At 63.1% G+C, this 57,671-nt stretch carries 46 protein-coding genes and 2 tRNA genes (1 of these 48 only partly in view); 20 read left to right on the top strand and 28 right to left on the bottom strand.

What is annotated here, in order from left to right:
- Window positions 1-38: 38 nt before the first annotated feature.
- The gene (locus tag C793_RS0104055; protein WP_017429678.1) at window positions 39-821 is read right to left on the bottom strand and encodes an alpha/beta family hydrolase; all 783 of its coding nucleotides are present in this window, start codon (window positions 819-821) and stop codon (window positions 39-41) included.
- A 172-nt stretch (window positions 822-993) separates the two neighbouring features.
- Between C793_RS0104055 and ccoN the strand changes: the two genes are divergently transcribed.
- The 11 genes from ccoN to fnr all read left to right on the top strand — a co-directional run bounded on the left by ccoN (window position 994) and on the right by fnr (window position 12,208).
- Window positions 994-2,421, top strand: a complete 1,428-nt coding sequence (gene ccoN / locus C793_RS0104050; protein ID WP_017429677.1) for a cytochrome-c oxidase, cbb3-type subunit I — start codon at window positions 994-996, stop codon at window positions 2,419-2,421.
- Between the two features lie 19 nt (window positions 2,422-2,440).
- Window positions 2,441-3,049, top strand: a complete 609-nt coding sequence (ccoO, locus tag C793_RS0104045) for a cytochrome-c oxidase, cbb3-type subunit II (protein WP_017429676.1) — start codon at window positions 2,441-2,443, stop codon at window positions 3,047-3,049.
- Window positions 3,050-3,052: 3 nt separating this feature from the next.
- Complete coding sequence (locus C793_RS0104040) at window positions 3,053-3,274, top strand: CcoQ/FixQ family Cbb3-type cytochrome c oxidase assembly chaperone (RefSeq protein ID WP_017429675.1); 222 nt, start codon at window positions 3,053-3,055, stop codon at window positions 3,272-3,274.
- Window positions 3,271-4,209, top strand: coding sequence for a cytochrome-c oxidase, cbb3-type subunit III (ccoP, locus tag C793_RS0104035; RefSeq protein ID WP_017429674.1), 939 nt, complete (start codon window positions 3,271-3,273; stop codon window positions 4,207-4,209). Before C793_RS0104040 ends, ccoP begins: the two co-directional genes overlap by 4 nt.
- Before the next feature lie 176 nt (window positions 4,210-4,385).
- Window positions 4,386-5,822: a cytochrome c oxidase accessory protein CcoG gene (gene ccoG, locus C793_RS0104030; RefSeq protein ID WP_026106096.1), complete on the top strand. Its 1,437-nt coding sequence runs from the start codon at window positions 4,386-4,388 to the stop codon at window positions 5,820-5,822.
- A 6-nt stretch (window positions 5,823-5,828) separates the two neighbouring features.
- Window positions 5,829-6,362 (top strand): FixH family protein, encoded by a 534-nt coding sequence (locus C793_RS0104025; RefSeq protein ID WP_017429672.1) that lies wholly within the window; start codon window positions 5,829-5,831, stop codon window positions 6,360-6,362.
- Window positions 6,362-8,875 carry a heavy metal translocating P-type ATPase gene (locus tag C793_RS0104020; RefSeq protein WP_017429671.1) on the top strand — a complete coding sequence of 838 codons (2,514 nt, stop codon included), beginning with the start codon at window positions 6,362-6,364 and terminating at the stop codon, window positions 8,873-8,875. The genes C793_RS0104025 and C793_RS0104020 overlap by 1 nt, the downstream gene beginning before the upstream one ends.
- A complete protein-coding gene (gene ccoS, locus C793_RS14860) occupies window positions 8,872-9,189 on the top strand; it encodes a cbb3-type cytochrome oxidase assembly protein CcoS (RefSeq protein WP_017429670.1) in 318 nt (105 codons plus the stop codon). The genes C793_RS0104020 and ccoS overlap by 4 nt, the downstream gene beginning before the upstream one ends.
- The gene (locus C793_RS0104010; RefSeq protein ID WP_017429669.1) at window positions 9,186-9,911 is read left to right on the top strand and encodes a sulfite exporter TauE/SafE family protein; all 726 of its coding nucleotides are present in this window, start codon (window positions 9,186-9,188) and stop codon (window positions 9,909-9,911) included. Before ccoS ends, C793_RS0104010 begins: the two co-directional genes overlap by 4 nt.
- Before the next feature lie 80 nt (window positions 9,912-9,991).
- A complete protein-coding gene (gene hemN, locus C793_RS0104005) occupies window positions 9,992-11,374 on the top strand; it encodes an oxygen-independent coproporphyrinogen III oxidase (RefSeq protein ID WP_040475311.1) in 1,383 nt (460 codons plus the stop codon).
- An 81-nt stretch (window positions 11,375-11,455) separates the two neighbouring features.
- The gene (fnr, locus tag C793_RS0104000) at window positions 11,456-12,208 is read left to right on the top strand and encodes a fumarate/nitrate reduction transcriptional regulator Fnr (protein ID WP_017429667.1); all 753 of its coding nucleotides are present in this window, start codon (window positions 11,456-11,458) and stop codon (window positions 12,206-12,208) included.
- A 163-nt stretch (window positions 12,209-12,371) separates the two neighbouring features.
- Here the strand turns inward: fnr and ttcA are convergent, their stop codons facing one another.
- Window positions 12,372-13,289, bottom strand: coding sequence for a tRNA 2-thiocytidine(32) synthetase TtcA (gene ttcA, locus C793_RS0103995; protein ID WP_017429666.1), 918 nt, complete (start codon window positions 13,287-13,289; stop codon window positions 12,372-12,374).
- Between the two features lie 162 nt (window positions 13,290-13,451).
- Entirely contained in the window at window positions 13,452-15,263 is a 1,812-nt protein-coding gene (locus tag C793_RS0103990) for a putative nucleotidyltransferase substrate binding domain-containing protein (RefSeq protein ID WP_017429665.1), read from the bottom strand.
- Window positions 15,264-15,691: 428 nt separating this feature from the next.
- On the opposite strand from C793_RS0103990, the gene C793_RS0103985 reads away from it, so the two are divergent.
- The 4 genes from C793_RS0103985 (at window position 15,692) to C793_RS0103970 (ending at window position 22,597) form a co-directional block, all read left to right on the top strand.
- The gene (locus C793_RS0103985) at window positions 15,692-15,952 is read left to right on the top strand and encodes a DUF4212 domain-containing protein (protein ID WP_017429664.1); all 261 of its coding nucleotides are present in this window, start codon (window positions 15,692-15,694) and stop codon (window positions 15,950-15,952) included.
- Window positions 15,953-15,958: 6 nt separating this feature from the next.
- Window positions 15,959-17,773, top strand: a complete 1,815-nt coding sequence (locus C793_RS0103980; RefSeq protein ID WP_017429663.1) for a sodium:solute symporter family protein — start codon at window positions 15,959-15,961, stop codon at window positions 17,771-17,773.
- Window positions 17,774-18,008: 235 nt separating this feature from the next.
- Window positions 18,009-18,533 (top strand): hypothetical protein, encoded by a 525-nt coding sequence (locus C793_RS0103975; RefSeq protein ID WP_017429662.1) that lies wholly within the window; start codon window positions 18,009-18,011, stop codon window positions 18,531-18,533.
- A gap of 104 nt (window positions 18,534-18,637) precedes the next feature.
- Window positions 18,638-22,597: a hybrid sensor histidine kinase/response regulator gene (locus tag C793_RS0103970; RefSeq protein ID WP_017429661.1), complete on the top strand. Its 3,960-nt coding sequence runs from the start codon at window positions 18,638-18,640 to the stop codon at window positions 22,595-22,597.
- Window positions 22,598-22,673: 76 nt separating this feature from the next.
- On the opposite strand, the gene C793_RS0103965 is transcribed toward C793_RS0103970, so the two are convergent.
- From C793_RS0103965 to C793_RS0103950, 4 genes are all read right to left on the bottom strand, one after another.
- Window positions 22,674-23,336 carry a response regulator gene (locus tag C793_RS0103965; protein ID WP_017429660.1) on the bottom strand — a complete coding sequence of 221 codons (663 nt, stop codon included), beginning with the start codon at window positions 23,334-23,336 and terminating at the stop codon, window positions 22,674-22,676.
- A gap of 546 nt (window positions 23,337-23,882) precedes the next feature.
- On the bottom strand, window positions 23,883-25,835 hold the full coding sequence (gene acs, locus C793_RS0103960) for an acetate--CoA ligase (protein ID WP_017429659.1): 1,953 nt from the start codon (window positions 25,833-25,835) through the stop codon (window positions 23,883-23,885).
- 262 nt (window positions 25,836-26,097) lie between these two features.
- Window positions 26,098-28,053: an acetate--CoA ligase gene (gene acs, locus C793_RS0103955; protein ID WP_017429658.1), complete on the bottom strand. Its 1,956-nt coding sequence runs from the start codon at window positions 28,051-28,053 to the stop codon at window positions 26,098-26,100.
- A gap of 159 nt (window positions 28,054-28,212) precedes the next feature.
- Window positions 28,213-28,785, bottom strand: coding sequence for a SprT family zinc-dependent metalloprotease (locus C793_RS0103950; protein ID WP_017429657.1), 573 nt, complete (start codon window positions 28,783-28,785; stop codon window positions 28,213-28,215).
- A gap of 302 nt (window positions 28,786-29,087) precedes the next feature.
- On the opposite strand from C793_RS0103950, the gene C793_RS0103945 reads away from it, so the two are divergent.
- Window positions 29,088-29,726 carry a YecA/YgfB family protein gene (locus tag C793_RS0103945; protein WP_017429656.1) on the top strand — a complete coding sequence of 213 codons (639 nt, stop codon included), beginning with the start codon at window positions 29,088-29,090 and terminating at the stop codon, window positions 29,724-29,726.
- A gap of 3 nt (window positions 29,727-29,729) precedes the next feature.
- On the opposite strand, the gene C793_RS0103940 is transcribed toward C793_RS0103945, so the two are convergent.
- From C793_RS0103940 to ampD, 6 genes are all read right to left on the bottom strand, one after another.
- Window positions 29,730-30,470: a class I SAM-dependent methyltransferase gene (locus C793_RS0103940; protein ID WP_051038333.1), complete on the bottom strand. Its 741-nt coding sequence runs from the start codon at window positions 30,468-30,470 to the stop codon at window positions 29,730-29,732.
- On the bottom strand, window positions 30,467-31,189 hold the full coding sequence (gene tsaB, locus C793_RS0103935) for a tRNA (adenosine(37)-N6)-threonylcarbamoyltransferase complex dimerization subunit type 1 TsaB (protein ID WP_017429654.1): 723 nt from the start codon (window positions 31,187-31,189) through the stop codon (window positions 30,467-30,469). Before tsaB ends, C793_RS0103940 begins: the two co-directional genes overlap by 4 nt.
- Complete coding sequence (gene adk, locus C793_RS0103930) at window positions 31,189-31,854, bottom strand: adenylate kinase (RefSeq protein WP_017429653.1); 666 nt, start codon at window positions 31,852-31,854, stop codon at window positions 31,189-31,191. The genes tsaB and adk overlap by 1 nt, the downstream gene beginning before the upstream one ends.
- Window positions 31,855-32,121: 267 nt before the next feature.
- Window positions 32,122-34,158 carry a dihydrolipoyllysine-residue acetyltransferase gene (gene aceF / locus C793_RS0103925; protein ID WP_017429652.1) on the bottom strand — a complete coding sequence of 679 codons (2,037 nt, stop codon included), beginning with the start codon at window positions 34,156-34,158 and terminating at the stop codon, window positions 32,122-32,124.
- Window positions 34,159-34,219: 61 nt separating this feature from the next.
- Window positions 34,220-36,901, bottom strand: a complete 2,682-nt coding sequence (aceE, locus tag C793_RS0103920) for a pyruvate dehydrogenase (acetyl-transferring), homodimeric type (RefSeq protein ID WP_017429651.1) — start codon at window positions 36,899-36,901, stop codon at window positions 34,220-34,222.
- Window positions 36,902-37,253: 352 nt separating this feature from the next.
- Complete coding sequence (gene ampD, locus C793_RS0103915) at window positions 37,254-37,856, bottom strand: 1,6-anhydro-N-acetylmuramyl-L-alanine amidase AmpD (protein WP_017429650.1); 603 nt, start codon at window positions 37,854-37,856, stop codon at window positions 37,254-37,256.
- 181 nt (window positions 37,857-38,037) lie between these two features.
- Between ampD and nadC the strand changes: the two genes are divergently transcribed.
- Window positions 38,038-38,910, top strand: coding sequence for a carboxylating nicotinate-nucleotide diphosphorylase (gene nadC / locus C793_RS0103910; protein ID WP_017429649.1), 873 nt, complete (start codon window positions 38,038-38,040; stop codon window positions 38,908-38,910).
- Between the two features lie 119 nt (window positions 38,911-39,029).
- Here nadC and C793_RS0103905 read toward each other — a convergent pair whose 3' ends face one another.
- Window positions 39,030-39,554 carry a GNAT family N-acetyltransferase gene (locus C793_RS0103905; RefSeq protein ID WP_017429648.1) on the bottom strand — a complete coding sequence of 175 codons (525 nt, stop codon included), beginning with the start codon at window positions 39,552-39,554 and terminating at the stop codon, window positions 39,030-39,032.
- 302 nt (window positions 39,555-39,856) lie between these two features.
- Between C793_RS0103905 and tsaA the strand changes: the two genes are divergently transcribed.
- Window positions 39,857-40,630: a tRNA (N6-threonylcarbamoyladenosine(37)-N6)-methyltransferase TrmO gene (gene tsaA / locus C793_RS0103900; RefSeq protein WP_017429647.1), complete on the top strand. Its 774-nt coding sequence runs from the start codon at window positions 39,857-39,859 to the stop codon at window positions 40,628-40,630.
- A gap of 35 nt (window positions 40,631-40,665) precedes the next feature.
- On the opposite strand, the gene purC is transcribed toward tsaA, so the two are convergent.
- The 3 genes from purC to dapA form a co-directional block, all read right to left on the bottom strand.
- Window positions 40,666-41,397, bottom strand: coding sequence for a phosphoribosylaminoimidazolesuccinocarboxamide synthase (gene purC, locus C793_RS0103895; RefSeq protein ID WP_017429646.1), 732 nt, complete (start codon window positions 41,395-41,397; stop codon window positions 40,666-40,668).
- 70 nt (window positions 41,398-41,467) lie between these two features.
- Window positions 41,468-42,433 carry a hypothetical protein gene (locus C793_RS0103890; protein ID WP_017429645.1) on the bottom strand — a complete coding sequence of 322 codons (966 nt, stop codon included), beginning with the start codon at window positions 42,431-42,433 and terminating at the stop codon, window positions 41,468-41,470.
- A 68-nt stretch (window positions 42,434-42,501) separates the two neighbouring features.
- Window positions 42,502-43,392, bottom strand: a complete 891-nt coding sequence (gene dapA, locus C793_RS0103885) for a 4-hydroxy-tetrahydrodipicolinate synthase (RefSeq protein ID WP_017429644.1) — start codon at window positions 43,390-43,392, stop codon at window positions 42,502-42,504.
- A gap of 338 nt (window positions 43,393-43,730) precedes the next feature.
- Between dapA and C793_RS0103880 the strand changes: the two genes are divergently transcribed.
- Window positions 43,731-44,207, top strand: coding sequence for a peroxiredoxin (locus C793_RS0103880; protein ID WP_017429643.1), 477 nt, complete (start codon window positions 43,731-43,733; stop codon window positions 44,205-44,207).
- 30 nt (window positions 44,208-44,237) lie between these two features.
- Here C793_RS0103880 and C793_RS0103875 read toward each other — a convergent pair whose 3' ends face one another.
- Together C793_RS0103875 and C793_RS0103870 are read right to left on the bottom strand one after the other, a co-directional pair.
- Window positions 44,238-45,392 carry an AI-2E family transporter gene (locus C793_RS0103875; RefSeq protein ID WP_017429642.1) on the bottom strand — a complete coding sequence of 385 codons (1,155 nt, stop codon included), beginning with the start codon at window positions 45,390-45,392 and terminating at the stop codon, window positions 44,238-44,240.
- Window positions 45,389-45,655, bottom strand: coding sequence for a sulfurtransferase TusA family protein (locus C793_RS0103870; protein ID WP_017429641.1), 267 nt, complete (start codon window positions 45,653-45,655; stop codon window positions 45,389-45,391). The genes C793_RS0103875 and C793_RS0103870 overlap by 4 nt, the downstream gene beginning before the upstream one ends.
- A gap of 367 nt (window positions 45,656-46,022) precedes the next feature.
- Here C793_RS0103870 and C793_RS0103865 point away from each other — a divergent pair, with 367 nt between their 5' ends.
- Window positions 46,023-47,486 carry a M48 family metalloprotease gene (locus tag C793_RS0103865; protein WP_017429640.1) on the top strand — a complete coding sequence of 488 codons (1,464 nt, stop codon included), beginning with the start codon at window positions 46,023-46,025 and terminating at the stop codon, window positions 47,484-47,486.
- Window positions 47,487-47,544: 58 nt separating this feature from the next.
- Here C793_RS0103865 and nadA read toward each other — a convergent pair whose 3' ends face one another.
- The 9 genes from nadA to radD all read right to left on the bottom strand — a co-directional run.
- Window positions 47,545-48,567, bottom strand: coding sequence for a quinolinate synthase NadA (nadA, locus tag C793_RS0103860; protein ID WP_017429639.1), 1,023 nt, complete (start codon window positions 48,565-48,567; stop codon window positions 47,545-47,547).
- Window positions 48,568-48,768: 201 nt separating this feature from the next.
- A complete protein-coding gene (locus tag C793_RS0103855; protein ID WP_017429638.1) occupies window positions 48,769-51,996 on the bottom strand; it encodes an Eco57I restriction-modification methylase domain-containing protein in 3,228 nt (1,075 codons plus the stop codon).
- A 152-nt stretch (window positions 51,997-52,148) separates the two neighbouring features.
- Window positions 52,149-52,224: transfer RNA gene (locus C793_RS0103850), tRNA-Lys, on the bottom strand.
- Between the two features lie 16 nt (window positions 52,225-52,240).
- Window positions 52,241-52,316, bottom strand: a tRNA-Lys gene (locus C793_RS0103845).
- Window positions 52,317-52,388: 72 nt separating this feature from the next.
- Window positions 52,389-53,288 carry a 23S rRNA pseudouridine(2605) synthase RluB gene (gene rluB / locus C793_RS0103840; RefSeq protein WP_017429637.1) on the bottom strand — a complete coding sequence of 300 codons (900 nt, stop codon included), beginning with the start codon at window positions 53,286-53,288 and terminating at the stop codon, window positions 52,389-52,391.
- Window positions 53,263-54,138 carry an SMC-Scp complex subunit ScpB gene (gene scpB / locus C793_RS0103835; protein WP_017429636.1) on the bottom strand — a complete coding sequence of 292 codons (876 nt, stop codon included), beginning with the start codon at window positions 54,136-54,138 and terminating at the stop codon, window positions 53,263-53,265. The genes rluB and scpB overlap by 26 nt, the downstream gene beginning before the upstream one ends.
- On the bottom strand, window positions 54,135-55,073 hold the full coding sequence (locus C793_RS0103830; protein WP_017429635.1) for a segregation and condensation protein A: 939 nt from the start codon (window positions 55,071-55,073) through the stop codon (window positions 54,135-54,137). Before C793_RS0103830 ends, scpB begins: the two co-directional genes overlap by 4 nt.
- A gap of 247 nt (window positions 55,074-55,320) precedes the next feature.
- Window positions 55,321-57,390 (bottom strand): sensor domain-containing diguanylate cyclase, encoded by a 2,070-nt coding sequence (locus C793_RS14055; protein WP_156804885.1) that lies wholly within the window; start codon window positions 57,388-57,390, stop codon window positions 55,321-55,323.
- 92 nt (window positions 57,391-57,482) lie between these two features.
- A protein-coding gene (gene radD / locus C793_RS0103820; RefSeq protein ID WP_083871891.1) for a DNA repair helicase RadD crosses the window boundary here: on the bottom strand, window positions 57,483-57,671 show its 3' end. It continues 1,623 nt past the right edge of the window; the window shows 189 of its 1,812 coding nt (coding positions 1,624-1,812); its start codon lies off the right edge, out of view — the gene reads right to left on this strand; the stop codon is at window positions 57,483-57,485.

Genomic DNA, 57,671 nt, shown 5'->3' with positions numbered 1-57,671 from the left:
TTGTCAACACGCCGAGCCGGATTGGTGGGCGGATTCGCTTATACTGCCGAACCTCGCTTTTTGCACTTCCTGCCCCGGGGGCTGCTGGCCTGCCGGCTCCTGCCGTCAGCGCGGATGAATACTGCCCCAAGGCGAGCCGCCTCGTCAATTAAATTCTGCTGGCTTTTGCCTGAGCGCCGCCGCGGGACAAGGTCATGGTCGCCGTCGGTCAGCCACGCCAGGCTGACATTCGACGGCAGCGTATAGCCTGCCACTTCACTTCGTGAACCGAAGGCATCGCGCTCTCCCTGCAGAATCAGCGCCGGGCAGGTAACCCGGGGCCAGTGCGCCAGGCGCAATCTGTCCGGCGAACGCGGCGGGTGAAACGGGTATCCGGCAATCACCAGGCCGTCGACCGGCACCCGGGCCGCCAACATACTCGCCGCCCGGCCACCCATGGACTTGCCGCCAAGCCATAGCGGGCCCGGCACAGCGGATTGAATTAGCGTCTGCCAACGTGCAAACTCCTCCACCAGCACGTTGATGGCCGGCGGTGGCCGCCGTCGGCCGGACTCGCGCACCTGCTGCATGTAGGCAAACTCGACCCCCAGCACCTGAATGCCCTGGCTTGCCAGCGAGGCGACAAATTGCCGCATGAAGCGCGACTCCATGCCGGCACCCGCCCCGTGAGCAAAGAGTAAACGCCCGTAGCGGGGCGCCCCGCATACGTGCAGAAAGCCGTGATCAGCCACATGAAATGCCGCATCACGGCTGTTTTCAAGCGCTGCTGCCAGCTGCGCTTCCGCCAGCGCTGAGCACGCCGGAGAGTCGCATTCGGCCATATTCTGCTCCTTGATTTTGTCGACGTACCCTTTCGACGTGTTCAGCTTCCGACCTGGCTGCGCTAGAATCCGTATTGGATCTTGACCTGCATCATCAAGCGGGTGGCCGCACTCGTGCACTATATTTACCTTGTACGAGGTACCCCCTAACCGCGTTCGATGGGAACATGAAATGAACACAACACTTGAACATCCGACCTACAACTACAAGGTGGTTCGGCAGTTCGCGATCATGACCGTTGTGTGGGGCATTATCGGCATGACGCTGGGCGTCATCATTGCCTCCGAGCTGGTCTGGCCGCAACTGAACCTGGGCCTGCCGTGGACAAGCTTCGGGCGCCTGCGTCCGCTGCATACCAACGCTGTGATCTTCGCCTTTGGCGGGTCGGCGCTCATGGGCACGTCGTATTACGTCGTCCAGCGTACCTGTCAGACACGGCTCTTCTCCGACAAGCTTGCCGCCTTTACGTTCTGGGGCTGGCAAGCGGTTATTGTCGCTGCCGTGGTATCACTGCCGCTGGGCTACACCACCACCAAGGAATATGCCGAGCTGGAATGGCCGATCAACATCCTGATCGCCGTGGTCTGGGTGACCTACGCAGCGGTTTTCCTGATGACCATCAAGCAGCGTAAAACGTCGCATATTTACGTGGCCAACTGGTTCTACGCCGCGTTCATTCTCACCATCGCCGTGCTGCACATCGTCAACAACGCCGCCATACCGGTCACGCCGATGTACTCCACCTCCATCTACGCCGGCGCTGTCGATGCCATGGTGCAGTGGTGGTACGGCCATAACGCCGTGGGCTTCTTCCTGACGGCCGGTTTCCTGGGGATGATGTACTACTTCGTACCCAAGCAGGCCGAACGCCCGGTGTATTCCTATCGCCTGTCCATCGTCCACTTCTGGGCGCTGATCATGGTGTACATGTGGGCCGGCCCGCACCACCTGCACTACACCGCGCTGCCCAACTGGACACAGTCGCTGGGCATGGTGCTCTCCATCATCCTGCTGGCACCCTCCTGGGGCGGCATGATCAACGGCATGATGACCCTGTCCGGGGCCTGGCACAAACTGCGCACCGACCCGATTCTGCGTTTTCTGGTCGTGGCACTGTCGTTCTACGGCATGTCCACCTTTGAAGGCCCGATGATGGCGGTCAAGACGGTCAACGCGCTGTCGCACTACACCGACTGGACCATCGGCCACGTTCACGCGGGCGCTCTCGGCTGGGTCGCGATGATTACCATCGGTTCCATGTACCACCTGATTCCGCGCCTGTTCGGGCGGGTGCAGATGCACTCGGTCAACCTGATCGCCGTGCACTTCTGGCTGGCCACCATCGGCACCGTGCTGTACATCGCCTCAATGTGGGTCAACGGCATCATGCAGGGCCTGATGTGGCGCGCCATCAACCCTGACGGCACGCTGATGTACACCTTCGTCGAAGCCGTTGAAGCCAGCGCACCCGGCTACTTCGTGCGCCTGATTGGCGGCCTTTTCTGGGTTACCGGCATGCTGATCATGGCCTACAACGTCTACATGACGGTCAAGCGCCGTGAAGCCGTCAGCGAGCAGCCGGCACCGCAAGCCGCCTAAACCGGGGAATTAAAGACCAATGAAACACGAGATTGTTGAAAAAAACGTTGGCCTGCTTGCCGTTTTGATTCTGGTCGTGATCAGTTTTGGCGGGCTGGCCGAGGTTGTGCCCCTCCTCTTCCAGGAACAGACCAACGAGCCGATCGAGGGGCTGGAGCCCCTCTCCGCCCTGGAGCTGGAGGGTCGCAACATCTACCGCCGGGAAGGCTGTGTGGGCTGTCACTCGCAGATGATCCGTCCGTTTCGCGCCGAAACGGAACGCTATGGCCACTATAGCGTAGCGGGTGAGCAGGTTTACGAGTTCAACTTCCTGTGGGGTTCAAAACGTACCGGCCCCGACCTGGCACGCGTAGGCGGACGCTACAGCGACGACTGGCATCGCGCCCACCTGTACAACCCGCGCGACGTGGTGCCCGAGTCGATCATGCCGGCCTACCCCTGGCTGTTTGAAAACACGCTCGACGGCGAGGACACCCCGGCCAAGATGCGCACGCTCCAGACGCTGGGCGTTCCGTATACCGACGAGCAAATCGACAACGCTACTGACGAGGTGAAAGGCACGCAGGAAATCACCGCGCTGATCGCCTATCTGCAGCAGCTGGGCACCGTGCTCAAGGACACGCGATAAGTTATGAGTTCGGGAGATTTTCAGGGCATCATCACGCTGATTCTGCTGATCGCTTTTCTGGGCATCATCGGATGGGCCTATTCCAGGCGACGCAAGCAGGGGTTTGACGAAGCGGCAAACCTGCCCTTTGCCAACGATGATGATGAGCTGCCCAACCGTGACAAACCTGCCGCGTCTCAGGACGCAGCACAGTCCCGACAAGACAAGGGAGATAAAAATACATGAGCAATCTATGGGGTGACTCCCTCTCCGGCTTCTGGAGTGCCTGGATCATTGTCATTTCGCTGGGCACCATCGGGATCAGCGCCTGGCTGCTGTTTTCCAACCGGCACACCGACAAGACCCCCGATGCCGACGGCAACGTGGAAACCACCGGCCATGCCGCCGACGGTATCGAGGAATACGATAACGCCCTGCCCAAGTGGTGGTTCCAGCTGTTTGTGGGCACGGTCGTCTTTGCTCTGGGCTACCTGGTGCTTTATCCGGGGCTGGGCAACTTCCAGGGGCTTCTCGGCTGGTCCCAGGAAAAGCAGTGGGAGCAGGAAGTCGCACAGGCAGAAGAGCGTTTTGCGCCGATCTTCGAGCAGTATCAGGAAATTCCCATTCCCGAGCTGGCGAAGGATCAGGAAGCCATGCAGGTGGCCGAGCGCATCTTCCTCAACAACTGCGCGGTCTGCCACGGCTCCAACGCCAGGGGCGGCTACGGCTTCCCCAACCTGACCGACAACGACTGGCTGTACGGCGGTGAGCCGCAAAATATCGTGACCACGCTCACCAACGGGCGTAACGGCCTGATGCCGTCCTGGCAGCAGCTGGGCGAGGACAACATCGAGAACCTGACGCAGTACGTGCTCTCGCTGTCCGGCGAGGATCACGACAGCGCCCGTGCCGACAAGGGCGAAAGCACCTTCATGTCGGTCTGCGCTGCCTGCCACGGCCCCGATGCGACCGGCAATACCTCGCTGGGCTCGGCCAACCTGACGGATAACATCTGGCTCTACAAAAAGCCCGAACAGTCTGTGGCCGACTCCATTCGCCAAACGCTGCACAACGGCCGTAACGGTCACATGCCGGCCCAGGCAACCTATATCGGCGAGGACAAGGTTCACCTGGTTGCCGCCTACGTTTACAGCCTGCGCTATGACAACCAGGAAGGCTGACGCCCTCGGGCGCCGGCTGCGGTAAACAGCAAGCGCAGGATCAAGGTGCGGCCGGGAGCCGCACCTTTTTTTACGCATAATCCGTTACACTGGGCGACAACTCGACAACGTATTCCACTTCGGTGCACCTTCAGGGTGCCGCCTTTCCCTCTGTCTTTCCGAGCTGCGATATCGCCATGGACAAAATTCCGAGCAAAGACGTCACACCGGATCCGGTAGGACACCACACACCGCCCGAAGGCTCTTCCGACAGCGCCATGTATTCCAAACGTCGCCACATTTACGTGCGCGAAATAAAGGGTTTTTTCCAGAAACTCCGGCGCGGCGCCAACTGGGCCCTGATGCTTACCTTCTTCCTGCTTCCATGGATCAATATCGGTGGCCGACCGGCGGTATGGTTTGACCTGCCCCACCGGGAATTTCATATCTTCGCGGCCACGTTCTACCCCCAGGAGTTTGTGCTGCTGTCGTGGCTGTTGATTATCTGCGCCTTCGGCCTGTTTTTTATCACGGTCTTTGCCGGGCGCGTCTGGTGCGGCTATACCTGTCCCCAGAGCGTCTGGACGTTTTTGTTCATCTGGATCGAGCACCGCATTGAAGGGCCGCGCAACCGCCGGATGAAGCTCGACAAGCAGTCGCTCAACGCCAACAAGCTCAAGCGCAAGACGGCCAAGCACATCGCCTGGCTGCTGATTGCGCTGGCGACCGGGATGACCTTTGTCGGTTACTTTGCCCCCGTGCGCCAGCTGGTCCCCGATCTGGCGACTCTGCAGGCCAGCGGCTGGGCGTTTTTCTGGGTCGGCTTCTTTTTCGTTTTCACCTACCTCAACGCCGGCTGGCTGCGCGAGCAGGTCTGCATTTACATGTGCCCCTACGCTCGCTTTCAGGGGGTCATGTTCGACCGCGATACCCTGATCGTGTCCTACGACGCCGACCGGGGCGAGCCGCGCGGCAAGCGCAAGAAGAAGCTCTCCCACGACGAGGTCAAGGAAGCCGGCTACGGCGACTGCATTGACTGCGACCTCTGTGTCCAGGTGTGCCCCACCGGCATCGATATTCGCGATGGCCTGCAGTACGAGTGCATTACCTGTGCGGCCTGCATTGACGCCTGCGACAGCGTCATGGACAAAATGGGCTATCCGCGTGGGCTCATCCGCTATACCACGGAAAACTCGCTGGAAGGCCGCAAGACCCACATCATGCGCCCGCGCCTGATCGGCTACTTTATCGCCCTGGCGATCATGATCGGCGCTTTTGCCTGGGCCGTGGGAGACCGCATGCCGCTGGACTTCGACGCCGAGCGTGAGCGCACGCAGCTGTATCAGATGACCAGCGACGGCCAGATCAGCAACGTCTACAGCCTGACGGTGCGCAACCTGGACAAGCGCGATCACACCTATCGACTCAGCGTCTCCGGGCTGCCCGGCCTGTCGATCGACCAGCAAAGCATCAGCGTGGCCGCCGGCGAGTCGCGTCAGTCCGTGGTAACGGTCACGGCGGATCCCGAAGTGGCTGACAAACCCAGCCATGACATCCTGCTGACGCTCGAAGCCAAAAAAGACGGCAGCATTCACCTTGAGCGCGATACGCGCTTTATCGGCAACCTGAGGTAATACACGATGGCATCCCCTTCCGGGTCGGACAGCGAACTCATCAAGCCGTGGTACAAGCAGTTCTGGCCGTGGTTTCTGATCAGCATCCTGCTGTCATCGGTCGCGTTTGGCGTCATGTATGCCATCTTTTCGGTTAAATACTACGACGGCGCGATCGCCGAGGATTACTACAAGCGCGGCAAGGCCATCAACATGGTGCTGGCCAAGCAGGACCGGGCCCGGGAGCTTGATCTCAGCGGCGATCTGCGCGTTGACGCCCTGACCAGCGACATCGTATTCGACCTGGAAGGCGAGCGCCGGCCCGACGCTCTGGAGCTCAAGCTGATTTTCCCCACGGAAAGCGATCACGACCAGACGTTCGAGCTGGAACACGTGCGTGAAGGCCGCTACGTCACCCAGGGGCCCGACAATCTGCAGTACCGCTGGTACCTGCAGCTGCAGCCCGTCGCCGACGATCCCGAATGGCGGCTGGTCGGAGAGGCCCGCTTTCCCACTGACGACACCATCAGACTGCATCCCGGAGGTCGTACGGAGAGCTGATGTCGACCCACGCATCCGCCGCGTGCTATCACTGCGGCGCCCCGGTGCCCGACAAGGCGCCCTGGTATATACAGCTCGACGATGAACAACACCCGCTGTGCTGCCCCGGCTGCGAGGCCGTGGCACACGCCATCGTGGAAGGCGGGCTGGAAAGCTATTACCGCTTTCGCACCGAGCTGCCGGAGCGCCCCGACACCCGCAAAACCGCCCGGGCGGATACCTGGGCGGTGTTTGACGACCCCGAACTTCAGGCGTCCTTTGTCCACCCGGATGCCGACGGCCGCGTGCACGCGACTCTGGCGGTCGAAGGCATTACCTGTGCCGCCTGCGCCTGGCTGATCGAACATCGGCTCAACGCCCTGAACGGCGTTGAAACCAGCGCGGTCAACCTGACCCACCACCGGGTACGCATCGGCTGGGACCCGCAGGCCGTCAAACTCTCGCGGCTGCTCGCGGAAATGGCCGCCATTGGCTATAGCGCCCAGCCCTACGAGCCGGACCGGGCGCAGAAACGCCTGGAACACGAAGAGCGCATGACGATCCGCCGGCTGATCGTTGCCGCCGTGGGCATGATGCAGGTGATGATGTTTTCCATCCCCATCTATTTCGCCGGGTCGGAGGGCATGTCCGCCAATTTCTACGCCCTGTTTCACTGGCTGTCGCTGGCCCTCGCCACCCCGGTGGTGCTGTTTTCCGCCCAGCCGTTCTTCCGCAATGCGCTGCGCGACCTCAGAACTCGAGTCCTGGGCATGGACGTACCGGTCTCGATTGCCATCGGCGGCGCCTGGCTGGCCAGCACCTGGTCGGTGATTACCGGCGAAGGCGAGGTGTATTTTGACTCGGTGGCCATGTTCACCTTTTTCCTGCTCTTCAGCCGCTACATCGAGGCCCGCGCACGCCGGCGAGACGGCCAGAGCGGCAACGCCGTGAGCAGCGTGCTGCCGACCTCGGCCACGCGCCTGGACGCCGACGACAGCGAACACATCGTGCCCGCCAACCGCCTGGCCGAGGGCGACCGGGTACTGATTCGGCCCGGCCAGGACGTACCCGCCGACGGCACCATCGAACAGGGCGAGTCCAGCCTCGATGAATCCATGCTCACCGGCGAATACCTCCCGGTCACCCGGGGTACCGGCCAGCGCGTGACCGGCGGCAGTCAGAACATGGAAAACCCGCTGGTGGTACGCGTGACGCATGCCGGCCGGAACGCACGCATCGCCGGCATTCTGGATCTCACCGACCGCGCTTTTGCCAGCCGCCCGCGGCTGGCGCAGATGGCGGCACGCATGGCGCACCTGTTCGTGGTGCGACTGCTGATGGTCGCCGCCGGTGTGGCCGTGGCCTGGTGGTTCATCGACCCGTCACGCATGCTCTGGATCGTGCTTTCCGTGCTGGTGGTCACCTGCCCCTGTGCGCTGGCACTGGCCACACCGGCAGCCCTGACCGCCGGTCACGGCCAGCTCAAGCGACGGGGCGTGCTGGTCACCCGAGCCGATGCGCTGGAAACCCTCGCGAATGCGACCCGGGTGATTTTTGACAAGACAGGCACCCTGACCCGCGGCGAAATGCAGCTCGCCGATACCCGCCCGCTGGACGCCAGGCTGTCGGCGTCGCAGGCTCGCGCTCTGGCCGCGGCGCTGGAGGCCCGCTCGGAACATCCCATCGCCCGCGCCTTCCGGCCTTACCGCGACGCAACGCTGGCGGCCAGCGAGATACACAACACCACCGGCCAGGGGCTGGAAGGCAACATACAGGGCGCGCACTGGCGGCTGGGCAAACCGGATTTTGCCAGCGCCGCGCCCACAGCAAGCCCTAGAAAAAGCTGCAATGAGACCTCGGCGGCCAAGGCGGCAAGCGATACGCCTGCGGCGCCCGACAGCGGGCAGTGGCTGCTGCTGACCGAAAACGGCCGGCCGCGCGCCTGGTTTCGCCTGCAGGACAGCGTTCGCAACGACGCTGCCACCACGGTTGCCGATCTCAAGGCGCGGGGGCTCGAGGTTGAGCTGCTCTCCGGCGATAACCGCGAGGCCGTGGGTGCGCTCGCTGCCGAGCTGGAGATTCCCGACTGGCGTGCCGGCCAGACGCCGGCGGACAAGCTGCAGCGCCTTCAGACACTGCAAGAGGCGGGCGAGCGCGTGGTCATGGTCGGCGACGGCATCAACGATGTGCCCGTGCTGGCCGGGGCCGATGTCGCCATCGCCATGAATGGCGCGACGGACCTGGCGCGCACCCGCGCCGACGCCGTGCTGCTGAGCCCGCGGCTTTCGCGCATTGCCGAAGCCGTAGAAATTGCCCGCGCCACGCGGCGTATCATGCGTCAGAACATGGCATGGTCGGTGTGCTACAACGTCGCCGCCCTGCCCCTGGCGGCCGCCGGTCTGGTACCGCCCTGGCTGGCCGCTATCGGCATGTCGGCCAGCTCGCTGGTTGTCGTCACCAATGCCTTGCGCCTGACGCGCTGGAAAACCCGGCCTGTTGTCCAGGCTCCTCTCACCTCTCCGGTGGCTCCATGATCATTTTATATTTATTGATTCCCATCTCGCTGCTGTTTTTGAGCATTGCCGTCTGGGCGTTTTTCTGGGCGGTGAAAAACAACCAGTTCGACGATCTGGAAGGCCCGGCCTACCGCATTCTGTTCGACGAGGATGAAAACGATCTGTCACCGGAAGAGCGCCAGCGCCGCCGGCAAAACGCCGAAGCGGCCCACCGCCGCCAACAGCAGGGGGTTGATCAGCCTCCCGGCGGGGGGACCAGAACCGACGTGGCAGACACCCCGGAGTCCAAGCCGGATACAGAGCACCCCCAACAGCAGCGAGACACACCATGAACCCGACCGGACTGGACCTGCCGCCCCTGCTGGCGGCCTTTGTTTTCGGCCTGATGGGCGGCGCCCACTGCATCGGCATGTGCGGCGGCATCATGAGCGCACTGACCTTTGCCGTGCCGCCCAGCATGCGCCAGCCGGCGCGGCTGTCGGGATTGCTGCTGGGCTATAACCTCGGGCGGATCAGCAGCTACATGATCGCCGGGGCGCTGGTCGCCGTACTCGGTACGGTGTTTTCCATGACGCCGGGGATGCGCATGGCGCTGCAGATCTTCGCTGCCGTCATGCTGATTCTCATGGCGCTCTACATTGCCGACTGGTGGAAGGGCCTGCTCAAGGTCGAGGCCGTGGGGCGCCGTTTCTGGCGCCATATCGAGCCGTTTGGCCGGCGCCTGATGCCCGTGGTCAAGGTTCCCCAGGCATTTGCCCTGGGCGCGGTCTGGGGCTGGCTGCCCTGCGGGCTGGTCTATTCCATGCTGGCCTGGAGCCTGGCCATGGCCGACCCGGCACGGGGCGCGCTGCTGATGGGGGCTTTCGGTCTGGGCACGCTCCCCGCTCTGCTGGCGACCGGGCTCGCGGCCCGAAAGCTCAGCGCGCTGATTCGCCACCCGGCAACCCGCACCGTTGCGGCACTCTGCATCATTGCATTCGCCCTGTGGCAGCTGTGGTCGATTTACCAGATGGCCGGCATGGACGATATGGCCATGCAGGGCACACATCATTGATGTAGCTCAACTCCTTCATCCCGGGGCGGTGCCAGGATAGCGCTGTTATTCTATCGTCTATCCTCACTGGAGTTTCTGCCATGGCTAGCGCTGCCCTTTCGTCTGCCGGTACCGCAGCGTTGCTTGCTGATCGGGATGAGGCATTGATGCGCCGCTATGCGAGCACTAGCCCGCGCTATACCTCGTATCCCGCCACGCCAACGTGGACGCCTGAATTCGGCGCCCGGGACTTTACCCGGGCGCTGGAACACAGCAACCATACCGACGGTCGCGGGCTGTCGCTTTACGTGCATATCCCGTTCTGCCGCAAAAGCTGCTTTTCCTGCGCCTGCAACCGTATCACCACCCAGGATACCCGGCGCGCTGAACCCTACCTCTCGCGGCTCGACCGTGAAATGGTACTCACCTCACGCCACCTGGAGAGCAACCGCCCCGTCGAGCAGCTATACTGGGGCGGCGGCACGCCGACGTTTCTGACGCTGAGCCAGATGGGCGATCTGATCGACCGGCTGGATGCGCGTTTCGGGCTGTCGTCGTCGCCGCAGCGCGATTACGCCATTGAAATCGACCCGCGAGAAGCCGACGTTTTTACCCTGCGCCACCTTCAGGTGCTGGGCTTCAACCGTATCAGTCTGGGCGTACAGGACCTGGACCTCGACGTCCAGCGCGCCATCAACCGGGTACAGCCGCGGATCATGACCGAAACCCTGATGGAAGAGGCCCATCGCCTGGGCTTTCGGTCGCTCAACCTGGACCTGACCTGCGGCCTGCCGCGTCAGACCGTTCAGAGCTTTGCCCATACGCTGGAGCAGGTCATCGAGCTGAACCCCGCTCGGCTCAGTATTACCGACTACGCCCATCAGCCGCAGCGCTTTGCCTCCCAGCGCCGCATCAACGCCGCCGAACTGCCCTCTGCCGAGGCTCGACTGACGATGTTGCGCGACGCCGCCGAGCGTCTCGACCAGGCCGGCTACGTCCGGGTGGGTATGGATCACTTCGCTCGCCCCGACGACAGCCTGGTTCAGGCCATGCACAACGGCACCCTCCAGCGTAACCCCCAGGGCTACGCCACCCACGCCGACTGCGACCTGCTCGGCCTGGGCGCTTCGGCCATATCGCACATCGGCAATGTCCAGGCGCAGAATCCCGTGCGGGTAAAAGACTATGCCCGTGCGCTGGACGCGGGGGAGCTGGCCATCGACCGGGGGATTCAGCTCACCCAGGACGACCTTGTCCGCCGGGAGGCCATCCAGCAGCTGATGTGCCATGCCCGGCTGGATCTCGCCGCGCTCGGCCAACGCTTCAACATTGATGCATCGCGCTATTTTGCCCTAGCGCTGAGCCGGCTTGACGCGGCCAAACGCGACGGGCTGGTGGAACAGTCGGGCGATATCATCAGCGTCATGCCCGTCGGGCGGCAGGTACTGAACCACCTTGCCGGCGCGTTCGACGCGCACCTTTAGCCGTAAAGCACTGCCGATGGCTTGTGAGTACCCCGTAATTGCTCGCATAATGACCCCGTGACCTACTTCACGGAGGAATCCATGCCGGATCATCTCAGCCGTCGGCGCCCATCGCTACACGAAGCACGCTGCCAGACGTGCAGCTTGAGTTCGCTATGCCTGCCGCTTGCCCTCGAGCTGGAGGACATGGATCATTTCGACGCCATCATCCGCCGGCGCGCCCCGCTGAAGAAAGGCGAGCCGCTGTTTCGTCAGGATGAAACCTTCACCAGTGTCTTTGCCGTGCGCTCGGGCAGCCTCAAGCAGGTAACCACCGAAGGCAGCGGTAACGACCAGCTGACCAACTTCTACCTGCCCAGCGAGCTGGTGGGGCTCGACGGTATCGACGAGGAACATTATCCCGGCAGCGTGATTGCGCTCGAAACCACCACCGTGTGCGAAATTCCCTTCGATCGGCTGGATATGCTGGCGGAAGAACTGCCCGACCTGCGGAGCCAGCTGTTTCGCAGCATGAGCAAGGAGATGCGCGACGATCGACGCATGATGCGCCTGCTGTCGCGGAAAACCGCCGACCAGCGCATGGCCAGCTTTCTGATTACGCTGTCCGATCGTTTCCGCCGCCGAGGCTATTCGCCCTTCAGTTTCCGGCTTTCCATGTCTCGAGCCGATATCGGCAACTACCTGGGGCTCGCCGTGGAAACCGTCAGCCGGATATTAAGCCGCTTTCAGAACCAGGACGTGGTCGCGGTGTCCGGGCGGGAAGTCAACATCCTGGGGATGCAGCGTCTCGTCGCCCTGGCCGAGGAAGAAACCCCGGAAGTGGCATCTTCGTAAAGAAGTGGCGTCTTCGTAAACACGCCCTTCAGGCGCCACGTTATTCATATCCCACTATCTTTACTGCCTGCGCCGTTCGTGAGTCATTTCATTCATGAACCACGCCATGGGTGGATGGCGGCCTGATACGCCTCTGCCAGATTTAATGGCCGGCCTGACGCCTTCAGCCGACGTTGAGCGCCTGAATACGGCCGGCAAGCGCGCTTTCCTGCTGCTCTTCCAGCCCCTCGAAGGCAAACAGCTGACGGTCGGCGAGCTGCGACGGCGCCACGTTGGTCACGGCCTTGAACATGCTTTCCAGCCGCCCCGGGTGCTGCCTGTCCCATTCATCGAGCATGGCCTTGACGTTCTGGCGCTGCATGTTGGGCTGCGAGCCGCAGAGGTTGCAGGGAATAATCGGAAAGTCCATTCGCCGGGAAAATTCGGCAATATCGGCTTCCTTGCAATAGGCCAGCGGGCGGATGATGATATTTTTGGCGTCATCGGAAAGCAGCTTGGGCGGCATCGCCTTCAGCGTCCCGCCGAAAAACATGTTCAGAAATAGCGTTTCCAGAATGTCCTCGCGGTGATGGCCCAGGGCGATTTTGGTCGCGCCAATCTCTTCCGCAAAGCCGTAAAGGGAGCCCCGGCGAAGCCGCGAGCACAGCGCGCAGGTGGTTTTGCCCTCGGGGGTTTTCTCCTTGACCACCGAGTAGGTATCGCGTTCGAGAATGTGGTAATCCACGCCCTGCGCCGTCAGGTAGTCGGGCAACACATGCTCGGGGAAGCCGGGCTGCTTCTGGTCGAGGTTCACCGCCACCAGCGAAAACCGTATCGGGGCGCTGCGCTGCAGGCTGCGGAGCATTTCCAGCATGGTATAGCTGTCCTTGCCTCCGGACAGGCACACCATCACCTTGTCGCCCTCCTCGATCATGCGGTAATCAATGATGGCGTTGCCGGTTTGACGCCGCAAACGCTTTTGCAGCTTGTTGAAGGCGCGCTTTTGCTCGGTCTCCGTGGTGGCCGAATCGGCGTCGGCGGCAGGGGAAGACGGCGCATGGGCGGCGGGTTCAAAGGCTTGAACGGTATCGGAATGCAGCATGAAAGGTCGGCGTCATCAGTCGGAAAAGGCGATGGTCACTAGGCTGCCATGACAGCATGGCAGGCCGGTATTGTAACAACAGCCGGCGCGTCTCCACCAACCTTTATCGCTGCAAGCCAGCAGAGCCGTCGAGAACCGGAAAATCCGGGCCGACCCACAGCATCAGGCATATTCAAGATGGTAACGGTGCGACAGACGCTGCTTGAGATCCTTGACGATATGCAGGGCCTCGCGCAGTAGGTCTCGCTCCAGAGACGACAGGGCCTGCACGACCACGCGATCCCGGCTGTCCTCCGCCGTGGTGGCTTCCAGCTGGCGCTTGAGCCGAAGTTCGGTGAACAGCGCCAGCGCTTCGCCCACGTCGTCGGCGAACCCGCGTTTGAGACGGCCGTCTTCCACCAGCGCATCCAGGCGATCAAAGGTCGACGTCGCGGTGATGCGACGCTCGAGCGCCATGGTGCGTACGCCGTGGACAATGGGAAAGATCCCGCCCTTCTTGATATCGATACCGTGCTGGGGCTTTTTCAGCGAGCCGAACAGTGTCAGCGGCGTCGAAAAGCGCAGCGCCGCCCGGGCAAAGTCGGCCAGCAGCAGATCATCGCTGGCGCAGTGGTCGAACAGAGTCTGGCGCACGCGCTCAAGCAGCGTGGGATTACCCGCGACCACGTGGGCATCGAGCATGATCGCGAGCTTCATCAGGCTATCGCCGTCCTGGGCCGCGACCCAGCGCTGGATACGCGCCTGCCACTGGCTGACGCTGCCTACCCACTCCGGGTTGGAGACCATGATATTCCCCGGACAGGGCGGATACCCCAGCCTGACCAGCGTATCGGTCAGCTGCTGCATGGTCGTGCTCATGTCCGGCCATTCCAGCGTATCCTCGAGTATGACGCCGTTATCCTGGTCGGTTTTGAGAATCTGCTCGCCGCGCCCTTCGCTGCCCATGACCATCAGGCAGCTCTCGCCGTGATAGCGGGCGTCTACACAGAATTCCCAGGCCTTGTGGATGATACGGCCGTTGAGCGCCGCCAGAAGCTCCATGGCAAAGCGCAGCTTGACGCCCTGCGCCATCAGCGCACTCACCAGCTCAGGCGTGCGGTGGCTGGCATCGGCCAGCGTTTCCAGGTCGTCTGCCTGTTCGACCTGGAGGCTGACCACGTAACTGCGGCTGGAAAAATAGCTCAGCACATCGGTCAGCTCGACCACGCCCGCCAGCCGGGAACCGTCCATGACCACCACACGCGAGACCTTGTGCCGCGTCATCAATACCAGCGCCTCGAACAGGTACTGGCCGGGAGAGACGGTCACCAGTTGATAGCGGGCGATGTCGCCAATCGGGCTTTGCTGATCCAGCTGCTGAATGACCAGTGCATTGAGCAGGTCGGTCTTGGTCACCATGCCCAGGGCCTGCTCATCGCCGACCAGCAGGCTATCGTCATGGCTGGCGTTGAGCTGGCGAACTGCGTCGGCAATGTCGGCATCGGCCCGGGTGCGCTGCGGCGCGCGCATGCACTCGCTCACCTGCGCCAGCATAAAGCCGGCCATGGTCACCCCGCCTTCGGTGCGTTTCTCCATCAGGCGGTGCGCCTTGTTGGCCAGCGTCTGGCGGAAAAAGTCATCGAACTCGGGGCAGGCCTGGCACAGCTGCCGGAAAAGCGCCCGGGGCAACCGGTAGCAGAGGCAATCCTGCTCGGCGATAAAGCGATAGCGGCTGTGGCCGTTGATCATGCTGATGGCACCAAACAGATCCCCAACGGTGTAAAGCCCGATACGCGCCGTGGCGGCCGGCAGGGTCGGGTCCACTTCGGCCACCTCTCCCTGCTGGATCAGAAACAGGTAGCTGCCTGTCTCACCAGTATCCAGAATGATATCGCCGCTCTCGAAATGCGCCGCTTCCAGACCCTGTCGGGCACGCTCCAGGCCGGATGCGTCCAGTAACGAAAAAGGCGGGTGGGACAAGTCGACTTCGACCATGGGGACCTCGGCAAGTTGGCGTTGTTGTTTGATATTGCTGTTTGGCATTGCTGCATTGCAAAGTATCGGCGCCACCGGCCGTGTCGACATCTATACTATCGTCAAAAAAGTGCTCCTTATCCGTCATAAGGTGCTCGTCGTCGCATCATTGCCGCAGGGGACCTCTCCCCGTCACTTCGGGCATGGCCAACCACGATAGCCCCGTGGAGTCGACGTAACCCCGGCCTGACGCGGCTGATACCTTGGTTTCAATACTAAAGTCTTGATTTATTTTTGGTTTTTTTTAGCCAATATGAAAAACGTCATGTAGGGCCATCGTGCCAGAGCAATTCAACGCAAAGCTGCTTGCCTAGTGAACGGCCGCATGATGCTTAATGTTTCACTGATGCAGTCTCCTAACCTTATAAACACAAGCGGAGAGCAACGCTATGGCAGATGATACTTCCAACGCTGCTGAATACTGGAAATCCAACGTGCGGACCATACTCGGGTGCCTGGTGGTCTGGGCATTCGTGTCGTATGGCTGTGCCATGCTGTTTCGCCCGCTGCTGGCGGGAATCCCCGTGGGCGGTACGGACCTCGGTTTCTGGTTTGCCCAACAGGGCTCCATTCTGACCTTCATCGCGCTGACTTTCTTCTATGCCTGGAAGATGAACCAGCTCGACGCCAAATACAGCCTCGGGGAGTAAGTCAGTATGGATCAGTTCATCATCAACCTGCTTTTTGTCGGCGCATCCTTTGCGCTGTACATCGGTATTGCCGTCTGGGCGCGCGCCGGTTCCACCAAGGACTTTTACGTCGCGGGCGGCGGGGTACACCCCATCACCAACGGTATGGCCACGGCGGCGGACTGGATGTCGGCGGCCTCGTTTATTTCCATGGCGGGTCTGCTGGCGGCCGGCGGCTATGCCAACTCGACCTACCTGATGGGCTGGACCGGTGGCTACGTGCTGCTGGCCATGCTGCTGGCCCCCTACCTGCGCAAATTCGGCAAGTTCACCGTGCCGGCCTTTATCGGCGATCGTTTCTATAGCGATACGGCGCGCCTGATTGCCGTTGTCTGCCTGATCGTCGCCTCGGTGACCTACGTCATCGGCCAGATGACCGGTGCCGGCGTGGCCTTTTCGCGCTTTCTGGAAGTCTCCAATACGGCCGGCATCTGGATTGCCGCGCTGATTGTCTTCCTCTACGCGGTCTTTGGCGGCATGAAAGGCATCACCTATACCCAGGTGGCGCAGTACATCGTACTGATCATTGCCTACACCATCCCGGCCATCTTCATCGCCATGCACCTGACCGGTAACCCGATCCCCATGTTCGGCATGTTCAGCACTCACACCGAATCCGGCGTGCCGCTGCTCGACAAGCTGGACCAGGTGGTGACCGCGCTGGGCTTTGGCGCCTACACCGGTGGCGTGGACAACAAGCTCAACATGGTGCTGTTTACCCTGTCGCTGATGGTGGGTACCGCCGGTCTCCCGCACGTTATCATCCGCTTTTTCACCGTTCCCAAGGTTGCTGACGCACGCTGGTCAGCCGGCTGGGCGCTGGTGTTTATCGCGCTGCTGTACGTGACGGCACCGGCCGTGGGTTCCATGGCGCGCCTCAATCTGCTGACCACTGTCTATCCCGACATGGCCACCCAGACCGAGAATTACGACAAGGCGGCGCAGAACCCCATCCGCTATGAAGATCGTCCCGGCTGGATTCGTTCCTGGGAGCACACCGGCCTGATCCAGTTCGAGGACAAGAACGGCGACGACCGTATCCAGATGTACAACGACGACAGCGCTGCCTTTGCCGACACGGCCGAAAAACGCGGTTGGGAAGGTAACGAACTGTCCGTCAACAATGACATCCTGGTACTGGCCAACCCCGAGATTGCCAACCTGCCGCCCTGGGTGATCGGCCTGATCGCCGCCGGCGGTGTGGCCGCTGCCCTCTCGACTGCTGCCGGTTTGCTGCTGGCCATCTCGTCGGCGGTCAGTCACGACCTGATCAAGAACACGATCAACCCGAATATTACCGAAAAAGGCGAAATGCTGGCAGCCCGCATATCGATGGCCTTTGCCATTCTGCTGGCGACTTATCTGGGGCTTAATCCGCCCGGGTTTGCCGCGCAGACCGTGGCGCTGGCCTTCGGTATCGCCGGTGCCTCGCTGTTCCCGGTACTGATGATGGGTATCTTCTCCAAGCGCATCAACAACCGCGGCGCTGTGGCGGGCATGCTGGTCGGTCTGCTGACCACGCTGCTGTATATCTTCACCTACCTGGGCTGGTTCTTCATCCCCGGCACCAACATGCTGGCCAATACGCCGGAAAACTGGCTATTCGGCATTTCTCCGCAGTCCTTTGGTGCTCTCGGCGCGATGCTCAACTTTGCGGTTGCCTTCACGGTAGCCAACGCGACTGCCGAGCCGCCGCAGGAAATCCAGGAGCTGGTGGAAAGCGTTCGCTACCCGAAAGGGGCCGGCAACGCACCGCACAGCAACGCGGCACTGAATCACTGATTCAAAATGGCTCGACGCTGACATTCATCCACTCAGACCAGGCGGGCTTCCAGACGGGAGCCCGCCTTCTTTCCGTCAGCTTTTTCCGTCAGCTTTCTGTTTCCAGAACGTCTGCGTTTCTATAACCTTTCCCTGCGTCAGTTTTTCATGCGCCACGTTTCCCTACGCCACGTTTCCCTGCGTCACTTTCCTACGTCTTGTCGCGTTAATCCGCGCTCTCACAGAGGATGAATCCATGATCTGGCATCTCGTCGCCGCTGTTTTCTCGGGCCTTGCCGCCGCCGGCATCGGCCTTATACTGCGCAAACTAAGCGGCCAGCGCCTACCCAGGTGGATCGTACCGGTCTGCGCCGGGCTTGGCATGCTGGGCTACCAGGTCAACGCGGAATACAGCTGGTTTGAACACAAAAAGCAGCAGCTACCGGACAGCACCATCGTGCTGTCGAGCCAGACGGACAGCGCCATCTGGCGCCCCTGGACCTTCATTTTTCCCATGGTGACCGAGTTCAGCGTGGTGGACCGCGACGATATCGAGCGTCAAAGCCGCGATAACACCACCGTTGCCGAGCTGATCATCTACCATTTTGAACGCCACTACGCCGACGTCGTGACGCCGACGCCGTATCTGATCAACTGCGATAACCGGGGTCTGGTTCCCCTGGACGAGGACAGCGGCAAACCCGCGGTTGACCAGCTACGCACCCTGCGCGACGACGCCAGGCTCTACCTCACCGCCTGTCAGCCGGGCCAGGAGATATAAACCGCCGCCCGAGCCGCCCTGACGACCATGCTCCCGGCGCTTGAAACGGGCATTGTCGCGACCGGGTTCGGGCTGCTTGTCACGCGTCCAGGCAGGAGCGTTTGATGTTTTACGCAGGGCTACTTGTCGCGGTCTCACTGACCTATATTGCCGTGCTGTTCAGCATTGCATGGTATGGCGACCGTCGGGCACATACCCACGGCGCCAGCCGCAGACGACCGCTGATCTACAGCCTGGCGCTGGCGATTTACTGCACCTCCTGGACGTTTTACGGCGCCGTCGGGCAGGCGGCGACCTCGGGCTGGTCGTTTGCCAGCATCTTTGTCGGCCCGATCCTCACCTTCCTGCTGTTCTGGCCCGTGCTCGCCAAGATGATTCGTGTGGCCAAGCACCAGAACATTACCTCCATTGCGGATTTCATCGCCTCAAGGTACGGCAAGGCGCAGTCGCTGGCGGTACTCGCCAGCCTGATTGCGCTGGTCGGTACGCTGCCCTACATTGCGCTACAGCTGAAGGCAGTGGCCTCTTCCTTCAGTATCCTGACCGGCGAAGCCGGCACCTCTCATGCGCCGCTGTTCAGCGATACGGCGTTTTACATCGCCGGCGTCATGGCCCTGTTTGCCATTCTGTTCGGCACCCGTCACACCGACGCCACCGAGCACCACGAAGGCCTGATCCATGCCGTGGCGTTTGAATCGGTGATCAAGCTGGCGGCTTTCCTGATTCTCGGCGCGGTAGTCACCTGGGGCATGTTTGACGGCCTGGGCGAGCTGGCCACCTATGCCAATAGCCAGCTGGAGCTGAAAAGCCAGCTGACCAACCAGCGTATCGGCCAGAGTTTCTGGGCGCAGACGCTGCTGGCCATGCTGGCGGTATTCTGCCTGCCGCGCCAGTTTCACGTCGCCGTGGTCGAAAACATTCACCCCGACGACGCGCGCCGTGCGCGCTGGCTGTTCCCGCTCTATCTGTTCATTGTGGCCTTTTTTGTTGTGCCGCTGGCGGCGGCGGGGCTATGGCTTTTTGGCGCCACCGATATCGAGCCGGACGCCTATGTACTCGCGCTTTCCATGGCCACCGGCCACGACTGGCTGACACTGCTGACCTTTATCGGCGGCTTTTCGGCATCGACCAGCATGGTGCTGGTTGCGACCCTGGCGGTGTCGATCATGATTTCCAACGAAATCGTCATCCCCGCCCTGTTTCGCCTGCGCTGGTTTGACAGCCAGAACCGCGATTATGGCCGCCTGGTCCTGCGCGTCAGACGCCTGACCATCGTTGCCGTGCTGGCCCTGGCCTACGGTTTTTACCGCATGCTGGCCGAGTTCAGCTCGCTGGCCTCCATTGGCATGCTGTCGTTTGCCGCCGCGGCCCAGCTGGCACCTGCGCTACTCGGCGGGCTCTATTGGAAGCGCGGCAACTGGCTGGGAGTGATGGTCGGCCTGGTGGTCGGGTTCGGCATCTGGGCCTATAGCCTGCTGGGCCCGGCGCTGGGCAATGCCGGAGTGCTGCCCGGCAGCTGGGTCGCCCAGGGGCCGCTGGGCATCGACTGGCTCGCACCGACGGCGCTGTTTGGCCTGCACGTTGGCGATGCCTTTACCCACGGCGTCATGCTGTCGCTGGGGCTGAACCTGTTCTGCTATATCTTCATTTCCCAGCTGAGCTCCCAGCGCGTTGTCGAGCGCATTCAGGCCTCGCTGTTCGTCGACAGCGTGGAAACCCGCCAGACCTCGATCAATCGCCCCTGGACGGGCGCCACCACGGTGAATGACCTCAAGGCACTCTGCGAACGCTTTCTGAGCGCCAGGCAGGTCGAGCGGGCCTTCGGCAACTATGCCCGGCGTCATGGCACGCCGCTTGCCGGCGACGCCCGCGCCTCTATCGATGTGATCCAGTTCACCGAACGCTTTCTGGCCTCGGTGCTGGGCGCCTCCTCGGCGCGAATTGTGGTCAACTCGGCGCTACAGGGGCGCGGCATCGGGATTTCCGACGTTATTTCGATTGTCGATGAAGCCTCTCAGGTGCTCGAATTCAATCGCGCGCTGCTGCAGGCCACGCTGGAAAACATCAACCAGGGCATCGGCGTGGTGGATCAGAACCTGCGTCTGGTGGTCTGGAACCAGCGCTACCTGGAGCTGTTTCACTTCCCCGACCACCTGATTCGCGTCGGAACGCCGATTGACCGTATCTTCCGCTATAACGCCCACAGCGGCGAATACGGCCCCGGCGACCCCGAAGAGCACGTCGAACTGCTGGTCAACAATATTCGCGAGGGCCAGCCGCACCGCTACGTGCGCTACCGCCAGGACGGCAGCGTGCTGGAAGTCCAGGGCAATCCGATGCCCGGCGGCGGCTTTGTCTATACCTACCAGGACGTCAGCCAGCAGAAACGCGTGGAAGAAGCGCTGATCCGTTCGGAAAACAATATCCGCATCTACACCGACAACGTACCGGCGCTGATTGCCTATTTCGACAAGGACTGCCGCTACCTGTTTACCAATCACGCCTACGAAGAAGCGTTCGGCGTCGACCGCCACGCGGTTATCGGCCGGCGCTTCGACGACGTCATGCCGCCCGGCAGAGTGGATGAACGCAGGGACTGGGTGAAACGCACGCTCAACGGCGAGCGGGTCAGCTTCGAGGTGGCGATGACGCTGGACGGCCAGCGGCGCCACATGCTGGTGACCTACACGCCGCATTTCGATGACAGCCACACGATTCTGGGCTTTTTCGCGCTGTATCAGGACATCACCGAACGCCGCCAGGCCGAGGTTGCGCTCAAGGAAACCAACGAAACCCTGGAAGAGCGCGTTGACGAACGCACCCGCGCCCTGTCGCGCGCCAACGCCGCGCTGCGCGAGGAAAACCGGGTACGCGCCGAGGCCGAACAGGCGCTGCGCCAGGCCAAGAAGCTCGCCGAAGACGCCAACGCTTCCAAGACGCGTTTTCTGGCCGCTGCCAGCCACGACCTGCTGCAGCCGCTCAACGCCGCCCGCCTGTTCACCTCGGCGCTGATGCAGGATGACGCCACGAGTAGCGGCCAGCAGGGCACCATCGGCCACATCGACAACTCCCTGCAATCGGCCGAAGAGCTGCTGGGCACGCTGCTGGACATTTCCAAGCTGGATGCCGGCGCGCTGACACCGCGACGCAGTGACTTTGCCCTGGCGGATATCATGCGTCCGCTACGCGACCAGTTCGAGGTCATGGCGGAAAACCGCGGGCTGGACCTGACCGTCATCCCCACCGACCAGTGGGTGGATTCGGATTCGCAGATGCTGCGCCGCATCATTCAGAACTTTCTGTCCAACGCTCTACGCTATACCCGCGAAGGCCGGGTTCTGCTGGGTTGCCGGCGCGCGGGCGACCGGCTGCGTATCGAGGTGTGGGATACCGGCCCGGGGATTCCGGAGGCCAAACAGGCCGAGATCTTTCAGGAGTTTCGGCGTCTGGATCAGGTGTCACGCCACAGCGAAAGCGAAAAAGGCCTGGGGCTCGGGCTCTCGATTGCCGAGCGCATGAGCCGGGTGCTGGAACACCCGCTGACCGTGCGCTCCCGGGAGGGCGCCGGCACGGTTTTCTGCGTCAGCGTGCCCGTAGCCAGGGCCCGCGCCGAGGCCGACCAGGCGCCGGCTCCCAAACGCCGGGCCGGCAACCGGCTGGCCGGCACCCGCATCGTCTGCATCGACAACGAATCGCTGATTCTGGAAGGCATGGCGGCCATGCTCGGGGGCTGGGGCTGTGAAGTCTTTACCGCCACCAGTATCGGCGGCGCCAAATCGATCCTGCGCAACATGGACGGCGACCCGGATGCGATTCTTGCCGACTACCACCTGGGTAACGACGTGACCGGACTCATGGCGCTGGAAGCACTCGCGGAGCGTCTGGCGGGCGCGGTGCCCGGCATTGTGATCACCGCCGACCGCAGCGAGGAAGTGGCCGACGAGATCAAGCGCGAAGGGCACCATCTATTGCTCAAGCCGGTACGGCCGGCAGCGCTGCGAGCCCTGCTCAGCCGGACGCTACAGGCCAGCCGGGGCGCCCAGCGCCAGACTCCCAATACCTGAATTCCGAATACCTGAACTCCGGATACCTGAGCTCCGGATATCTAATGCCGGGCAGAATACGGCGTTAACGGCCCGCTCAGGACTCGACCCTGGGCGGTTCGACTTCGAGTTTTTGTGCCGCGATCACCGCCTGGGTGCGCGAATGTACCCCGAGTTTGCGCAGAATCGCGGTCACGTGCGCCTTGATGGTGGCTTCGGAGACGTTCAGCTCAAAGGCGATCTGCTTGTTGAGCAGGCCGTCGGTGAGCATGTTGAGGACGCGAAACTGCTGGGGCGTGAGCGAGGCAATGGCTTCGGCAAAGTGCGCTTCTTCTTCGTTGGTTTCATCCAGCACACCGGCCAGCGCTTCGGGGAGCCAGACTTCGCCTTCGAGAATTTCGCCGACGGCTTCGGCAATCAGCGCCAACGACGACGACTTGGGGATAAATCCGGACGCGCCGTAGTCGAGTGCCCGGCGTACCACGTAGGCTTCGTCGCTGCCCGAGATCACCGCTACCGGAATGTCGGGCATCTGCCCGCGTAGCTGAATCAGCCCGGAAAAGCCGTTGGCCCCCGGCATGTGCAAATCCAGCAGCACCAGGTCGGCGTCGGGGTGTCGGTTCACGACGTCGGCGGTGGCCTCCATGGTGTCGGCTTCGACAATATCCGCCCGGGGTGCCAGCTGGCGAAGTGCCTGGGTCAGTGCAGCGCGAAACAGCGGGTGGTCGTCAGCCACGATAAACTTCTGGGCGATAGCCATGGGGTCTCCTCCGATTCCTTGAGCAGTCGTCAAGAGCCCGCCGCCGTAACGCCCGGCTCTTTCGTTGTCGGTTGATGTTCTACGATAGCTCCGTCGTGCCAGCCTTGTTGTACCGGATCCATTGCCCTGGTCCCTGGCCACAGTATCTGCAAGGTACTGTCTTTTTTGGCGTACGATGACCGTCGTTGCTTACCATCCTGAAGGCCATGGCGGCCGTGGTTACGGCGCCTGTCGCGATGGCATCTGCCGAGAGGGTTCTGTCGTATATAGCGTCGGGGAATCATGGTACATCAAGGTATTCGTCATGCCCAAGCAAGGCCTGGAAAGTCGCTGCATTTTCTGTCCGATGACACCCTTCTGCCAGAAGCCATGAGCCCAGGCGCCAGGAAGAATGAGGCCAGGAGGAATGAGGTAGGAAGGGATGAGGTAAGAAGGAATGAAAACAGAATAATGCGAAGTGACAAGCCGCCTGCGACAACCAGAAAATGCCGGCCCAGGGGGCCGGCATGAGTATGACGCCATATTTCATGACGCTGATGCGCCGATTCAGCGGTTGGCGCGATGCTCGATCAGCTCGTCGACCACGCTCGGATCGGCCAGGGTGCTGGTATCACCCAGACCGTCGCATTCGTTGGCGGCGATCTTGCGCAGGATGCGGCGCATGATCTTGCCCGAACGCGTCTTGGGCAGCGACGGCGCCCACTGAATGATATCCGGCGAGGCAATCGGGCCGATATCCTTGCGTACCTGCCCGGTCAGCTCTTTCTTGAGCGCATCGGTGGGTTCGACATCGTCGCCCAGGGTCACGTAAATATAAATGCCCTGCCCCTTGATGTCGTGGGGGTAGCCCACTACGGCGGCTTCGGCAACATCGGCGTGCGCTACCAGTGCCGACTCGATCTCGGCGGTGCCCATGCGGTGGCCGGACACGTTGAGGACGTCATCCACGCGGCCGGTGATCCAGTAGTCGCCGTCGGCGTCGCGGCGGCAGCCATCACCGGTGAAGTAAACGCCTTCGTACGTCGAGAAGTACGTCGTAACAAAGCGCTCGTGGTCGCCCCAGATGGAGCGCGCCTGCCCCGGCCAGGAATCCAGAATGACCAGGTTGCCTTCGGTCTTGCCTTCCAACTGCTTGCCTTCGCTGTCCATGATCGCCGGCTGCACGCCAAAGAACGGCTTGGTGGCCGAGCCGGGCTTGAGCGGTGTGGCCCCGGGCAGCGGCGCGATCATGATGCCGCCGTTTTCGGTCTGCCACCAGGTGTCCACGATGGGGCAGCGCTCGTTGCCCATAACACGGTAGAACCATTCCCAGGCTTCGGGGTTGATGGGTTCGCCGACCGTGCCCAGCAGGCGCAGGCTGTCGCGGCTGCTGGAATCCATGACGCCGTCGCCGTGGGCCATGAAGGCCCGGATCGCCGTCGGCGCCGTGTAGAGGATATTGACCTTGTGCTTGTCGACGATTTCGCCCATGCGGCCGTGGGTCGGGTAGCTCGGCACGCCCTCGAACATCAGCGTGGTCGCCCCGTTGGCCAGGGGTCCATAAACGATGTAGCTGTGCCCGGTAATCCAGCCGACGTCGGCGGTACACCAGAAGACTTCGCCATCCTGATAGTCGAACACATACTGGTGGGTCAGCGAGGCGTAGGTCAGATAGCCGCCGGAGGTGTGTTTGAGCCCCTTGGGCGCCCCGGTAGAACCGGACGTGTAGAGAATGAAGAGCGGATCCTCGGCGTTCATGGCCTCCGCCGGACATTCCAGCCCCTGCTTGTCGACCATGTCGTGATACCAGACGTCGCGGTCATCGTGCCAGTCGATGTCCCCGCCGGTGCGCTTGACCACCAGAACATTTTCGCAGACGTCGGTGCCCTTGCGGGTCATGGCCGCGTCGACGTTGTCCTTGAGCGGCACATGCTTGCCGCCACGCACGGACTCGTCAGCGGTAATCACCAGCTTCGACTGTGCGCCCTCGACCCGCTGGGCAATCGCATCCGGCGAGAAGCCGCCGAAGATGACCGAGTGCACCGCGCCGATACGCGCGCAGGCCAGCATGGCCATGGCGGCTTCGGGAATCATCGGCATGTACAGGGTTACGGTATCGCCCTTGCCGATGCCCATTTCCTTGAGCGCGTTGGCCAGCTGATTGGTCTGTTCGTAGAGCTCGGCGTAGGTGATATGGCGCGTATCGGCGGGATCGTCGCCTTCCCAGATAATCGCCGTCTGCCCGCCACGATGCTTGAGGTGGCGATCCAGACAGTTGGCCGCGACGTTGAGCTCGCCGTCCTCGAACCAGCGGATATCCACGTTGTGGCGATCGAACGAGGTGTTCTTGATTCGGGTCGGCGTCTTGATCCAGTCAATCCGCTCGGCCTGTTCGGCCCAAAAACCTTCAGGATCGTCTATCGAACGCTGATACATGGCCTCGTACTGAGTCTTGTCGGCCCAGGCATTGGCGGCGATGTCATCGCGCACCGGATAGACGTCTTGGTGTTGTTCGCTCATGGATTGCCTCTCCGTGGGAATGCACTGCCTTTAACAAAAAGGTCATCAGTAACGTGAACGGCGCTATTTTGATCGCCTTTTTTCACCTTAGCATAAACCTCCTCCAAGGCCCTTTATCTTAGACATTGGTATGAAGATTTTTATTTTAATAACAATAGCTTAAATCAACATGGAGCATATCGCCGGCAGCCCGCGCGGGGTATATGCTCCATGAGAACAGGCCGGCCCGGACAGCACCGGACCGGCGACCCGCGCCCGGCGGCTAACGGTTGACGCGCTGATCGATCAGCTCGTCGACCACGCTCGGGTCGGCCAGGGTGCTGGTATCGCCCAGACCGTCGCACTCGTTGGCGGCGATCTTGCGCAGAATGCGCCGCATGATCTTGCCCGAACGCGTTTTGGGCAGTGCCGGCGCCCACTGAATAATATCCGGCGCCGCGATGGCCCCCAGGTCGTGGCGCATTCGTTGCGCCAGCTCCTTCTTGAGCGCCTCGCCGGGCTCCACCGTATCGGCCAGGGTGACGTAGATATAGATGCCCTGCCCCTTGATGTCGTGGGGATAGCCCACTACCGCCGCTTCGGCTACGGCGTCGTGCGCTACCAGCGACGACTCGATCTCGGCGGTGCCCATGCGGTGACCGGACACGTTGAGCACATCGTCCACGCGGCCGGTGATCCAGTAGTCGCCGTCGGCATCGCGGCGGCAGCCGTCACCGGTGAAATACACGCCTTCGTACGTCGAGAAATAGGTCGTGACGAAGCGCTCGTGATTGCCCCAGATGGAACGCGCCTGCCCTGGCCAGGAATCCAGAATCACCAGGTTGCCCTCGGCCTTGCCTTCAAGGCGGTTGCCGGCGCTGTCCATGATCGCCGGACGAACGCCAAAAAACGGCCGGGTCGCCGACCCCGGCTTGAGCGACATGGCACCCGGCAGCGGCGCGATCATCACAGCGCCGGTTTCGGTCTGCCACCAGGTATCCAGAATCGGGCAGCGCTCGTTGCCCATGACGCGGTGGAACCACTCCCAGGCTTCGGGGTTGATCGGCTCACCCGCCGTGCCCAGCAGACGCAGACTGTCTCGGCTGCTGGAATCCATGACGCTGTCGCCGTGCGCCATAAGCGCGCGGATGGCGGTCGGCGCGGTGTAGAGCGTATTGACCTGGTGCTTGTCGACAATCTCGCCCATCCGCCCGGCGGTGGGATAGTTCGGCACGCCTTCGAACATCAGCGTGGTTGCGCCGTTCACCAGCGGGCCATATACCACGAAGCTGTGTCCGGTAATCCAGCCGACGTCGGCGGTGCACCAGAAAACTTCACCGTCGCGGTAATCAAAAACGTACTGGTGCGCCAGCGATACATAGGTCAGGTAGCCGCCGGAGGTGTGCTTGAGCCCCTTGGGCGCGCCGGTAGAGCCGGACGTGTAGAGAATGAACAGCGGGTCTTCGGCGTTCATGGTTTCCGCGGGGCATTCCGCCGACTGACCGTCGACCAGATCGGCAAAGTCGATATCGCGGCTATCGTGCCAATCGATATCACCGCCCGTGCGCTTGACCACCAGCACGCTCTCGCACACGTCGGTGCCGTCGCGGGTCAGCGCCGCGTCCACGTTGTCCTTGAGCGGCACGTGCTTGCCGCCGCGCACCGACTCGTCGGCGGTAATCACCAGCCGGGACTCCGCGCCAATCACCCGCTGGGCGATGGCATCCGGCGAGAAGCCGCCAAAGATAACCGAATGTACCGCTCCGATGCGTGCACAGGCGAGCATCGCCATGGTGGTCTCGGGAATCATCGGCATGTATAGGGTCACGGTATCGCCCTTGCCGATGCCCTGCGCCTTGAGCGCATTGGCCAGCTGGTTGGTGCGTTCGTACAGCTCGCGGTAGCTGATGTGGCGCGATTCGGCGGGGTCGTCGCCTTCCCAGATGATCGCCGTCTGGTCACCGCGCTTTTCCAGATGACGGTCCAGGCAGTTGGCGGCCACGTTGAGTTCACCGTCCTCGAACCAGCGGATATCCACGTCATGGCGGTCAAATGAGGTGTTCTTGATGCGGGTTGGCTGGCTGATCCAGTCCAGCCGTTGGGCCTGCTCCGCCCAGAAGCCATCGGGATCATCCAGCGAACGCTGATACATGGCCTCGTAGCGTTCGCTGTCGGCCCAGGCACGGGCCGCAATATCATCGCGCACCGGATAAACGTCTTGCTGTTGTTGTTCGCTCATGGGGATTCTCCGTATAGCGGCTTGGCTGTCGTGAGACCGGCCGGCCGGACGGCGGGCCGGTCTCAGGCTCTAGACTCGGGCCAGCATAGCGTTCCCCGGGCAGGGTTTATCTTAGACATTGGTAGCGAAACAATATCTTTAAAAATCAGTATCTTACAGTTAATTTTGGGCGGGTAAGCGGCCATGATAGACCAAGGTATCAGCACATTGTCGACAACGATAGCGCCTTCCCTTGCGCCGCTGGGCATGCCGCTGCGGGGTAAAATAATGCTCGCCACAGCGGCAGCGATAGCAGTACGGCGCCGACCGGGCACGACTCACGTCGAGGCGGTGGGTCACCCGGGGCGGCAGGCCAAAGAGGTCGCACATGACCGTTTTCCATTCGTGCCCGTGGGGTTTCAGGCGTGGCCCGTTGGCCAGATGGAAGACCAGCCAGTGCGCCATTTCGTGGGGAATAACGTCGGTAAAGAAGGCCGCCCGATTTTCTTCGAGCAATACAGGGTTCAGGCGTAGCCCGCCGCGGCCCAGGTGCGCCTGCCCGGCGGAAGCGCCCTTGAGGTCAAACCAGACCCCCGGCACCGGCAGCCCGGGGTGAACCTCCCGCGCCAGCGCGAACGCTTCGTCCACCCGCTCGCGGGCCGCCTGCTGCAGCTCGGCGGCGTCCAGACCGTCCAGGCGTTCATCGGCCCAGTCGGGCAGAGCCGGGCGGCGATTTGATGCTAAACTTGTCACGCGGATGACCCCGTACCCCGATGCCTGTCATGAATGGTGGGCGCTGGCTGCCTTGCCGGTCAGACCCGGTCGCCAATCGCCGGCGCACGGCAGCATTAAACGGCAGCCTCCGGCTATCGGTTCCGAACGCTTAACCATTTCCGAACGTTCAATCATTCCCGAACGCTCAACGCCAACGCACGAGACCCCGGATGTCACAGCAAGCTACCCGCAAAGGCCCTCACAGGAACGCTCACAAACACAACGCTCACAAGAGCTCGAGTCCAAACCACCAGACGCCTGACGAGAGTACCCCCGAGGGCATGCCCCCGGCGCCTCTGGTCGACGATGACGCCCTGGAGCGGCTGGATGATTTTCTCGCTTCCGGTCGGGTGGACGAAGACGCGCTGGACCTGATTTCCGCCCACGGCTTCATGGTGGCGCTGGCCGTCGCCCCTGGCGAAATACCCGACGACCAGTGGCTTGCCGAGCTCTTTCAGGGCGAACCCGACTACCAGGACCCGGCCGAGCGCGAGGATATCACCGGCGTGCTGCGAGCCATGAAAGACAACGGCATTGCCCTGCTGGAACAGGGTCGGCTCCCCGAACTGCCGTTCGAGCTGGTGCTGGACGGCGTCGCGCCCGAGGAAACGCCGATCGGTGACTGGTGTGCCGGCTTCATGGAGGGCGTATTCAGCGATGAAAGCGCCTGGTTCGCCGACGACGAGGAAGCCGCCGCGACCCTGTTGCTGCCGTTCATGCTGCTTTCCGGGCTGTTTGACGACGAGGCCGACATGGCCGAACTGGCCGGCGATACCCAACGCCTCGAAGCGCTCACCGCGCAGCTGCCCGACCTGGTGCTGGACCTCTACCTGCACTACCGCGTGCCCCCGGAAACATCGGGCAGCCAGAAGCCCAAACCCCGGCCGAAGACCCGGGCGAAGGGCAAACCCCGCCGCTAACGCTTAACGCCGCCCGGGGCGCAGCGAACGGTGGACGTAAATATCGTAGCGGCTGGTTTTGCCCTCAACGCAGTGCGCTACCGCCGGGCCGTCCACCGGCGGCGCCTTGCGCGGGCGTTTGACCACCACCCGGTGGGTCGCAACGTCCAGCGCGGCTTCCAGCAGGCGCGGCGCGTCGGCATCGTCGCCGGCGAGCTCGCGGAACAGGCGCATCTCCTTTTTCACCAGCGCGGACTTTTCCCGATGGGGGAACATCGGGTCGAGATGCACCACCTGCGGCGCCACATCGGCCTCCGCGACCAACGCCGCAAGCTCGGTGGCGGCATCGCCCGGCACCAGCCGCAGGCGCGCAGCGATGGCAGAGGTATCGGGATGCTGCGCAGCACGCGCCAGCCCGTCCGCCAACAGTGCCGCAATGGCCTCGACGCGTTCCACCAGCAACACCGGCGCCCCCAGACTGGCGAGCACAAAGGCATCGCGCCCCAGCCCGGCGGTAGCGTCCACCACGCCGGGGGTAACGCCGTTGGCCAGCCCGCAGGCCCGGGCAATCAGCTGGCCGCGCCCGCCGCCAAAGCGGCGTCGGTGGCCGGCCTTGCCGCCGACAAAATCCACGTACAGCGGCTTGCCGTAGCGCTGTTCATCCGCGACCAGCACCAGCCCTTGTTCATGCTGCTCCAGCGCCATGCCCGACGGCAGCGCAGCGCGCCCCGTCGAAATCTCCGAGTCGCTCCCTCCGGGGCTCATGCCGGCTTTTTCCACGCCACCTCGTTACGCAGGTACACCGGCTGAACCCGGTGCGCCGGCTGGCCCCCGCCGGCGTCAAGATCCCGCGCCGCGAGCCGGGCCATGTCTTCCGCGCGCGGCTCCAGCACTTCGGCGTCGGTCGCCGGCAACGCCAGACGCTGCGCCAGCGGCGCGGCAAAGCGCTCATAAAGCGCCAGCCCGGAGCCCACGGCAACCCAGCGGTCGGCCGTTTCGCCGTCCGCGTCGTCGGGCAGCACCAGCTGCTCCGGCGCCAGGACCGCTTCATCGCCCCGCGGCGTTATCACACCGTCCGCGCAGTGCCAAAAGCCCGCGTAGACTTCGCCCATGCGGGCGTCGATCAGCGTGGCCACGCGCTCGGCGGCAAAGCGGGACCCGGCCTGCAGCGCCAGCGCTTCCAGCGTCGACACGCCCAAAAGCGGCACGTCCAGGCCGAAGGCCAGCCCCTGGGCGGCGCCGGCGGCAATCCGCAGCCCGGTAAACGACCCCGGGCCCCGGCCGAACGCCACGGCATCCAGCTCGGCCGGGGTCAGCCCGGCCTCGGCCAACACCTCATCGACCATGGGTAGCAAACGCCGGGTGTGCTCGCGCGGGGTCATGGCAAAACGCGCCAGGCAGGTATCACGGCCCTCCTGGCGGCGCAGGAGAGCCGCCGAACAGGCGCCCGATGAGGCGTCCAGAGCAAGCAGGTTGAGCGCCATTACGCGGCCTTGCCGTCCAGCGCCGCCGCCACCTGGCGGGTAATGTCGTCGACACTGCCCACGCCTTTCACGCGGTGATACGCCGGCGCGCTCTCGGGGTCCTCGTTGGCCCACTGCTGATAGTACTCCACCAGCGGCGCGGTCTGGTCGTGGTAAACGGCCAGGCGGTTGCGCACCGTGGATTCCTGGTCGTCTTCGCGCTGGATGAGGGTCTCACCGGTCACATCATCCTTGCCCGGCTCCTTCGACGGATGGTGCTCAACGTGATACGTCCGCCCCGAGGCGGGATGCACCCGGCGGCCGGCCAGGCGATTGACGATTTCATCGTCGGCCACGTCGATTTCCAGAACGTGGTCCAGCTTGACGCCGGCGTCCTTCATCGCATCGGCCTGGGGAATGGTGCGCGGAAAGCCGTCAAACAGGAAACCGTTTTCGCAGTCCGGCTGACTGATGCGCTCCTTGACCAGGTCAATGATGATGTCATCGGACACCAGACCGCCGCTGTTCATGATGCCCTGAACCTTCACGCCCAGTTCGCTGCCGTCCTTGATCGCGGCGCGCAGCATATCGCCGGTGGAAATCTGGGGAATCTTGTACTTCTCGCAGATGAATTGCGCCTGGGTGCCCTTGCCTGCGCCCGGTGCGCCCAACAGGATTAACCGCATCGCTTGGCTCCTTGAATCGTCTGGTATGAATCAGTTGATTTTCCATCATTCACGCCGGATCGGTGTAACTGGCCGGGTGACGTCAAAACATAATGGGAAACTACTGGGAAAACTATAGTGAAAAGACATGGCGGAAAAACAGCATTCGACAATAACGGCGACTCACGGGTGACACAACACTCCAAAAGCCTGATACCGCTTTTTCTCGGCTGCCAACACAAACGGCGCCCGCAGGCGCCGTCTGTGTTGCCGTGAGACGCATACCGCTTACAGCAGCAGGCGCCGTATATCGGTCAGCACGTTGGCCAGAAACGCCGTGAAGCGCGCGGCGTCGGCTCCGTTGACGGCACGGTGGTCGTAGGACAGCGACAGCGGCATCATCAGACGCGGCTGGAACTCCGCGCCGTCCCATACCGGCTGCATTTGCGCTTTGGAAACCCCCAGAATAGCCACTTCCGGGGCGTTGACGATGGGCGTAAACGCCGTTCCGCCAATCGAGCCCAGGCTGGAGATCGTAAAGCAGCCACCGCTCATGTCCTCGCGCTTGAGCTTCTTGTTCTGGGCTTTCTGGCCCAGCTCGCCCATTTCCCGGGCCAGCTCCAGCAGCGATTTGCGGTCGGCATTGCGCACTACCGGTACCATCAGGCCATCGGGCGTATCCACGGCGATGCCGATGTGGACGTACTTTTTCACCACCAGGGTTTCGCCGTCGCTCTTGAGGCTGACGTTGAACTGCGGGAACTGCTTGAGCGCAAAGGCGCACGCCTTGACCAGGAACGGCAGCGGCGTCAGCTTCGCGCCCTGGGCTTCAGCCTCGGCCTTCATCGACTTGCGGAAGGCTTCCAGCTCGGTGATGTCGGCATCGTCGAACTGCGTCACATGGGGCACGTTGACCCAGCTGCGGTGCAGGTTGTTGGCACCCATTTTCATCAGGCGCCCCATGGGCTTCTCTTCCACCTCGCCGAACTGGCTGAAGTCCACATCGGGGATCGGCGGAATACCGCTGCCGCCGGTGGCTGCCGCCTGGCCGGAAGTCGACGTTTCGCCGGAGCCGGAGAGCGCGCTCTTGACGAACGACTGCACGTCTTCCTTCAGCACGCGGCCCTTGGGCCCGGTGGGCGGCACCTGAGCCAGATCCACACCGAACTCGCGCGCCAGCATGCGCACGGCGGGACCGGCGTGAACACGCTTGCCGTTGTGTTCCGGCGCCGCACTGGCGACCTGAGCCTCGGGGCTCGGAGAGCCCGTCGCGGGCCGGCTTGTTTGCGGTGCCGGCGCGGCGGCGGGTTGTTCCGCTTCCGCAGCGGGCTTTTCCGCTACCGGTTGAGGACCGCTGCCCGCCGTTTCCACCGTGCCGATAACGTCGCCTTCGGAGACGCTGTCGCCTTCCTTGACGGCGATATCCACAAGCTTGCCCTTGTAGGGGCTGGGCACGTCCATGGAGGCCTTGTCGGATTCCAGCGTGATCAGCGCGTCTTCTTCTTCCACCTCGTCGCCTTCGCTGACGGCGATTTCGATGATTTCGGCGCTGTCACCGATATCCGGCACGCGGATTTCCTGACGCTGCGGCGCGCCGCCGGCCGGTGCGTCAGCGGCCGGCGCCTCGGCTTCGGGCGCCGCCGGTGCGGCCTGCTCTGATGCCGGCGCTTCTGCCGGGGCATTTTCCGCCGGCGCGGCGTCATCGGCACCTTCGATTTCCATCCGGCCGATCACATCGCCTTCGGCGACGCTGTCGCCTTCCTTGACGGTCAGCGATACCAGCTTGCCGGTATGGGGGCTGGGCACGTCCATCGAGGCCTTGTCGGACTCCAGCGTAATCAGCGCGTCCTCGGCCTCGACGTCATCGCCTTCGCTGACGGTGACTTCGATGATCTCGGCGCTGTCGCCGATATCGGGCACCTTGACGTCAACGGTCTGCTTGCCGCCGGCGGCCGGGGCAGGGGCGGCGTCCTTGCCGGGCGCCTCTTCCTGCTTCGGCGTTTCTTCCTTCGCCGGGGCTTTTTCCTGTGACGGAGCCTTTTCCTGTGCCGGGGCTTCGTCGGCCGAGTCGTCGCCGGCATCGCTGCCGCCTTCAACTTCCAGGGCAACGATGTCGTCGCCTTCGGACACCGTATCGCCTTCCTTCACCAGCACCTGACGTACCTTGCCACCCTTGGGCGACGGCACATCCATGCTGGCCTTGTCGGATTCGAGAGTGATCAGCGCGTCTTCCGCTTCGATGACGTCGCCTTCCGACACCGCAATTTCGATGATTTCTACCTCATCGCCGCCGATGTCGGGCACTTTGATGTTTTCGCTACTCAAGGTCGCGCTCCTTCCAAATCGGGTCGGGCCGGCGGGGTCCAACGCCCCGCCGGGCAGCGGATCAGCTGGTCAGCGGGTTGGGCTTGTCGGCATCGATGCCATACTTCCCGAGCGCCTCGCCCACGACCTTGCGGTCGATGTCGCCACGGTCGGCCAGCGCTTTCAGCGCCGTCACGGTGACGAAGTAGCGATCCACCTCGAAGAAGTAACGCAGCTTCTCACGGGTATCGGAACGGCCGTAGCCGTCGGTACCGAGGACATGATAATCCGTCGGCACCCAGGCGCGCACCTGGTCCGCGTAAAGTTTCATGTAGTCGGTCGCGGCGATGGCCGGCCCTGCATGGCCTTCGAGACACGCGGTCACATGCGGCTTGAGCGGCTCGTCATCGGGCTTGAGAAACGCCTGACGGTCGATCTCGAGGGCTTCACGGCGCAGCTCGTTGAAACTGGTGGCACTCCATATATCGCTGCCCACGCCCCAGTCCTCGGCGAGCAGCTCGGCTGCCGCTTCGACCTCGCGCAGGATGGTGCCGGAGCCCAGCAGCTGAACGTGGCCCTTGCCCTTCTTGCCCTGGGTCTCGCGCAGCCGGTACAGGCCCTTGACGATATCGTCGGCCGGCACCTCATCCAGCGCGGGATGCTCGTAGTTTTCGTTCATCACGGTCAGGTAGTAGAAGCAGTTTTCCTTGTCGGTATACATACGCTTCAGACCGTCCTGCAGGATGACCGCTATCTCATGGGCATAGGTCGGGTCGTAGCTGCGGCAGTTGGGAATGGTCGACGCCTGCACCAGGCTGTGACCGTCCTGGTGCTGCAGGCCTTCGCCGTTGAGCGTGGTACGCCCGGCGGTGCCGCCGACCATGAAGCCGCGCGCCTGCATATCGCCGGCCGCCCAGGCCAGATCGCCGATACGCTGGAAGCCGAACATCGAATAATAGATGTAAAACGGCAGCAGCGGCAGGCCGTGGTTGGAGTAGGACGTGGCCGCCGCGATCCAGGACGACATCGCGCCCGCTTCGGTGATGCCTTCTTCCAGCACCTGGCCGGCGGTGTCCTCGCGATAGAACATCAGCTGGCCCTTGTCCATGGGCTCGTACTTCTGGCCGCCGGCGGAATAAATGCCCAGCTGACGGAACATGCCTTCCATGCCGAAGGTACGCGCCTCGTCGGGGACAATGGGCACTACCTGCTTGCCAAAGCTCTTGTTCTTGACCAGGCCGTTGAGGATGCGCACGAAGGCCATGGTCGTGGACACTTCGCGGCCCTTCGAGCCGCCGGTCTGCGAGGCAAAGATCTTGTCGTCGAGCCCGGGAATGTCGACGGCCTCGAAATCGCGGCGCCGCGCCGGCAGATAGCCGCCCAGACGCTCACGCTGCAGATGCATGTACTTCATTTCCGGCGAGTCTTCGGCCGGCTTGTAGTACGGCATCTCGTTTTCGATCTGCTCGTCGGTGAGCGGGATATCGAAGCGGTCGCGGAATTTCTTGAGCACATCCGGATCGTCGATGGCCTTGACCTGGTGCGCCTCGTTATCGGCTTCACCGCCCTCGGCCGTCAGACCGTAGCCCTTGACGGTATGCGCGAGAATCACGGTGGGGCGACCGTTGGCGTTGTGGAACGCCTCGTGGTAGGCCGCGTACACCTTGTAGGGGTCGTGGCCGCCGCGGTTGAGCCGGAAGATATCGTCATCCGACAGGTTCTCGACCATTTTGGCCGTTTCGGGATACTTGCCGAAAAAGTGCTCCCGGGTATAGGCGCCGCCCAAAGACTTGTAGTTCTGGTATTCGCCGTCGACGGCTTCGTCCATGCGCTTTTGCAGCACGCCCTTGTTGTCCTGCTCGAACATGGTGTCCCAGAAGCGGCCCCAGACCACCTTGATCACGTTCCAGCCGGCGCCGCGGAACACGCCTTCGAGCTCGTCCATGATGCGCGAGTTGCCGCGCACCGGGCCATCCAGACGCTGCAGGTTACAGTTGATGACGAAGTTCAGGTTATCGAGCTTCTCGCGGCTGGCGAGGTGAATGGCGCCCAGCGTCTCCGGCTCGTCGCACTCGCCGTCGCCGAGGAATGCCCAGACCTGACGATCCTGCATGTCCTTCAGCCCGCGCTGATGCAGGTAGCGCATGACGTGGGCCTGGTAGATGGCCATGATCGGCCCCAGCCCCATGGACACGGTGGGCAGCTGCCAGTAGTCCGGCATCAGCCAGGGGTGCGGATAGGACGACAGGCCGCCGTCGACTTCCTGGCGGAACTTGTCCATCTGCTCTTCGGTCAGGCGACCTTCCAGGAAGGAGCGCGCATAGATACCCGGCGAGCTGTGGCCCTGGATAAATACCAGGTCGCCTTCGTGGTCCCCCTCGGGCGCGCGGAAGAAATGGTTGAAACCTATGTCGTACAGCGTGGCCGACGACATGAAGCTGGCCAGGTGGCCCCCGATGCCCTTGTTGGCATGGTTGGCGCGGGTCACCATCGCCGCCATGTTCCAGCGGATCAGGGAACGAATCTTGCGCTCCATGGACGCGTCACCCGGCATGGGCGCTTCGCGGTGTGGCGGAATGGTGTTGCGGTGCGGGGTTGTCACCGAGAAAGGCACCTGGCTGCCGTCCCGACGCATACGATCCGCCAGGCGGGTCAGCAGGTAGCGGGCACGATCCTCACCCTCACGATCCAGCACCGACTCCAGGGCTTCAAGCCACTCCGTGGACTCGACCGGGTCGAGATCTTCTCGTGTCTCCAGACTCATGGATGTGTCTCCGAATGACGATAAATGACATTGACCCCGCGAACCCCGGGGCCCGGGCGGCCGCGGCAGTCGTCGTGCCACCACAGGCCTTGGTCCGTCGGTGCGCCTTGCAGCGCAGAATGGAAATCCATTCTACATTCAAGACGCAGCGTTCGGCAAAATGTAGTAAATCTACACAAAGATAGCAAAAAAACGTTGCTGGCTGTCAAAAACCATACCGCAAACCCCGAGCGCTGCCAATCACCGCGTTGACAAACTGCCGGCTTCCTGCCCGCCACATCGGGCAATAACGGTGATATTCAAAGCGTTAACGCTTTTACGTTATAAATTGACAAATAAGTAGCTAAACTACTTACTGCCACCTTTTCAATGCGCTCCACTCCGGGTGCCGATACAGCTGCTGAAAGCCGTATGCCCAGTCAAACGCGGGTCCGGGATCGGTCTTGCGTAGCGGCGCTACATAAGCATGACCGGTAATGCGGGTTGTATCCAGCGCCGGATAGCGCGCCATCAGCCAGACCAGCAGCGCCGCCAGCGTCGCGTACTGGGCGCGGGCAAACGGCGTCTCGTCGTCTCCTTCCAGCTCGATGCCCACGGCAAAATCGTTGAGCGCCCGACGCGTATCGCCTGTTCGCGGGTCCCGCCAGTACGAGCGCCCGGCATGCCAGGCGCGGCGTTCGGGCTCGACAAACTGCACGCACTCGCCGTCGCGCCGAATCAGAAAGTGCGCCGAGACATGTACTCCGGCAAGGCGGGCAAAAAACGGGTGCGCGCCGCTATCCAGGCGGTTGGTAAACAGTGCTTCGACGGCATCGCCGCCGAACGCCCCCGGCGGCAGGCTGATGGCATGCAGCACTACCAGCGATACCTCGCCGGTCGGCCGTTCATCAGCGTTGGGGGATGCCACCCAACGCGCCTGCGTCCAGCGCCCCGCTTCGCTTCCGACTTCGCTCATGCCGTCTCCTGTTTTTCCCTTTTCCTGACCTGTGGACTGCTCATCCCGGTACCTGGCAGCGATTGCTCTGGCTACGATTGCCCTGGCGGCGATTGCTCTGCTTGCAGGCCTTTTTCCCGCGCCGCAGTGGGCTATAATGCCGGCCAACCCGTTTCTGTTCTCTGCTGGAAGGCCCGCCACTATGCACCATGATACAGCTCTCGCTGAAGACATACGCGCCAGCGCCGCCCACCTGCTGGCCGAAGACCTGGGGCCCGGCGACGTGACCGCCGGGCTGATTCCCGAAACGCAGTGGGCCCGGGCGCAGGTCATCACCCGGGAAGCCTGCGTGCTGTGCGGGGTTGCCTGGGTCGACGAGATTTTTCGCCGGCTGGATAGCCGCATCAGGCTCCACTGGCAGGCCGCCGACGGCGACCGGCTGGCGGCCGGCCAAGGCTTTCTCGAACTGGAAGGCCCGGCCCGCGGCCTGCTGACCGGCGAGCGTCCCTCGCTCAACGTGCTGCAGACGCTATCGGCCACGGCCACGGCCACCCGTCGCTATGTGGACCTTCTCGACGGCACCGGCGTTCGCCTGCTGGATACGCGCAAAACCCTGCCCAACCTGCGCCTGGCGCAGAAGTACGCGGTCAGCTGCGGCGGCGGCCGCAACCATCGTGCCGGGCTCTGGGATGCGTTTTTGATCAAGGAAAATCACATCGCCGCCTGCGGCGGGATTGCCGGGGCCGTGGATCAGGCGCGCCGGCTGGCAAGCGGGCTGACCGTGGAAGTCGAGGTGGAAAATCTCGACGAGCTGGACCAGGCGCTGGACGCAGGTGCCGATACCGTCATGCTGGACAACTTCTCGCTGGACGACCTGCGCCGGGCCGTGACCCGCACGCAGGGGCGCGCCACGCTCGAAGCCTCGGGCAACGTGGACGACACCACGCTCAAGGCCATCGCCGAGACGGGTATCGACTGCATTTCCAGCGGCGCCATCACCAAGGACATCAAGGCCGTGGATCTGTCCCTGCGCCTGGTCGACGACGCCTCACGCGACGGCATGGAAAACAGCTGACAGGGAAAAGACATGGATAGCGGGGGAGGAGACGATAGAAGAGAAAGGTGAGGATGGAAGAGAAAGGTAAGGATAGAGGAACAGCATAGAGCGGGTTAAACCATGCCCGGACGCCGGGCTCAGGTTTCGACGGCGTTGAGGCATTTACGCAGCCGGTAGCGCCTGAGCGACTCGCCCCCGCGCTCGACCCACTGCTCTCCCAGGTTCTCCCAGCCGCGCCGCTCAAGCCGTTCAACCAGCATCTCGCTGGCCTCGATCGCGATAGTGCCGCTGCCCTGCTCCAGCAGCAGACGCTCGGCGTGGATCAGCAGCGTGGTGCCGATACCCCGCCCGCTCAGCGACGGCCAGACGTACAGCGTCTCTACCCGGGCATCCGCCACGTCCAGCTCCAGAAAGCCCACGCAGCGGCCGTCACAAACGGCCACCAGGGTGGTATAAAGCGAGTGGCGAACCGCCCAGGCGCTGGCCTCCCGGGGCAGCACACTGGCCCAGGCGCGGCGTTGGGTGAGCGAATAATGCTGCGCCGCCCCCTGCATCACCGCGTGGTAAAACACCTCGGCCTGATCGGCGGCATCCTGAACCCGCGCCTCGCGATACAGGATTCGCGGCGCTTTTTCATGCGCCGATGCGCTCTGTTGCGTCATGATTACCTCATTGGGTCGACAGACGGCCAGGGGTATGAGGCCGCCTTTTTCACCCTGCGTCACTCTACCTTCAGGGCTATATCCGAAGAGCCGGGGACAGGTCGAAGAGGGGGTTCTACGCCAGGGATGGCGTAGATAGCGTCCAGGGAGGGATTGATAGCGCCCCCTCGCCGACCTGTTGACGGCTCGCGGATTGAAGCTAACAGCAATATGCCCGACTCAGCCCTGCTTTCCATTTGCAGCTTATAAGTAGCCACCTCGACCACCGGGTCGAGAACGACCGATCCCAGGACGACCGCCCCATGCATGATGCTTCATACCCGCCCGACTCGCCACCCGATGCCCACCGCTGGCAGCTGGAACCGCTGGGCGTGATCCACAGCGACTACCCGGACAGGTTTGGCGTGCCGCGTCAACCGGGGCTGGCACCGGCCGCCCGGGCCACGTTGATCCTCACCCCGCCGTACAACGACCCGCTGGCGGTGCGCGGCCTGTCCGCGTTCAGCCACCTCTGGCTAACCTTCATCTTCCACCGGACGCCGGCAGCCGACGGACGCTTTACCCCACTGGTACGCCCGCCGCGGCTGGGCGGCAATCAGAAGGTAGGCGTCTTTGCCAGCCGCAGCCCCAACCGGCCGAACCGCCTGGGGCTATCGCTGGTGACGCTGGAAGGGATCGCCACCGAGGGCGGCGCCAGGCTTGAGCTGGGCGGCTGCGACCTCGTGGACGGAACGCCAGTGGTCGACATCAAGCCCTACCTGCCCTGGGTGGAAGCGCGCCCGGACGCCACAGCCGGCTTTGCCCCGGCTCCGCCGGACGCCCTGCCGGTGGTGTTTTATCCCGACGCCTGCGCCACCCTCGACCGGCGTCGGGACGGCGATTCGCTGAAGGCACTCATCGAACAGGTATTGCGTCAGGACCCGCGGCCGGCCTACCAGCGCGGCCGCCGGGCGCCGGAGCGCGTTTACGGCGTGCGCCTGCGCGATGTGGATGTGTCGTTCAAGGCGCAGGAGCAGGAAGGCGCGGCGACCCTCATGGCCGTGGTCGCCATCCGGTCAGCCGCCGCCGGCTCCTAGCCGGCGGGGCGGCGACTCCGCAGTAGCCCGCGCGATCAGGCGTCGGTATCACCCTCGGGCAGCACCACGCCAAGGCGCCGCGCGACCTCTTCGTAGGCTTCGATGACGCCGCCCAGCCCCTGGCGAAAGCGATCCTTGTCGAGTTTCTCCCGGGTGTTGGCATCCCACAGCCGGCAGCCGTCCGGCGAAAACTCGTCGCCGAGAATTACCTGGCCGTCATACAGACCAAACTCCAGCTTGTAATCCACCAGCAGCATGTCGCCCTGGGCAAACAGCTGCTTGAGCACGTGATTGACCTTGAAGGTCAGCTCCTGCATCTTGCCGAGCTGCTCGCGTGTGGCCCAGCCGAAGGTGTCGGCCAGCGATTCGTTGATTATCGGATCGCCGCGCTCGTCGTCTTTCAGAAACAGCTCGAACGTCGGCGGCGTCAGGGGAATGCCCTCTTCCACGCCCAGCCGCTTGACCAGCCCGCCAGTGGCAATGTTGCGTACCACGCACTCCACCGGGATCATCTGCATTTTTTTGACCAGGCTTTCGGTAGCCGACAGGCGCTTGTCAAAGTGGGTGGGAATGCCGGCGTCTTCCAGGCGCTCCATGATGAAGGCATTGAATACGTTGTTGACCATGCCCTTGCGCGCCAGCGCTTCCTTGCGCTTGCCGTCGAAGGCGCTGGTATCGTCGCGGAATTCAAGCACCAGCCGGTCCGGCGCTTCAGTGGTATAAACGGACTTCGCCTTGCCGGCGTAAAGTTCCTGACGCTTCTCCATGGTCGCTCCCATGCGGTCAAATGCAGGCCGTGCCGACACCCACGCATCGACACGGCCGGATGGTTGAATCTTAGCGTAAATAGCCGGAAATGCGCTCCAGCAGCTCCCGTTGAGAGTCGGCACCGAGCGACTGCCCGTCGGCACTCTCGGCTTTCAGGCGGCTCTGCCCGCCGCGAGCGTCGAGCACCAGCCGCACCTTTTGCGTGCCGTGATGGGCAAAGGGATTCAGGTTGGCAAACACGCCCCGCCGGCGATTTTCCAGCGTGCGGTAGTCCACCGTGAAGGTATGCGCGTCAGGATCGCTGCCGAGTTGCTCACGCTTGTCCGGCTGGCTGAAGTCACGCCCCAGATAGTGGTCGATTTCGGCCCAGGCACGGTCGGCCGAATAGGGAATACTCACGCTGACGTCGTCGCCGTTTTGCCTGAGCTGCACGGCGCTATCCTCGTTATCGCGCTGGGCATTCAGCGAGGACAGCGTATTCGCCGAGCGCTGGCCGGTCTTGAGATACTCGGCCAGGCGGGTCAAACAGCGCGACGACGGCTGTTCCCCCTGCCGGCAGTGTACCTCGCTGGTGCCGTTACGCACGGCAGTCTTGAGCTGCAGCGTGGCATCGGGTGTTTCCAGCACCCCGCGCGCGGGCCGGCTACGCTCGATACCCCCGGCCCGGGTGCGGGCAAAACGCTCCAGCTGCGGCCACACGCCGGCGGCGTCTTCGGCCACCACCAGCCAGCGCTGATCGTTGATCTGCCGGGTGGTGACGTAGTCTTCGTCGAGCCCGCTGGCTACCGTCAGAGCGCGTGGCGCATGGGCTTCCACCGGTTCCTCGGGCGGCGCCGACTGATCGCCGCCGCCGGGCATGGGCAGCGCATTGCGGTAGCGTGACGGGTCGCGCGTATCGGGCAGGGCCAGCGGCGGCGCCGGCGACGGCTCAACATAGTCGGTGTTGCGGTCATCATAAAAACCATCCCGGGCGCAGCCGGCAAGCGCCAGGGCGCCGGCCAGTGTCAGGGGTATCCATTTAAGCGCAGGGTTCATCCAGCCACCTTAATCCGTTGAGCAAATTCCGTGGGGCGTATGTCAGAGCAGGGCGCCAACCCGGCTGTTCAGGCCTGATCTTCCACAACCCCGGCCAGCTGCAGCGCTTCGCTGATCGTGGCGTGATACTTTTCCGACAGCCAGGTCAGCGGCAGGCGCACCCCGGCCTCGGCGTAGCCCATGCGATTGAGCGACCACTTGACCGGAATCGGGTTGGCCTCGATACCCAGATTGGTGTGCAGCGGCATCAGCCGCGTGTTGATCGAGTGGGCGGTTTCCGTATCGCCGGCCACCGCAGCGGTGCACAGCTCGTGCATGGCGCCGGGAGCGACGTTGGCGGTGACCGAAATATCCCCGTGACCGCCCATCAGCATGAAGTCGCAGGCCGTGCCGTCGTCGCCGGAGTACAGCATGAAGCCGCTGCCCTTGAGCCGCGCGATCAGGTCCTCGCCGCGCTCCAGGTTGCCCGTGGCATCCTTGAGGCCGACGATGTTGTCAACGTCCGCCAGGCGCATCACGGTTTCGTTGTAGAGGTCGGAGCAGGTACGGCCCGGCACGTTATACAGGATAACCGGCAGCTTGCTGCCCTCGGCCACGGCCTTGAAATGCTGGTAGAGGCCTTCCTGGGTGGGCTTGTTGTAATAGGGGCACACTGACAGGCAGTAATCCGCGCCGACTTCGCTGGCATAGCGCGCCAGCTCCACGGCTTCGGACGTGGCGTTGGCGCCGGTGCCGGCAATCACCGGGATGCGCCCGTTCACCTGCTCCACCACGGTGCGAATCACATCAAAGTGCTCGGCAAACGACATGGTGGTAGGCTCACCGGTGGTGCCGGCGGCTACAATGGCATCGGTGCCATGATCGAGATGGAAGTTCACCAGGCGACGCAGCGCATCCCAGTCGATATCGCCATTGACTTTCATCGGTGTCGCCAGAGCGACAATGCTGCCAGTGATCATCCGCTTGTACCTCATACACACAGATAGGGGTGGAAACGCGCCGCTCGAACAGACAAGCGTACGCACACACGGGGTTCAGGGAGCCGCGATGGCGCCCTGGTTAACGCCTTGCGGTTCCACAGATAACAAATGGTACTCAGGCGATAAAAGGCTGTACAGCGCAAAGCGCAGCGAGTGGCGTTTCACGGCCGATTTTTTGACACGGGCCCGCCGCTTGCGTGTAATCGGGGTGTCGGCGCCCCGGCCCTTTCACCGTCAGACCCGCGTCTTTTCCGCTTGACGGTCCTTTCCGACCGTTATTTTCTCCCTCGGCTTATTGATCCTCAAGGAGCTTTTACATGAGCGTTGCCATCGGCCAACCCGTTGAAGACTTTTCTGCCACCGCGACCGGCGACACCACCGTGACCCTGTCGGACTTTCGCGGCCAGCAGGTCGTGGTGTATTTCTACCCGAAGGCGAGTACGCCCGGCTGCACCACCGAAGGCGGCGATTTCCGCGACCGCAAGCCGGCCTTTGACGCCGCCAACACCGTGATTCTGGGCGTCTCCCGGGACGGTCTGCGCGCCCAGGAAAACTTCAAGGCCAATCAGGACTTCAATTTCGCGCTGATTTCCGACAAGGATGAGACCCTGTGCGGGATCTTTGACGTCATCAAACTCAAGAAGATGTACGGCAAGGAGCACCAGGGCATCGAGCGCAGCACCTTTCTGATCGACGCCGAGGGCAAGCTGGCCCGGGAGTGGCGCGGCGTCAAGGTGCCGGGCCACGTTGACGAGGTGCTGGCCGCCGCCGAAGAGCTGAACGCTGACGGCTGACGGCAGGAAAGCGACCGGGCGGCGTGCGATTCAGGCGCCGCCTTCCGGGTGCTGTACTTCCGAGCCCTGTGCATCCGGATGTTGCGCCTCGGCGGCTTCCTGCTGTTGCGCCAGGCGCTCGTCACGCTGCTGGATACCCCGGGGCCAGGCGTACACCAGCGCCTTGAGCAGCGTGGCCAGCGGGATGGCAAAAAACACCCCCCAAAAGCCCCAGATACCGCCAAAAAACAGCACCGCAACGATAATCGACACCGGGTGCAGGTTGACCGCCTCGGAAAACATCACCGGCACCAGCACGTTGCCGTCCAGCGCCTGGATCACGCCGTAGGCCACCAGCACATAGGCCAGCTGTTCGCTCAGGCCGAAATGAAAGCCGGCCACCGCAGCCACCGGCAATACCGCCAGCGCCGCACCGATATACGGCACCAGCACCGACAGCCCGACCAGCACGCCCAACAGCGCCGAGTACGGCACGCCGAGAAAGGCGAAGGTGCCGAAGGCCACCGAGCCGATAATGATGATTTCAATGAACTTGCCGCGAATATAGTTGGCGATCTGCATGTCCATTTCCTGCCAGATACGCGACAGCAGCGTCCGCTTGCGCGGCAGCAGCGACAGGGTAAACCCTACCAGGGCGTCGCGATCCTTGAGCATGAAAAACACCAGAATCGGCACCAGCACCAGATAGATGATCAACGCCATGACGTTGCCCAGCGACGCCAGCGACAGCGACAGCGCACGCTGCCCCAGCTGGCTGATCTGGCGGCTGGCGGCGCCGACCCAGCTTTGCACCTGGTCCGGGGTAATCAAATTGGGATAGCGTGCCTGCAGCTCGCTCAGCCAGTTCTGGCCGCTGGCAAACATGCGCGGGGTTTCCTGCACCAGGCCCACCAGCTGATTCCAGATCAGCGGGAGTAGAATAAGCGCCAGCGCCAGCACCGCGCCGAGAAACGCCAGGAAGACCACCGCCACCGCCAGCAGATGCGGTACGTGGCGGCGCGTCAGCGCATTCACCGCGCCCTGCAGCAGAAAGGCCACAATCAGCGCGGTAAAAAACGGCGCCAGCATCCGCCCGAACCAGATCACCGCGGCAAACCCGGCAATCAGCACCAGCAGCAGGATGACGGCTTCCTCGTCGGAGAAATAGCGGTCGATCCATTCCCTGATCAGGGTGCGCAGCGTCATTGTTCACCCCCTTCCGCCTTGCGAATCCAGTAATAATACACCTCGCCTACCTGCTCGCGCGCCTCCAGCCGGTGGCGGGTCTGCTCGGCAAACGAGGCCATGTCGCGCCAGGAGCCGGCATCGGTGGCGCGCACTTCCAAAAGCTGCCCGCCGGCCAGACCGTGCAGCGCCTGCCGGGCCTTGAGCAGCGGCAGCGGGCAGGCAAGGCCGCAGGCATCCAGCACCTGATCGACTGCCGGCTCCGACGGCGTATGTTTCGGCATGACACCCCCACGTTACTCGCTATATCGCGTTATTCGGCATTTCCCGTTACCCGGCGCCGGCATGGCACCTCTTCGATTCTGCCTGGTGACAAGCGTGATCGAGCACGGCCCTTATGCACCGGCCCCGCATTCTCGCATACACTGTCTTACATACACTGTCTTGCATACACTGGCGCCTGCACGATTGCGTATACTTTAGCGCCCGTACCCGTCGGTTGGGGGGGACCGGCAGACGATTTAACGGCACTTCATGCACCGGCGCAATGTCTGTTGACGTACCCGGTTCTGCCGCAGCCCTCTGCCCGGCGGATAACAGCCGGTTCGACGCCCGTTTTGACCAACGGTTTTGATCACACGCGAGGATGCCATGCTACGCCTGCGCCACGCCCCCTGCGCCTGGTTTTGCGCCATAGTCCTGACGGTCAGCCTGCCCGTGAGCGCGCCGCTGAGCGCCGACAACCGCGACCATCACCTGCCCACGCTGGGCAGCGCGTCACCCGCTGCCAGCCACCAGGAGCAGCAGCTGGGGCGCGCCTGGCTGCGCCAGTTTCGTGCTCAGGCACCGCAGTGGCAGGACCCTCTCGCCCACTATTATCTCGACCGGCTGATTGCCCGACTCATGCCCCACAGCGGCCTGAGCGGCGCCCTGCCCGTCAGCGTGATGGTGGATAACGGCTCGCTCAACGCCTTTGCCGTGCCCGGCGGCGTCATGGGCATCAACGCCGGACTTTACGCCTTCGCTCCGGATGAAGGCGCCTTCGCCTCGGTGCTGGCTCACGAGCTGGGCCACCTTTCACAGCGCCACTTTGCCCGGGGCCGCGAGCGCGCCGAACAGACCCGGCTGCCCGCCATGGCCGCCATGCTCACCGGCATGGTGCTGGCCGCCAGCGGCGCGGGCAGCGCCGGTATGGCCGCCGCCATGGGCTCCCAGGCGGCCATGCTACAGGATCAGCTGCGCTACTCCCGGCGCTTTGAAGAGGAAGCCGACCGGGTGGGCATGCAAACCCTGGCCGATGCCGGCTATCCGCCCGGCGACATGGTGCGCATGTTCAAGGGCATGCAGCGCATGGCGCGCCTCCAGGGCGACACGCCGCCGGAATTTCTCCTCAGCCACCCGGTCAGCGAAAGCCGCCTGAGCGATGCCCAGTCGCGTTCGGCGCAGATGCAGGTCAGCGATGACTACCAGGACGACACCCTCTACGACATGGTGCGGGCCCGGGCGCTACAGCACCTGCACCACAACACCCCGAAGGAAGCGCTGACTCGGCTACGCGAGGACGACGCCGAAAGCGCGGCGATCACTTACTTACAGGCGCTGATCGACGCCGACAAGGGCCGGACGCAAAGCGCCCTGACCACGCTGGATCGCCTTGCCGAACAGCATCCGGACCTTGCGCTGCTGCCGGCGTCGGCTGCGCGTATTGCGCTGGACGATCGCCGGGTGGACGACGCCATCAACCGCAGCCAGCGGCTGCTGCGCCTGATGCCCGGCTACCTGCCCGCGCAGCTGACGCTGGCCCAGGCGCAGCTGGGCACCGACCCCGGCGCCGCCTACCGGCTATTGCGCGACGTCACCGACGAACACCCGGAATACCCGCTGGGCTTTACCCTGCTTTCGGAAGCCGCCGGGCGCAGCGGGCACACGGCTGAAGGTCACCTGGCGCGAGCCGAACAGCTGCAGCTGACCGGGCGTATCGACAAGGGCATCCGCCAGCTGGATATTGCGCTGGACGCCGCGCAGAGCGATAACAATCCGGCGCTTGAAGCTCGCATCAAGTCACGCCGCGAGACCTTTATCGACTATCGCGACGCGCTGGAGGAGTTCTCCTGAGAAGCCTGACCCGGCTCTCCGGCTCTCGGAAGAGCCGGCACGGCATCAGGCATTAGCGTCACGCCTTGAAGTTGAGCATCCGCTCCAGCGGTATCAGGGCTTTTTGGCGCAGCGCTTCTTCGACGCTGATTTCGCCGCTGCCTTCACGCAGCGCCTGCGCCAGGTTATCCAGCGCGTTCATCGCCATCCAGGGGCAGTGCGCACAGCTTTTGCACGTCGCACCGTGGCCCGCCGTGGGCGCCTCGAACAGGGTCTTGTCCGGCACCGCCTGCTGCATCTTGAAGAAAATCCCCCGGTCGGTGGCAACCACCAGCTGCTTGTTGGGCAGCTCCTTCGCCGCCTTGATCAGCTGCGAGGTAGAGCCGGCAACGTCGGCCAGCTCCACCACCGGCGCCGGGGATTCCGGGTGGACCAGCACGGCCGCTTCCGGGTAGAGGCGCTTCATGTCTTCCACGCCCTGGGCCTTGAACTCCTCGTGGACGATGCAGGCGCCGTCCCACATCAGCATATCGGCGCCGGTTTGGGCCTGAATATAGCCGCCCAGGTGCTTGTCCGGCGCCCAGAGGATTTTTTCGCCTTTGGCCTGCAGGTGTTCGATCACATCCACCGCGATGGATGACGTCACCACCCAGTCGGCGCGCGCTTTCACCGCCGCCGAGGTGTTGGCGTAGACCACTACGGTACGGTCGGGGTGGGCATCGCAAAAGGCGCTGAACTCGTCCGGCGGGCAGCCGGTATCCAGCGAGCAGGTGGCTTCCAGGGTGGGCATCAGCACGCGCTTTTCCGGCGACAGGATCTTGGCCGTCTCGCCCATGAAACGCACGCCGGCGACCACCAGCGTCTCGGCCTCGTGCTCGGCGCCAAAGCGCGCCATCTGCAACGAGTCGGCGACGCAGCCGCCGGTTTCCTCGGCCAGCCGCTGAATCGCGTCGTCGGTATAGTAATGCGCCACCAGCACGGCGTTTTCCGCCTGCAGCAGGCGTTTGATCTCGACGACAAGGGCCTCGTCGTCGGCGGGAATACGGGTGGGGCAATACGCCGTGGGGATCAGCGTCTCGGCGCCCGCCCGGGAAGTTGTCATCGTCATCGTGTCTACCACTGCGACAAAACAGGGAATCCCCCTGCTATCTATCGATCGCGGCGGTGCGCTCCGCACGCGCCGCGCCCTGACGGTCGGCCTGCGCGTCTTTCGCGGTGGCCGGTCCGTTTGCATGCTCTATCATTCTGCCGCGAAACGCCCAAGGAGGGAAGTCGTGGCGCTTCAATGCCTGGCTGCCCCGCGTTACAGCAAGTGCTGCTCTTCCCGGGTCAAATCAAACAGGGCATTCACCGCCTGGTTCAACCGGTTTTCCGTCGCGGCAAGCGTCTCATCCAGTGTGCTCACCCTGGCCTGCCGGTCGGTAAAATAGTCTTCCCAGTCGTCGCGCTCGGCCACGGCGATCAGCGTATCTCTGGCCTTGAGCTTGAAGCTCTTTTTTACCTCAGCCTGCAGGGTCTTGAAGTCCAGCTGCCACCACTGGCGGCTTTTGGTGTTGAGCCTGGGCTCGCGGCCGTCGGGGCAGAGGTCATCGCACAGGCGGCGGGCAAAGCGCTCAATCACCTGCTGGCGCTGTTCGGCGGTTTGCTGGCACTGCTCGGCCAGCTCGGCGATGGTGGCCTGCTGCTCGTCGGACGCTGGTGGCAAAGGAATGCGGTTCACATTTTGTGAAAACATCCGGTAAAAACCACCGCGCACCGAATCGGCGATCCCCGTGAGAAAGAACCACACAGCCTGTGAATTCAGCAAGCCCACTAAATAGTAGTTACCATCAGGATAAAAGTAGGCCGTATTGGCAGCAAAGGCTCCGCCGGTATCCAGATAAAACTTGGGGCTATTGGTGATATCCGGGTAGAAAACCTTGGGCAAGGCAAACTTTTCGTAATACGCTACAGTGTCCTGAATTTCATACCAGCGGTAGCTACCGGCCTTTCTTCCCGGCCATTTCTTGCCACGCGGCCAGTCGCGTGGCTTGGGCTCAAGCTGCTCACGGTACTGTTCCAGATGCCGCTTCACTGCCGGGTACGCATCAAGATCAATGCCGCGCCGGGCAAATATCAGCCATAACCCCTGATTCTGCGCATGCCATCTTTTCAGATCCTTGCCTTCCAGAAACGGCTTGAGCACCTCGGCCGAGGCGGGGTCTTCGGCCACCAGCGCATCCCGGGTCGCCTGATCAATCACGAATGCCTTGTTACAGCCGGTTTTAATCCCGTATAGCGGCGAGCCATATACGGCTTTGAGGCTGGGATACGGCGTGCCGTCGGCGGCGTGGGTGAGCTTGTGGCGCAGCGCGGCCAGGGTTTCGTCTTCCAGCTGCCAGCCTTCACTGCCCAGCCGGCTTTGCGGCATGGTGCCGTGATCCTGGCTAAACCGCTGGCCGAGGTTTTCCGGCAGGTCGTCGGTCAGGTTGAGCATCGCCAGGCGGTGATCTTCCGTCGGCGCGGCGTTTTCCATCACCAGAATGGCCGGGTAGGTGGTCACGCCTTCAAACACCTGTAAATCGCCGAAGTCCACCACGCTGTGCAGGCGTGTGCACTCGGCCAGGTGGCGACGCAGCGGCATGCCGGCATTGGTTTTGAAAAACGTCGAGGAGCTGATGTAGCCCAGCATGCCACCGGGTTTGAGCAGGTTAAGCCCCAGCTCAAAAAAGTAGGCGTACAGGTCGGCCACGCCGTGATACACCCGGTAGTGGGCTTCCAGCCAGGGTTTCATCTCGGAGAAGCGCTCCTGACGCACATACGGCGGGTTGCCCAGCACCACGTCAAAGCCGCCGTCGGCAAAAATCTCGGGAAAAGCCGCATGCCAGCAAAACGCGCTGCCCGCTACCGACCGGGTAATCCCCAGGCTGTTGCCGTCGCGCAGGCAGGCGTTAAGGCTGGTAAGGGGCTTGCCGCGTTCGGCGGTTTTCAACCACAGCGAGAGCTTGGTGATCTCGATGGATTCGGCGTTGATATCCACGCCATAAAGGTTGTGGTTGAGAATTTCCTTGTTGAGATCCAGCACGCCGGGCTGGCCGGTGAGCTCGGCCAGCTTGTCGTTGATGCGCTGATATTCCGCGTGGAGAAAATCAAAGGCGGCAAGCAAAAACGCGCCCGAGCCGCATGCGGGGTCGACCACGCGGATATGCTGCAAGGCTTCCTGCCAGGCGTACCAGAACTTCAGCTCGTTCTGCTTGCCACGCTTCCACTGGATGCTGCCGTCGTTTTTCAGCTGGCCGTAGTCGCCGAGCAAGCGCGAAAATTGCCGCTGTAAATAGCATCCCAGAGTCTGCTCGACCATAAAGGCGGTAATATTATCCGGGGTATACACCACGCCCTGAAGCTTGCGCCGCCCGGAGACCGAGCGAGCGCTTTCCTGCGGGACGATGGCTTCGCCGCGCTCCAGCTGCTCGGCCAGTGCTTCCAGGTCGGTAATCGACTGCTCGAAAATACGTCCCAGCACCGTGACCGAGACTTCCGAGGCAAAGTCGTATTCAGCGAGCTCTTTAAACGCTTCGCACAGCTCATCGCTGACGCTCAAGCTATCCAGCTCGGCATCCTCGGCAAAGAGGCCGCCATTATAGGCGGGGATATTCAACGGCTTGTTGCCCTTGTCGACCGCGCGAAACAGCCCCTTGAAGTTGTCGTACACCGGGCGCGGATTGTAGGGGTCGGCGTGCTCGTAGGCCTGAGCAATGGAGTTATCGGGAATCAGTCCGGTGTCTTCGGCAAAGGCCAGAAACAGAATGCGGTCGAGCAGCTTTTGCGCCGCCGGCACCAGCCTGGCCGGTGCCCATTCGGGGTTGGCTTCCATCAGGGTGACAATCAGGGTTTCGCGCAGGTGCTTGTAGTCCTGATAGAGCCGCGCGGTGATGTCCTTATCGGCCTGCTGGGTTTGGCGCAAAAGCTCCAGCGGGCGGTCATTGAGCAGGTTTTCAGCGCCCAGGCACAGCTGAAAACGCGCGTATTCCCAGGGGTCATCAAGGGTGGTGAGATCAAAGGTGTCATATACCAGCGACGTTTCACCGACGTGATACAGGCGAATTTCACGATAGTTGGTCACCAGCACCCAGTCCACGCCTTTTACGTCGCGAGCGTATTCCCACGCCTGCTGTACGGGGCTTTTATGCCGCCCGGGCATGATAGCATCGAGGTCGCGGGTTTTGGCGCCCTTCACTTCAAACACCGCCTTGACCTGATTGCGCTCGCGTTCGCCGTAAAACTGCCCCAGCGCGATATCGACGGCGCCGCGGGCAATGCCATATTCCCGCGCGACGGTATAGCTATCCCCCTGGCCAAAGCTTTGGTAACCCAGCAGCGTGCCTAGAATGCGCTCGGTGAACGGCGCGTGCAGCGCCACCTCGTTTTGCCGCTCGATATCACCGCTGAGGATGCTGTTTTTCCAGGCGGTAATCGTCGCCAGGTGATCGTCGGGAATGGCGGTAGGCGGCTGTACATGATTTTGCAGCACTTGCTCGGCGATCAGCGACATGAGGCCAGGTTCCTTTAGCTGGAGCGAAACTATAATTCGCTATCATATCACTCAATACCGGCGGGGTGCCGTTTGCCGTGTCGCGCTGTGCGGGCAGGAGCTGGATATCTACCAAAACGCCCCCGACAGAAGACTGCCGGGGGCGCTGAATCTGGTGGGTCGTGCAGGATTCGAACCTGCGACCAATTGGTTAAAAGCCAACTGCTCTGCCAACTGAGCTAACGACCCGTAACAGGGTCCGAAATGGTGGGTCGTGCAGGATTCGAACCTGCGACCAATTGGTTAAAAGCCAACTGCTCTGCCAACTGAGCTAACGACCCCCTCGAACGGATGCATATCCTACGGATCTGATGCCGTGATCGCAAGCGCTTTTTCGTACCCCGGCGGAGAAATTATCCGCGCGGGCGTTTGGGCTTGCGCATGGCATGTACCGGACGGCGCTTGTTTTTGTCGCGGCTCCAGCGGTTCTTTTCGTTGGGCGTCAGCTCGGGCACCTTGCGCGCCGGCAGATCGGCCAGCGTCGCCAGGTCATCGACCTCGTCCTGACCCAGCTCGATCCACTCGCCGGCCCTGGCGCGTTTGTCGAGGAAGATATTGCCGTAGCGCACGCGCTTCAGGCGGCTGACGGTCAATTCCTGGGATTCCCACAGGCGACGCACCTCGCGGTTGCGCCCTTCCAGCAGGACCACATGAAACCAGGTGTTGATGCCCTCGCCGCCGAACTCCTGAACGTCGGTAAAGCGCGCGGGGCCGTCTTCGAGCATGACGCCTTCCACCATGGCAACGACGTTTGCCTTTTTCACCTCGCCCATCACCCGCACGGCGTATTCGCGCTCGACCTGGGTGGAAGGGTGCATCAGGCGGTTGGCCAGCTCGCCATCGGTGGTGAACAGCAAAAGCCCGCTGGTGTTGATATCCAGCCGGCCGATGGCGATCCAGCGTTCGCCCTTGAGCCGCGGCAAACGCTCGAACACCGTGCGCCGCCCTTCCGGGTCCTTGCGCGTGCAGAGCTCGCCTTCGGGCTTGTTGTACATGAGGACGCGGCGCGGAACTTCGGCTTCCGCCTTGAGCGTTACCGGGCGCTCGTCGAAGGCGACGCTGTCGCGGGGCTCAACGCGGTCGCCCAGGGTCGCCAGCGCGCCGTTGACCTTGACGCGGCCGGCGGCAATCGCGGTTTCCATTTCCCGCCGCGACCCCAGCCCGGCGCGAGCCAGGACTTTCTGCAGTTTTTCACCGCCGGGCGCTGCCGGCGTTTTATCGGCTTTTTTAGCGGGGGTTTTCTTCTGACTCATGGTCGTGTGACCTCGTGGAATGCTCGTCCGGGCGCTCGTTATCATCGGCGCGCCCGGCGCGGGCCGCCAGCTTCGCCTCCAGATCGGCAAAGCTCAGCGGCCGGGTTAACGCCGTCTCGGCGTGGTCATCGGCAGCGCCGAGCTCGGGCTTGTCTTCCGGCTCGGGCTCGGGCGCTGCCGCCTCTGAGGGCGCATCGTGGCGCGTTTTGTCGTCGTCGGCAAGCGGTTTTTCCGGCGCTTCGCCGTGCTTGCCGGCCGGCATGTCTTCCGGCGTCCTGCCACCCTGTTCCGCCGTTGCCTGGTCGTCGTCGGGCTCGTCGTCGCCGACCAGTGCGTGCATGGGCGGCAGGGCATCGAGGGTTTTCAGGCCGAAGTCGTCGAGAAAGCTGCGCGTGGTGGCGTACACCGCCGGGCGGCCGGGCACGTCGCGGTGGCCCACAATGCGGGTCCAGCCGCGCTCGCCCAGGGTGCGCATGATCGAGCTGGAGACGCTGACGCCGCGTACCTCTTCGATATCCCCGCGGGTAACCGGCTGGCGGTAGGCAATCAGCGCCAGCGTTTCCAGTAGCGCCCGGGAGTAACGCGCCGGGCGCTCGTCCCACAGCCGCGAGACCCAGGGCGACAGCCGCGGGCGAATGCGCAGCTGGTGGCCCGAGGCGCTTTCCACCAGTTCCAGCGCGCCGCCGGCGTGGCGCTCGTTGAGCCGCGCAAGCGCCAGGCGCAGCTCGCCCCGGGCCGGGCGCTCGGCCTCGGCGAACAGCGTCTCCAGCCGCTCCACGGAGAGCGGCTCGCCGGCGGCCAGCAGCGCCGCTTCAATGATGTCGTCCAGGGTCGTGCCCGCCTCGCTCATGGTGCATCCTCGTCGGCAAAAACGGCGTCATCGCCGTCATCGTGTTCCTCGTCAGGCGCCGGCTCCGAGGCCAGGCCGGGAGTGACATCGCCGGCTTGCGGCCCGGCGTCGCGCGTGCGCACATGGATGGGCGACAGCGGCGCGTTCTGCACGATTTCGATCATGGCTTCCCGCGCCAACTCCAGAATCGCCATGAACGTCACCACCACCCCGGCGCGGCCTTCTTCCAGATTGAAAAGCGCCTCGAACGGCGTGTAGTGCCCGGTGTTCAGCGCGTCCATGATGCGCAGCATGCGTTCCCGGGTCGACAGCACCTCCGGGGTGATGCGGTGCTGGCGGTTCAGCTCGGCGCGCCGCAGAATGCCGTTCATGGCGCCCAGCAGCTCGTCGAGCTCCACGTCGGGATGAATGACCCGGGCTTCCAGGTCGGGCACGTCGACCCGGGTGCTGAACCAGTCGCGCCCGGTGCGCGGCAGCGTGTCCAGGGTTTCGGCGGCCTCCTTCAGGCGCTCGTATTCCTGCAGCCGGCGGACCAGTTCGGCCTGGGGGTCGTCTTCTTCCTCGTCGTCTTCCCGGGGCGGGCGCGGCAGCAGCGTGCGCGATTTGATCTCGGCCAGCATCGCCGCCATCAGCAGATATTCGCCGGCCAGCTCGATCTGCATGGCTTTCATCAGCTCCACGTACTCGATGTACTGGTGGGTAATCGCGGCGACGTTGACGCTGAGGATGTCCAGATTCTGACGGCGGATCAGATACAGCAGCAGGTCCAGCGGGCCTTCAAACGCTTCCAGAAACACCCGCAGCGCCTCCGGGGGAATGTATAAATCCTCCGGCAGCTGGGTAATCGGCTCGTCAAACAGCAGCGCCAGCGCCTCGGAGACCGGCTCGTCGGCGGTCTTGGCGTCGTCGGGCGCCGGGTTGGGGGTATCACTCACGCAGGGTCTCGCTTTCGGGAAGCCGTGATGGAGCGCGCCAGTCTAGCAAGACCAGCGCGGCGCCGTCTTTCAGCCCGCTGCACTTTCCGGAACCATTGCCGTTAACCTCGATCCGTCGGACGAGCCGTCAACAGGTCGGCGAGGGGGCGCTATCAATCCCTCCCTGGACGCTATCTACGCCATCCCTGGCGTAGAACCCCCTCTTCGACCTGTTGACGGCTCTGCGGACGATAGCACTACCGCATTTTCACTCCGCCACGCACACTCGGTTGCGGCCGCTTTGCTTGGCCTGGTAGAGCGCTCTGTCGGCCTGCTTGAGCAGCGCGGGCAGCTGCGCCTCATCGGGCCATTCGAGAACCGCCACGCCAATCGACACCGTGTAATGGATGGCGTCGCCGTCGGCCGGGAAAACCGGGGCATTGGCCAGCGTCCGGCGCAGGGTCTCGGCCTTGACCCGCCCTTCCTCGGCGTTGGCACCGGGCAGCAGAATGGTAAATTCCTCTCCGCCGAAACGCGCCAGGATGTCGCTGCCGCGCAGCCGCGAATGGCAGATATCCGCCAGCGATTTCAGCACCTCATCACCGGCATCGTGGCCGCAGGAATCGTTGACCGCCTTGAAATGGTCGATATCCAGCGCCAGCGCGGTCAGGGTGCCGCCTTCACGCTGCAGCCGCTGAATTTCACGGCTGGCCAGCTCGTCAAAATAACGCCGATTGGCCAGCCGGGTCAGCGGGTCGCTGTAGGCCAGGCGTTCGAGAGACTGTTCAAGAGCGACCTGCTGGCTGATGTCCTGGACGCTGCAACGCCCGACCATCAGCGTATTGTAGGCGGAAAGCAGCGACGACACGCTACACAGCACCGTCAGCAGGTCGCCGTTGTTGCAGCGCATGTCCAGCCGGCACTGCATGTGCTCACCCTCGCCCAGCGAGTACAGCAGGTTGTTCAGCACCGGGCGGGACTCGTCGCTCACCAGATCCGTCAGGTAATAGCCGCTCAACAGCTCATCGCGCTGACGCCCCAGGGAAGCAAGCAGCGCATGGTTGACGTTGGTAATCATCCCCGAGGCCGCCAGCGTCACATAGCCGATGGGCGCGTTATCGTAAAGGTCCTTGAACTCGGCGAGTTGCCGGCGCTCCGCTTCGCGCGCAAGGCGGCGCTGCTCCCGTGCGGCGATCACGTAGTACACCAGCATCGCCGCCATGACAAAGAGGCCCACCACAAACGCACGAAACCACGGCCGCAAATACGCCGCTCCCACATGCCACTGGGCGTAGCGGGTCTGTACCAGCATGATCCAGGGGTCGGGGGTGCTGACCGGCTGCACCGACGCGCCCGCACTTGCCGCCGCCGGCCCGGCAGCGGTGGCACTGTCGGTGCCGGTGTCGGTGTCGGTGTCGGTGTCGGTGTCGGTGTCGGTACCAATGTTGGTGGCAATATCACCGGCCTGGCGTTCGCGCGTCCGGGGCACGGGGGTCGGGGCGTCAAACTCGCCGATATTCAGGCGGGCGTAGCTGTACAAGTCGCCGTCGATCTCGGCCATGCCATTGGGTGAGGCCTGGATTTTTTCCCACAGCGCCGGGCGCTGCTCCTTCAGCGTGTTATGCGGCCGTTCAAGCAGCCAGCCCCAGGCGTCATCGGCATTGGGGCTTAACAGCCAATAGCCGTCGCGGTTGAGCAGCATGGGACGATCAAGCTCGGGAAACAGCGCGCGCAACCGCGCCAGCAGCTGATCGGCGGAATAGTTCAGCACCAGCATCCCCCGTGGCTCGCCCTGGCTGTTGGCAACCCGGCGCACCAGACGCAGCGTCGGCTTGAGCGGCCGCTCCAGGCGGCCATGCTCCACGTTCAGCGCCATCGGCGAGAGATACATTTCGCCCGGCTCAAGCGCCATGCCTTCCCTGACGTAGTCGCTTTGCGACTTGTCCTGCAGCGCGGTACTCGCCACGCTGTAGGCGCCGTGCGGCGCATAGTTCACGCGCAGCTGCTCCATGCCGGTGCGGTCAATATAGCGAATCCGGGCGTAACGCGCGTAGGCGTTGCTGGTATCAATCAGGGCCCGCTGCATGATGCTGCGCCGCACTATTGTGGGCGCCTCCAGGTATTCGGTAATGGCGGTTTTCTGCGCGAGCCGATGAACGTCCTGTATCAGGTCCCGGAGCTTTTCCCGGGTCAGAATATCGGCGGTTTTCATCAGCTGCGTATGGCGCGTGCGGACCTCGTCACGCAGGATCTGATCGTAGGGTATTCTGCCGATATACAGCACGCCTGCCAGCAGCACGAATACGATAATCGTCCATTTTATCTGTCGTCGACGCATGCTTTGGCGCATCACGTATCCCCCGCTGTGGTGGGTTGTTATTGTGCCAGCGATACCCTGAGTAGAGCCTGCCACCTGACGGGCATGATCCGCTACTCGGCTTCGGCCGCCCGGCGATAGCGCCCGGCGTAGTCGAACAGCTTTTCGCGGATTTTGAAGTAGCGCCCGGCCAGGCGGCCGACGACGAAATCCGGATGGCGCAGGCGCTCGCGCCCGGCGATGACGTCCGCCGGCGTCGTCGGTTCCCAGCCAATGCCCGGCGCGCGCAAATGGCGGCGCAG

This window comes from Vreelandella jeotgali Hwa (assembly GCF_000334215.1).
Classification (GTDB): domain Bacteria; phylum Pseudomonadota; class Gammaproteobacteria; order Pseudomonadales; family Halomonadaceae; genus Vreelandella; species Vreelandella jeotgali.
Note: the sequence above shows the minus strand (reverse complement) of the source record. Positions and strands in the feature narration are given on the sequence as shown.

Bases quoted from the DNA above. Each gene is read 5' to 3' on its own strand.
- C793_RS0104055 (WP_017429678.1), bottom strand. From the start codon at position 821: ATGGCCGAATGCGACTCTCCGGCGTGCTCAGCGCTGGCGGAAGCGCAG.
- ccoN (WP_017429677.1), top strand. From the start codon at position 994: ATGAACACAACACTTGAACATCCGACCTACAACTACAAGGTGGTTCGG.
- ccoO (WP_017429676.1), top strand. From the start codon at position 2,441: ATGAAACACGAGATTGTTGAAAAAAACGTTGGCCTGCTTGCCGTTTTG.
- C793_RS0104040 (WP_017429675.1), top strand. From the start codon at position 3,053: ATGAGTTCGGGAGATTTTCAGGGCATCATCACGCTGATTCTGCTGATC.
- ccoP (WP_017429674.1), top strand. From the start codon at position 3,271: ATGAGCAATCTATGGGGTGACTCCCTCTCCGGCTTCTGGAGTGCCTGG.
- ccoG (WP_026106096.1), top strand. From the start codon at position 4,386: ATGGACAAAATTCCGAGCAAAGACGTCACACCGGATCCGGTAGGACAC.
- C793_RS0104025 (WP_017429672.1), top strand. From the start codon at position 5,829: ATGGCATCCCCTTCCGGGTCGGACAGCGAACTCATCAAGCCGTGGTAC.
- C793_RS0104020 (WP_017429671.1), top strand. From the start codon at position 6,362: ATGTCGACCCACGCATCCGCCGCGTGCTATCACTGCGGCGCCCCGGTG.
- ccoS (WP_017429670.1), top strand. From the start codon at position 8,872: ATGATCATTTTATATTTATTGATTCCCATCTCGCTGCTGTTTTTGAGC.
- C793_RS0104010 (WP_017429669.1), top strand. From the start codon at position 9,186: ATGAACCCGACCGGACTGGACCTGCCGCCCCTGCTGGCGGCCTTTGTT.
- hemN (WP_040475311.1), top strand. From the start codon at position 9,992: ATGGCTAGCGCTGCCCTTTCGTCTGCCGGTACCGCAGCGTTGCTTGCT.
- fnr (WP_017429667.1), top strand. From the start codon at position 11,456: ATGCCGGATCATCTCAGCCGTCGGCGCCCATCGCTACACGAAGCACGC.
- ttcA (WP_017429666.1), bottom strand. From the start codon at position 13,289: ATGCTGCATTCCGATACCGTTCAAGCCTTTGAACCCGCCGCCCATGCG.
- C793_RS0103990 (WP_017429665.1), bottom strand. From the start codon at position 15,263: ATGGTCGAAGTCGACTTGTCCCACCCGCCTTTTTCGTTACTGGACGCA.
- C793_RS0103985 (WP_017429664.1), top strand. From the start codon at position 15,692: ATGGCAGATGATACTTCCAACGCTGCTGAATACTGGAAATCCAACGTG.
- C793_RS0103980 (WP_017429663.1), top strand. From the start codon at position 15,959: ATGGATCAGTTCATCATCAACCTGCTTTTTGTCGGCGCATCCTTTGCG.
- C793_RS0103975 (WP_017429662.1), top strand. From the start codon at position 18,009: ATGATCTGGCATCTCGTCGCCGCTGTTTTCTCGGGCCTTGCCGCCGCC.
- C793_RS0103970 (WP_017429661.1), top strand. From the start codon at position 18,638: ATGTTTTACGCAGGGCTACTTGTCGCGGTCTCACTGACCTATATTGCC.
- C793_RS0103965 (WP_017429660.1), bottom strand. From the start codon at position 23,336: ATGGCTATCGCCCAGAAGTTTATCGTGGCTGACGACCACCCGCTGTTT.
- acs (WP_017429659.1), bottom strand. From the start codon at position 25,835: ATGAGCGAACAACACCAAGACGTCTATCCGGTGCGCGATGACATCGCC.
- acs (WP_017429658.1), bottom strand. From the start codon at position 28,053: ATGAGCGAACAACAACAGCAAGACGTTTATCCGGTGCGCGATGATATT.
- C793_RS0103945 (WP_017429656.1), top strand. From the start codon at position 29,088: ATGCCCCCGGCGCCTCTGGTCGACGATGACGCCCTGGAGCGGCTGGAT.
- C793_RS0103940 (WP_051038333.1), bottom strand. From the start codon at position 30,470: ATGAGCCCCGGAGGGAGCGACTCGGAGATTTCGACGGGGCGCGCTGCG.
- tsaB (WP_017429654.1), bottom strand. From the start codon at position 31,189: ATGGCGCTCAACCTGCTTGCTCTGGACGCCTCATCGGGCGCCTGTTCG.
- adk (WP_017429653.1), bottom strand. From the start codon at position 31,854: ATGCGGTTAATCCTGTTGGGCGCACCGGGCGCAGGCAAGGGCACCCAG.
- aceE (WP_017429651.1), bottom strand. From the start codon at position 36,901: ATGAGTCTGGAGACACGAGAAGATCTCGACCCGGTCGAGTCCACGGAG.
- ampD (WP_017429650.1), bottom strand. From the start codon at position 37,856: ATGAGCGAAGTCGGAAGCGAAGCGGGGCGCTGGACGCAGGCGCGTTGG.
- nadC (WP_017429649.1), top strand. From the start codon at position 38,038: ATGCACCATGATACAGCTCTCGCTGAAGACATACGCGCCAGCGCCGCC.
- C793_RS0103905 (WP_017429648.1), bottom strand. From the start codon at position 39,554: ATGACGCAACAGAGCGCATCGGCGCATGAAAAAGCGCCGCGAATCCTG.
- tsaA (WP_017429647.1), top strand. From the start codon at position 39,857: ATGCATGATGCTTCATACCCGCCCGACTCGCCACCCGATGCCCACCGC.
- purC (WP_017429646.1), bottom strand. From the start codon at position 41,397: ATGGAGAAGCGTCAGGAACTTTACGCCGGCAAGGCGAAGTCCGTTTAT.
- C793_RS0103890 (WP_017429645.1), bottom strand. From the start codon at position 42,433: ATGAACCCTGCGCTTAAATGGATACCCCTGACACTGGCCGGCGCCCTG.
- dapA (WP_017429644.1), bottom strand. From the start codon at position 43,392: ATGATCACTGGCAGCATTGTCGCTCTGGCGACACCGATGAAAGTCAAT.
- C793_RS0103880 (WP_017429643.1), top strand. From the start codon at position 43,731: ATGAGCGTTGCCATCGGCCAACCCGTTGAAGACTTTTCTGCCACCGCG.
- C793_RS0103875 (WP_017429642.1), bottom strand. From the start codon at position 45,392: ATGACGCTGCGCACCCTGATCAGGGAATGGATCGACCGCTATTTCTCC.
- C793_RS0103870 (WP_017429641.1), bottom strand. From the start codon at position 45,655: ATGCCGAAACATACGCCGTCGGAGCCGGCAGTCGATCAGGTGCTGGAT.
- C793_RS0103865 (WP_017429640.1), top strand. From the start codon at position 46,023: ATGCTACGCCTGCGCCACGCCCCCTGCGCCTGGTTTTGCGCCATAGTC.
- nadA (WP_017429639.1), bottom strand. From the start codon at position 48,567: ATGACAACTTCCCGGGCGGGCGCCGAGACGCTGATCCCCACGGCGTAT.
- C793_RS0103855 (WP_017429638.1), bottom strand. From the start codon at position 51,996: ATGTCGCTGATCGCCGAGCAAGTGCTGCAAAATCATGTACAGCCGCCT.
- rluB (WP_017429637.1), bottom strand. From the start codon at position 53,288: ATGAGTCAGAAGAAAACCCCCGCTAAAAAAGCCGATAAAACGCCGGCA.
- scpB (WP_017429636.1), bottom strand. From the start codon at position 54,138: ATGAGCGAGGCGGGCACGACCCTGGACGACATCATTGAAGCGGCGCTG.
- C793_RS14055 (WP_156804885.1), bottom strand. From the start codon at position 57,390: ATGCGTCGACGACAGATAAAATGGACGATTATCGTATTCGTGCTGCTG.